General features: G+C 32.4%; 42 protein-coding genes. 33 read left to right on the forward strand and 9 right to left on the reverse strand.

The window, feature by feature from the left end; translation table 11 throughout:
• Positions 1-197 precede the first annotated feature (197 nt).
• Positions 198-506, forward strand: coding sequence for a UTRA domain-containing protein (locus B5E48_RS14090; RefSeq protein WP_087304509.1), 309 nt, complete (start codon positions 198-200; stop codon positions 504-506).
• 1 nt (position 507) lies between these two features.
• On the opposite strand, the gene B5E48_RS06530 is transcribed toward B5E48_RS14090, so the two are convergent.
• A complete protein-coding gene (locus B5E48_RS06530; RefSeq protein ID WP_087304510.1) occupies positions 508-1,473 on the reverse strand; it encodes a hypothetical protein in 966 nt (321 codons plus the stop codon).
• Positions 1,474-1,598: 125 nt separating this feature from the next.
• Here B5E48_RS06530 and B5E48_RS06535 point away from each other — a divergent pair, with 125 nt between their 5' ends.
• From B5E48_RS06535 to B5E48_RS06585, 11 genes are all read left to right on the forward strand, one after another.
• Positions 1,599-2,417 (forward strand): Cof-type HAD-IIB family hydrolase, encoded by an 819-nt coding sequence (locus B5E48_RS06535; RefSeq protein ID WP_087304511.1) that lies wholly within the window; start codon positions 1,599-1,601, stop codon positions 2,415-2,417.
• Positions 2,417-2,590, forward strand: coding sequence for a DUF4250 domain-containing protein (locus B5E48_RS06540; protein WP_087244772.1), 174 nt, complete (start codon positions 2,417-2,419; stop codon positions 2,588-2,590). The genes B5E48_RS06535 and B5E48_RS06540 overlap by 1 nt, the downstream gene beginning before the upstream one ends.
• A gap of 330 nt (positions 2,591-2,920) precedes the next feature.
• The gene (locus tag B5E48_RS06545; RefSeq protein WP_087304512.1) at positions 2,921-3,433 is read left to right on the forward strand and encodes a metallophosphoesterase; all 513 of its coding nucleotides are present in this window, start codon (positions 2,921-2,923) and stop codon (positions 3,431-3,433) included.
• Between the two features lie 116 nt (positions 3,434-3,549).
• Positions 3,550-4,752, forward strand: a complete 1,203-nt coding sequence (gene ilvA / locus B5E48_RS06550; protein WP_087304513.1) for a threonine ammonia-lyase — start codon at positions 3,550-3,552, stop codon at positions 4,750-4,752.
• A gap of 230 nt (positions 4,753-4,982) precedes the next feature.
• Positions 4,983-8,201 carry a carbamoyl-phosphate synthase large subunit gene (gene carB / locus B5E48_RS06555; protein WP_087304514.1) on the forward strand — a complete coding sequence of 1,073 codons (3,219 nt, stop codon included), beginning with the start codon at positions 4,983-4,985 and terminating at the stop codon, positions 8,199-8,201.
• Between the two features lie 145 nt (positions 8,202-8,346).
• Positions 8,347-8,883: a DUF7010 family protein gene (locus B5E48_RS06560; protein ID WP_087244768.1), complete on the forward strand. Its 537-nt coding sequence runs from the start codon at positions 8,347-8,349 to the stop codon at positions 8,881-8,883.
• Positions 8,884-9,011: 128 nt separating this feature from the next.
• Positions 9,012-9,518, forward strand: coding sequence for a GNAT family N-acetyltransferase (locus B5E48_RS06565; RefSeq protein WP_087304515.1), 507 nt, complete (start codon positions 9,012-9,014; stop codon positions 9,516-9,518).
• 126 nt (positions 9,519-9,644) lie between these two features.
• Positions 9,645-10,481 (forward strand): DUF2262 domain-containing protein, encoded by an 837-nt coding sequence (locus B5E48_RS06570; protein ID WP_087304516.1) that lies wholly within the window; start codon positions 9,645-9,647, stop codon positions 10,479-10,481.
• Between the two features lie 41 nt (positions 10,482-10,522).
• Positions 10,523-11,338 carry an AAA family ATPase gene (locus tag B5E48_RS06575; protein ID WP_087304517.1) on the forward strand — a complete coding sequence of 272 codons (816 nt, stop codon included), beginning with the start codon at positions 10,523-10,525 and terminating at the stop codon, positions 11,336-11,338.
• 178 nt (positions 11,339-11,516) lie between these two features.
• Positions 11,517-12,173 carry an ATP-binding protein gene (locus B5E48_RS06580; protein WP_087304518.1) on the forward strand — a complete coding sequence of 219 codons (657 nt, stop codon included), beginning with the start codon at positions 11,517-11,519 and terminating at the stop codon, positions 12,171-12,173.
• Positions 12,174-12,472: 299 nt separating this feature from the next.
• The gene (locus B5E48_RS06585) at positions 12,473-12,841 is read left to right on the forward strand and encodes a hypothetical protein (RefSeq protein ID WP_087304519.1); all 369 of its coding nucleotides are present in this window, start codon (positions 12,473-12,475) and stop codon (positions 12,839-12,841) included.
• Positions 12,842-12,867: 26 nt separating this feature from the next.
• On the opposite strand, the gene B5E48_RS06590 is transcribed toward B5E48_RS06585, so the two are convergent.
• The gene (locus B5E48_RS06590) at positions 12,868-13,218 is read right to left on the reverse strand and encodes a hypothetical protein (protein ID WP_087304520.1); all 351 of its coding nucleotides are present in this window, start codon (positions 13,216-13,218) and stop codon (positions 12,868-12,870) included.
• 110 nt (positions 13,219-13,328) lie between these two features.
• Between B5E48_RS06590 and B5E48_RS06595 the strand changes: the two genes are divergently transcribed.
• Together B5E48_RS06595 and B5E48_RS06600 are read left to right on the forward strand one after the other, a co-directional pair.
• A complete protein-coding gene (locus B5E48_RS06595; protein ID WP_087304521.1) occupies positions 13,329-13,559 on the forward strand; it encodes a hypothetical protein in 231 nt (76 codons plus the stop codon).
• A gap of 105 nt (positions 13,560-13,664) precedes the next feature.
• A complete protein-coding gene (locus B5E48_RS06600; protein ID WP_087304522.1) occupies positions 13,665-14,054 on the forward strand; it encodes a hypothetical protein in 390 nt (129 codons plus the stop codon).
• A 24-nt stretch (positions 14,055-14,078) separates the two neighbouring features.
• Here the strand turns inward: B5E48_RS06600 and purF are convergent, their stop codons facing one another.
• Entirely contained in the window at positions 14,079-15,482 is a 1,404-nt protein-coding gene (purF, locus tag B5E48_RS06605) for an amidophosphoribosyltransferase (protein WP_087304523.1), read from the reverse strand.
• A 255-nt stretch (positions 15,483-15,737) separates the two neighbouring features.
• Between purF and B5E48_RS06610 the strand changes: the two genes are divergently transcribed.
• The 8 genes from B5E48_RS06610 to carB (B5E48_RS06645) all read left to right on the forward strand — a co-directional run bounded on the left by B5E48_RS06610 (position 15,738) and on the right by carB (B5E48_RS06645) (position 31,516).
• Positions 15,738-17,831, forward strand: coding sequence for a glutamine synthetase III family protein (locus tag B5E48_RS06610; RefSeq protein ID WP_087304524.1), 2,094 nt, complete (start codon positions 15,738-15,740; stop codon positions 17,829-17,831).
• A gap of 26 nt (positions 17,832-17,857) precedes the next feature.
• Positions 17,858-19,438, forward strand: coding sequence for an asparagine synthase B (gene asnB / locus B5E48_RS06615; protein ID WP_087304525.1), 1,581 nt, complete (start codon positions 17,858-17,860; stop codon positions 19,436-19,438).
• 13 nt (positions 19,439-19,451) lie between these two features.
• Complete coding sequence (gene gltB / locus B5E48_RS06620; protein ID WP_206407327.1) at positions 19,452-23,933, forward strand: glutamate synthase large subunit; 4,482 nt, start codon at positions 19,452-19,454, stop codon at positions 23,931-23,933.
• 11 nt (positions 23,934-23,944) lie between these two features.
• On the forward strand, positions 23,945-25,399 hold the full coding sequence (locus B5E48_RS06625) for a glutamate synthase subunit beta (RefSeq protein WP_087304527.1): 1,455 nt from the start codon (positions 23,945-23,947) through the stop codon (positions 25,397-25,399).
• Between the two features lie 25 nt (positions 25,400-25,424).
• Positions 25,425-26,663 carry an ammonium transporter gene (locus B5E48_RS06630; RefSeq protein ID WP_087304528.1) on the forward strand — a complete coding sequence of 413 codons (1,239 nt, stop codon included), beginning with the start codon at positions 25,425-25,427 and terminating at the stop codon, positions 26,661-26,663.
• 13 nt (positions 26,664-26,676) lie between these two features.
• Positions 26,677-27,024 carry a P-II family nitrogen regulator gene (locus B5E48_RS06635; protein WP_087304529.1) on the forward strand — a complete coding sequence of 116 codons (348 nt, stop codon included), beginning with the start codon at positions 26,677-26,679 and terminating at the stop codon, positions 27,022-27,024.
• Between the two features lie 225 nt (positions 27,025-27,249).
• Entirely contained in the window at positions 27,250-28,329 is a 1,080-nt protein-coding gene (locus tag B5E48_RS06640) for a carbamoyl phosphate synthase small subunit (RefSeq protein WP_087304530.1), read from the forward strand.
• On the forward strand, positions 28,322-31,516 hold the full coding sequence (gene carB, locus B5E48_RS06645; protein WP_087304531.1) for a carbamoyl-phosphate synthase large subunit: 3,195 nt from the start codon (positions 28,322-28,324) through the stop codon (positions 31,514-31,516). Before B5E48_RS06640 ends, carB (B5E48_RS06645) begins: the two co-directional genes overlap by 8 nt.
• Positions 31,517-31,612: 96 nt before the next feature.
• On the opposite strand, the gene B5E48_RS06650 is transcribed toward carB (B5E48_RS06645), so the two are convergent.
• From B5E48_RS06650 to bilS, 6 genes are all read right to left on the reverse strand, one after another.
• The gene (locus tag B5E48_RS06650) at positions 31,613-33,403 is read right to left on the reverse strand and encodes an ATP-binding cassette domain-containing protein (protein WP_087304532.1); all 1,791 of its coding nucleotides are present in this window, start codon (positions 33,401-33,403) and stop codon (positions 31,613-31,615) included.
• A complete protein-coding gene (locus B5E48_RS06655; protein WP_087304533.1) occupies positions 33,404-35,392 on the reverse strand; it encodes an ATP-binding cassette domain-containing protein in 1,989 nt (662 codons plus the stop codon). It abuts the gene before it with no gap.
• A 69-nt stretch (positions 35,393-35,461) separates the two neighbouring features.
• Positions 35,462-35,878: a hypothetical protein gene (locus B5E48_RS06660; protein WP_087304534.1), complete on the reverse strand. Its 417-nt coding sequence runs from the start codon at positions 35,876-35,878 to the stop codon at positions 35,462-35,464.
• Between the two features lie 442 nt (positions 35,879-36,320).
• Complete coding sequence (locus B5E48_RS06665; RefSeq protein WP_087304535.1) at positions 36,321-37,547, reverse strand: MFS transporter; 1,227 nt, start codon at positions 37,545-37,547, stop codon at positions 36,321-36,323.
• Complete coding sequence (locus B5E48_RS06670; protein ID WP_087244749.1) at positions 37,537-38,391, reverse strand: zinc dependent phospholipase C family protein; 855 nt, start codon at positions 38,389-38,391, stop codon at positions 37,537-37,539. The genes B5E48_RS06665 and B5E48_RS06670 overlap by 11 nt, the downstream gene beginning before the upstream one ends.
• A gap of 136 nt (positions 38,392-38,527) precedes the next feature.
• A complete protein-coding gene (bilS, locus tag B5E48_RS06675) occupies positions 38,528-39,019 on the reverse strand; it encodes a flavodoxin family protein BilS (RefSeq protein WP_087304536.1) in 492 nt (163 codons plus the stop codon).
• A gap of 162 nt (positions 39,020-39,181) precedes the next feature.
• Between bilS and B5E48_RS06680 the strand changes: the two genes are divergently transcribed.
• From B5E48_RS06680 to B5E48_RS06725, 11 genes are all read left to right on the forward strand, one after another.
• Complete coding sequence (locus B5E48_RS06680) at positions 39,182-40,078, forward strand: D-alanyl-D-alanine carboxypeptidase family protein (RefSeq protein ID WP_087304537.1); 897 nt, start codon at positions 39,182-39,184, stop codon at positions 40,076-40,078.
• Positions 40,079-40,088: 10 nt separating this feature from the next.
• On the forward strand, positions 40,089-40,598 hold the full coding sequence (locus tag B5E48_RS06685; RefSeq protein WP_087297395.1) for a dCTP deaminase/dUTPase family protein: 510 nt from the start codon (positions 40,089-40,091) through the stop codon (positions 40,596-40,598).
• Positions 40,599-41,729 carry a CapA family protein gene (locus B5E48_RS06690; RefSeq protein WP_087304538.1) on the forward strand — a complete coding sequence of 377 codons (1,131 nt, stop codon included), beginning with the start codon at positions 40,599-40,601 and terminating at the stop codon, positions 41,727-41,729. It abuts the gene before it with no gap.
• Between the two features lie 113 nt (positions 41,730-41,842).
• Positions 41,843-42,430: a hypothetical protein gene (locus B5E48_RS06695; protein WP_087304539.1), complete on the forward strand. Its 588-nt coding sequence runs from the start codon at positions 41,843-41,845 to the stop codon at positions 42,428-42,430.
• A 51-nt stretch (positions 42,431-42,481) separates the two neighbouring features.
• A complete protein-coding gene (locus B5E48_RS13715) occupies positions 42,482-42,622 on the forward strand; it encodes a hypothetical protein (protein ID WP_164483584.1) in 141 nt (46 codons plus the stop codon).
• Positions 42,623-42,648: 26 nt separating this feature from the next.
• Positions 42,649-43,212 carry a sugar O-acetyltransferase gene (locus B5E48_RS06700; RefSeq protein ID WP_087244743.1) on the forward strand — a complete coding sequence of 188 codons (564 nt, stop codon included), beginning with the start codon at positions 42,649-42,651 and terminating at the stop codon, positions 43,210-43,212.
• Between the two features lie 68 nt (positions 43,213-43,280).
• Positions 43,281-43,631, forward strand: a complete 351-nt coding sequence (locus B5E48_RS06705; protein WP_087304540.1) for a DUF3784 domain-containing protein — start codon at positions 43,281-43,283, stop codon at positions 43,629-43,631.
• Between the two features lie 23 nt (positions 43,632-43,654).
• The gene (locus B5E48_RS06710) at positions 43,655-44,074 is read left to right on the forward strand and encodes a hypothetical protein (protein ID WP_087246078.1); all 420 of its coding nucleotides are present in this window, start codon (positions 43,655-43,657) and stop codon (positions 44,072-44,074) included.
• A 23-nt stretch (positions 44,075-44,097) separates the two neighbouring features.
• The gene (locus B5E48_RS06715; RefSeq protein ID WP_087246076.1) at positions 44,098-44,559 is read left to right on the forward strand and encodes a hypothetical protein; all 462 of its coding nucleotides are present in this window, start codon (positions 44,098-44,100) and stop codon (positions 44,557-44,559) included.
• Positions 44,560-44,573: 14 nt separating this feature from the next.
• The gene (locus tag B5E48_RS06720) at positions 44,574-45,020 is read left to right on the forward strand and encodes a hypothetical protein (RefSeq protein WP_005330834.1); all 447 of its coding nucleotides are present in this window, start codon (positions 44,574-44,576) and stop codon (positions 45,018-45,020) included.
• A gap of 34 nt (positions 45,021-45,054) precedes the next feature.
• On the forward strand, positions 45,055-45,513 hold the full coding sequence (locus B5E48_RS06725) for an HIT family protein (protein ID WP_087304541.1): 459 nt from the start codon (positions 45,055-45,057) through the stop codon (positions 45,511-45,513).
• Positions 45,514-45,705 lie beyond the last annotated feature (192 nt).

Raw genomic sequence — 45,705 nt, forward strand, 5'->3', positions numbered from 1 at the left:
TCACCGAACAAAAAAGAAAGACATATAAGGAAAATAGTACAAATTTATCAATTTGCATAAAAAATAAAAAGAAGTGGTAGATTTAATAAAAAATTCTACCACTTTGTCAACAGCCTGAAGCGTCTATTTGGACGCTTTTTGGTCTTCTTATAGGAATTTGTTTTCGTCTGCGTTTATTGCATAAAGAACTCTATTGAATAGAATATTTAAAAGTTCCAGTTCAAGTTATATCCCATTTAACAGAAGAGATTTTATTATCTTCGTTTTATAATGATATAAAGGAAAATTTTAAACTCAAGATTGTGGGTGCTAATCGTAAGATTAGGGCTGATTTACCAAACAACTTGGAAGTCGAATACTTAAAATGTACACCAACAACACCTATGCTTGAAGTACAACAAGTAACGTATTTAAATAATGGACTCCTTTTGAATATGTTCGTTCACGTCATACGTATGGTAAAAGGTCTGTCCTTGTTCATAGTCTTTATAATGTTGATTAGATGAATTATATTTTGGCTTCTGCCCATTCAAAAATTGTTTTGATTTGAGGTGGAAGATCATTATGAGATGATAGTATTTGTTTTTTGAGTTGAAGAACTTCTTCAGGTTGATTATGAATATAAGCGACATAAAGAGAAACAATCAAAGTTAATGTTTTGATATTTTCTCTTTGGTGTAAACGAGGATGACTTTGATAAAGAGTTTGAAACTTTGTATAAGCATCCTCAAACTTTTCAAGATCCTGTAGCATTGCTAAGTGAGCAATGCAATGTTCATAGTAATAAAGTTTTGTGAGGGCAGGAAGTCTTTTGGCATTTTGTTTCCATATAAGTAAAAAATCATAAGCTTCCTGAGGATAACCCAATCTTCCCAATGCTGATGAAACATTCATAAGTGTATTGTAACTCAAGATGGCTTTTTGAAAGACAGGGATACAACAAAGATGATAAGTCATTTGAATATAGAGTTTATAATCATGATATAAATAGGACTGATAATATGTTTTTTCAATATGCGTATAGATGTATGCATATACAAATACAATTATCAACAAACAGACTATAAACAACAAGAAGATCATACTTATAGGCTGATCAAAGATAATACGCATAATAATATAATAAGAAAAAACAATAGCCATGATATTTAAACAGAAATAATAGACTAATAAGGCGAAGATACGTTTTTGAGCGTATATTGTAGCGTAAGATAAAGATTGCAAATGTTGAATATCTGGATGTTTGGCAAGAAAGTTTTCTAACCAGTCATGAATAGCTGGTATTTTTTTATTTTGAGAAAAATACATGATCCATTGTATCAATATGATACTTATAAAAACGATTGTATAGATTATACGAAAGATAGGTGTATAAGTATAAACATTAATACGCAAGAAGAAAAAGAGAAATATAAAGAATGATAGTATTGTGAGAATAATCATCTGATTTCTTAATTTGTTTTTGAGATTCATTTTTATGCCCTCCTGATAGTCATTATACCATAAATATGCTTATAAAATATGTGATTATCTTGGAAAATAGAATATAGACAAATGATACAAAATTTTATAAGATAGTAAAAAAACAGGAGGTTATGATGAAATATAAATTAATCGCATTAGATTTAGATGGGACTTTAAAGAATTCTGATAATCAAATCACTGCTAAAACAAAAGAAGCTTTAATCGAAGTTCAAAAACAGGGAGTTAAGATTGTTTTGGCTTCAGGTAGACCAACAGCAGGACTTAGACATGAAGCTAAAGAATTATTGTTGGATGAATTTGGTGGATATTTACTTTCTTTTAATGGTGCCAGAGTGGGAATTGTACCGAATCAGGAAACAGTATATGAACAAACATTATCTATTGAAGAAGCTAAAAAGGTGTATACACAAGCTAAACAATACAACTTAGCTTGTATGACATATAAAAATGATAGTATCTATACAGAAGATATTGACGATGAGTATGTTTGCATTGAAGCAAAAATTAATGATATAAGAAAATATCAGGTTTCATCTTTTATTGATATATTAGAAAATCCTATACATAAAGTTTTATTAACGGGAACACCAGAATATATTGCTTCTATTGAAGAAGAATTTAAAAAGCCTTTTGGAAATGAATTAAGTATTTATCGTAGTGCACCATTCTTTTTAGAAGTGATGGCCAAAAATATAGATAAAGCAGCTTCTCTTGATCGTTTAGCTAAGAGTTTAGGCATTAAACAAGAGGAGGTCATAGCTTTTGGAGATGGCTATAACGATTTAAGTATGATTGAATATGCAGGACTTGGCGTTGCGATGGAAAATGCAGTTGAAGAAGTGAAACAACGTGCAAAAGTCGTAACGAAATCAAATAATGAAGATGGTATTGCATATGTTTTATCACAAATCTATGAAGGAGTTGAATACTAATGTTACCTAAAGATCCAGCCATGCTTTTAAGTTTTATCAATATGAAACTGAGAGATCAATATGATTCATTAGAATCATTATGTGATGATTTGGATGTTTCACAGGATGAAGTTATCCAAACATTACAAAAGATTGATTACATCTACGATGAACAATTAAATCAATTTAAATAAAAAAGCCTCTACAAATATGAGAAGAATTTTGTTATTTGAGTGTTCTAATAACGAGATTCATTTCATATTATAGAGGTTTATTTTTTTAAAAGAATACTCTTTTTATAACAAACGTCATTTGAAATACATTTGTTATTATAAGGTTTACTGATAATTGTGTTTTTTTATGGGAATTAAACTCATTTTAGATTGGAAATAAGTATAGTATCTTATTCATATGACTTTTTATATCAGAAAAATCTTTATAAAATATTAACATGTCATGAAAGGTGTGTTATCGTAAAGGTATGGTTTATCAACTATACCTTTTATTGTCATGGAGGTGATCAAATGATTTATTTTACAAGTGATTTACATTTAGGACATCAAAATGCTCTGCGTTTATGCAATAGACCATTTCAAGATGTTGATGAGATGAATAGAACATTGATACAAAACTGGAATCAGTTTGTAAAAAAGAATGATTTTATCTATATCTTAGGAGATTTAACAATGAAATTGTCTTTAGATGAAGCTAATCAGATCATTTCAAAGCTAAATGGAAGAAAAATATTGGTGAGAGGAAATCATGATAAAAAGTATGATGAATGTTTGTTTGAAGAAGTCTGTGATTATAAAGAACTAAAGTATCAAAAGAAATTTCTTGTTTTATCACATTATCCTTTTTTAGAGTGGAATCATTCTTTTAGAGGTTCTATTCATTTACATGGACATCAACATAATGATAGGAGTTATAATTTAAAAATGAGAGAAGAAGGTATTTATAGATATGATGTTGGTGTGGATGCGCATGAATATAGACCTGTAAGTATTGATGAAATTTTTAATTTCTTTCATATATAAATTTGTATTTAACTAAATCATAAGTATAGTATTTATGAATATGAAAAAAATCAATTCAAATCTATAATGAGTTATGTTATAATGTTGAAAATATATGAAAGAGAGGGAGATTCAATATGTTAGATTTAAAGCATTTTCAAGAAGCCAAAAAGAGAGTTGATGAAGTCATTATTCCTACTCCCTTAATATATAGTGAAGCTTTTTCAAAGGAATGTAAAAATCAGGTTTATATTAAACCTGAGAACTTACAGAGAACAGGTGCTTTTAAAATAAGAGGGGCTTATAATAAGATTGTCAAAATGGATGATGAAGCGAAAGCTAAAGGTTTAATTGCTTCTTCGGCTGGTAATCATGCACAAGGGGTGGCATACGCAGCTTCTAAATTAGGTGTCAAGGCCACAATTGTAATGCCTCAACATACACCATTAATTAAAGTAGAAGCAACAGAAGCACATGGGGCTGAGGTTGTTTTGGCTGGTGAAGTTTATGATGAAGCCTATCAGAAAGCTTGTGATTTACAAAAGGAACATGGATATACATTTGTACATCCATTTAATGATGAAGATGTCATTGAAGGGCAAGGAACAATTGCATTAGAAATTCTTGAAGAATTGCCTGAAGCAGATATTATCTTAGTGCCAATTGGTGGTGGTGGATTGATTTCAGGGATCGCCTGTGCTGCCAAACAAATCAAACCAACGATCAAGATTATTGGAGTAGAACCAGAAGGTGCTGCCAGTGCTTTAGCGGCTATTAATGAAGATCAGGTTGTGGCTTTAAAAGAAGCCAATACAATTGCGGATGGAACAGCCGTTAAAGAAATTGGTGATATGACTTTTGATTATATTAAAGAATATGTGGATGGTATTATTACGGTTTCTGATTATGAATTGATGGATGCGTTCTTGTTGCTTGTGGAAAAACATAAACTGGTTGCTGAAAATTCAGGTATTTTATCTCTTGCAGCATTAAAGAAATTAAATGAAAAGAATAAAAAAGTGGTATCTTTGATTAGTGGTGGAAATATTGATGTTTTAACAATTTCTTCAATGATTAATAAGGGATTGATTGCTAGAGGTCGTGTCTTTACATTTACTGTACAGTTATTAGATAAACCTGGTGAACTTGAATATGTATCTCATGTTTTAGCTCAATGTAATGCGAATGTTATTGGTGTGGAACATAACCAGTTTAAGAACTTTGCACGTTTCTCTGAAGTAGAATTACGTGTCACTTGTGAAACCAATGGGGAAAAGCATATTCAAAAGATTATGGACACATTTGCTAAAGAGGGATATGAAATTACAAGAATTAATTAATAATTTATTATCTTTTTGATTATTATTTATCATTTTCTTGAATGTATAAATACAAAAATATATACTTATTAAGGATAAGGAAAGGAATGAGAAAAATGATGGATTTTGGTTTAAAAACAACGAATCAAATAGCTGTTTCTCCAGAGTCTTCTTTTTCTTATTTTTTATATTTGTTATAGGACATATCATTTGATTTGATATGTCTTTTTTATGGATAAGGAGGAAAAGATATGCCAAAAAGAGAAGATGTAAACACAGTATTAGTTATTGGTTCAGGACCTATTATTATTGGTCAGGCTTGTGAATTTGACTATTCAGGAACACAGGCATGTAAAGCATTGAGAAGTTTAGGATACAAGATTGTCTTAGTCAATTCTAATCCAGCGACAATCATGACAGATCCAGAAACTGCTGATGTGACTTATATTGAACCATTGAATTTGAAAAGATTAACACAAATTATTGAAAAAGAAAGACCAGATGCCTTATTGCCTAACTTAGGTGGACAATCAGCATTAAACTTATGTGCTGAATTACATAATGCTGGAGTTTTAGATAAATACAATGTCAAAGTTCTAGGTGTGCAGGTTGATGCAATTGAACGTGGTGAAGACCGTTTGGAATTCAAAAAAGCCATGAATGAACTTGGTATTGATATGGCAAGAAGTGAAATTGCGAATACAGTTGAGGAAGCTTTAGCGATTGCTGATAAATTAGGTTATCCTGTTGTTGTGAGACCTGCTTATACAATGGGTGGTGCCGGAGGAGGACTTGTTTATAATGTTGAAGAATTAAAAACAGTTGTTTCTCGTGGTTTACAGGCAAGTCTTGTTCATGAATGTTTAATTGAAGAATCTATTCTTGGATGGGAAGAGTTAGAAGTAGAAGTTGTCAGAGATGCTAAAAACAATATGATTACTGTATGTTTTATTGAAAACATTGATCCATTAGGTGTTCATACTGGAGATTCTTTCTGTAGTGCGCCAATGTTGACAATTTCTCAAGATGTTCAAGATCGTTTAAAAGATCAGGCTTTTAGAATTGTAGAATCAATTGGTGTTATTGGTGGAACAAACGTTCAGTTTGCACATGATCCAAAAACAGATAGAATTGTTGTTATTGAAATTAACCCAAGAACTTCACGTTCTAGTGCTTTGGCTTCAAAAGCAACAGGTTTCCCTATTGCCCTTGTTTCAGCTATGTTAGCTGCTGGTTTAACTTTAGATGAAATTCCATGTGGAAAATATGGAACTTTAGATAAATATGTACCAGATGGTGACTATGTTGTTATTAAATTTGCAAGATGGGCTTTTGAAAAATTCAAAGGTGCACAAGATAAACTAGGAACACAGATGAAAGCTGTTGGGGAAGTTATGAGTATTGGTAAGACTTATAAAGAAGCTTTCCAAAAAGCGATTCGTTCTCTTGAAATTGGTCAATATGGTTTAGGATATGCAAAGAATTTCAATGAATTAACAAAAGAACAATTATTAGAAAAATTAACAGTTCCTACAAGTCAAAGACAATTCATCATGTATGAAGCTTTAAGAAAAGGAGCAACTGTTGAAGAATTATATGAATTAACAAGTATTAAACATTACTTCATTGAACAAATGAAAGAATTAGTTGATGAAGAAGAAATGTTAAAATCATATGCTGGAAAACAGTTGCCAGTAGATGTTTTAAGACAAGCAAAACAAGATGGTTTCTCAGATAAATATTTAAGTCAGATTTTAAATGTTTCTGAAGATAGTATCAGAAATGAAAGAATTGAAAATGGTATTACTCAAGCTTGGGAACCAGTTCATGTCAGTGGTACAAAAGATAGTGCATATTACTATTCTACATATAATGCCAAAGATCATAGTGATATTCATCATGATAAGAAAAAGATTATGATTTTAGGTGGAGGACCAAACAGAATTGGTCAGGGTATTGAATTTGACTATTGCTGTGTTCATGCTTCACTTGCTTTAAAGAAATTAGGATTTGAAACAATTATTGTCAACTGTAATCCAGAAACAGTCTCTACTGATTATGATACTTCTGATAAATTATATTTTGAACCATTAACATTAGAAGATGTTTTAAGTATTCATGATAAGGAAAAACCAGTTGGTGTGATTGCTCAATTTGGTGGACAGACACCATTAAACTTAGCTTCTCAGTTAAAAGCCAATGGTGTGCATATTTTAGGAACAACACCTGAAACAATTGATATGGCAGAAGATAGAGATTTATTCAATGAAATGATGGAAAAATTAGAAATTCCTATGCCAGAATCAGGAATGGCTGTCAATGTTGAAGAAGCTTTAGAAATCGCTAAAAGAATTGGTTATCCATTAATGGTAAGACCTTCTTATGTCTTAGGTGGACGTGGAATGGAAGTTGTTTATGATGATGACAGCTTAAAACAATATATGGCTGCGGCCGTTGGTGTGACACCAGATCGTCCAATCTTAATTGACAGATTCTTAAATAATGCAATGGAATGTGAAGCAGATGCTATTAGTGATGGAACAAATGTTTTCGTTCCAGCTGTTATGGAACATATCGAATTAGCTGGTATTCACTCTGGAGATTCAGCATGTATCTTACCTTCTAAACATATTCCAATGAGACATTTAGAAACAATCAAAAAATATACAAAGAAAATCGCGAAAGAAATGAATGTTCGTGGACTTATGAATATGCAATATGCGATTGCTGATGATAAAGTTTATGTTCTTGAAGCCAATCCAAGAGCTTCACGTACAGTACCTTTAGTATCAAAGGTATGTAATGTTAATATGGTGAAAATTGCAACTGATATTGTGACAATGGAATTAACTGGTAGAGAATCACCAGTACCAAAATTAACTGAAAAGAAAATTCCACATGTTGGTGTTAAACAAGCTGTATTCCCATTCAATATGTTCCCAGAAGTTGACCCAATCTTAGGACCAGAAATGAGATCAACAGGAGAAGTGTTAGGATTAGGAAGTTCATTTGGAGCAGCTATCTATAAAGCTGAAGAAGCGACACAAACAATCTTACCAACTGAAGGAAAAGTATTAATCAGTGTTAATGATTTAGATAAACCACAAGTTGTCTCTCTTGCAAAAGGATACTATGATGCAGGATTTACAATTGTAGCAACAGGAAATACATACGCTTTAATTCAAGAAGCAGGTGTACCAGTTGAAAAAATTAAGAAATTAAATGAAGGACGTCCAAACATTACAGATGCCCTTACAAATGGTGAACTTGCTATGGTGATCAATACACCTCATGGTAAACAAAGTGCTCATGATGATAGCTATATCAGAAAAACAGCTATTAAGATGAGAATTCCATATATGACAAACATCGCTGCTGCTAAAGCTGCATTAGAAGGAATTATGGAAATGAAGATTCATGGTAGCCATGCAGTCAAATCTTTACAAGAATACCATAGTGAAATTCAATAAAATCAATGAGAGAATGGAGTTATCTATTCTCTTTTTTTTGGTTAAAAATAGTTGAATAGAAGGATATCGTTGTTGTGGATAATAGTTATTGGTATAATAATCATACAGGAGTAGACAAATTAGAAGTTGTAGGAGAGGATAAAAAATGAATTTGGAGGAATTAAAAAAAGATTGCAGTAAAAAGCAAAAGAAAGGTATACATTTTATCATTGCATCAGTAGTAATATGGACCATGGTTTTAATAGTACAATTAACAAATTTGCCTGTATTAACAAAAAATCTATTAACATTTTGTTGTACTGCACCATTATTACCAATAGCTTTTTTAATATCTAAAATATTAAAAATACAATTTCAAGATAGAAGTAATCCATTAAATAATTTAGGAATACTATTTTCTGCAAATCAAATGATATATCTTTTAATAGCAATGTGGATTTATCCTACATTGCCAGATAAAATGCTAATGGTTATTGCTATGATTTTTGGGGGTCATCTATTACCTTATAGTTGGTTATATAATTCAAAATCATATATGGTGTTATCTATAATAATCCCTATATTATCATTAGTAGTAGGATTAACTTTTGAAAATTATGTTCTTGCAATGATGATGATAGGGATAGAGATAATATTTAGTGTTTTATTAGTATTTGAAAATAAAAAACTTATGAAAGATTAGAATTGCAAATACCAGTTTATCAGCGTGTTAAATAAAGCAAAGTTTACAGTCGTATATTATAGAAAAAGATAAATCCTAATTTAGAAGTGTAATCATAATGAACAATATCGATTTTTGGAGATGATAAGATGGAATTTAGACTAGCAAGAATAGAAGATCTGAAACAACTGAAAATAATTTATAAAGAGATCATAAAAAATATGAATAAAAATAACATTCAAATTTGGGATGATATTTATCCTTGCGAGTTCTTTGAAGATGACATAAATAACAAGCGTCTTTATGTTATTGCAGATGATGAAGAAATCATATCTGCTTTTGCTTTATGTGATAACAATGCAGGAGAAGCTTATGTTGAATGGAGTGAAAAATCTGCTAAAGCAATGTATATTGACCGATTGGGTGTTAATGTTGAGTATTCTAAAAAAGGAATTGGTCAGCAAATGCTCAATAAAGCAAAAGAAATTTCTAAATCACTTGGTGCTGAATATTTGCGATTATTTGTAGTAGATATAAATAAACCGGCTATTCGATTGTATCAAAAAAATGGTTTCACAAAAGTTGATGGAGTTTATGATGAGGTGTTTGACGATGGATATGTTTTACATGAAATAGGATATGAAATCAAGTTGTAAAACAAATCCTAATTGACCTAGCAAAAAGCGAGAGATACTTCTTGTCTGGAGGGTAAGAAGAGAAAAAAATTGTATGAATCAAGGAAATTTAAGTATATAAATGATTAAGAAAAGGTGGTGCGAATTATGTCAGTACAAACAGATTTTGAAAAAGAATTCGAAACAGAAGAATATGAAATGCTTATTTTAGTACAATCACCGTGTAAAGGGGCTGCAAATATAAAAGACATGTTGAAACCTTTTGTTGATTTTCTTGCGTCTATAGATTTGCGTACTGGTCAGTTCTTTCATGAGAAAGGTCGTGTTGAATGGCTTATAAAAAATGATAATAAACGCAATGGATGGGGATATAAATTTGAGCAATTTGGCATTTATCGTGTCACTGTCAGAAAATGTATACCGCAAAAATTGCTGCCATATCAATCACAATATATAAACAACAGATATATGCTTATAAATGTACTTGAAGAAAATGCTTCAAATGAAAAATTGGAAGCTTTAAAAGAATATTATTCTAAACCAATTTCTATAGAAAATGAATTAGGTTCTTTTGCCTTAGATAGAGAATTTTCATGGTTTGAGGGAATTGTCAATTGGAATGGAGTAGAAGTGAATGCATATCTGGAAACCGATGAGGAGGATGGGAATACTGCAAAACAGGCAATGAAGGTACTAAAAAAGGTATTAGATAATATTGTGGAGCATGATACGAAGTACCGTGAATTCGCTGCGCAAGAACTAACAGAACTTGCAAATGAGTGGATGGATGCATCAGATGAAATTGATACTGAAGAAATTACAAAAGAAATATTTATGAAGCGTATGGAAATGAGTGAAATAATAGTTAGTTCAGATGGAAGTTTATCTTTGTTTTACAATGATGACGATATGTTTTGGGGACATGCTATTGAAATAGAGGTTAAGCCAAATGGAGAAATTATAAGTGCTAATATAGCTGGATGAGAGTAAAAACTTGCAATTGAGCAAAGGAGGATTCTTTATTCATGATATATTTAAGAAGTTTTCAATTGAGTGATTTTCAAATATCTAATCCTCATATTTATCCGTATAGTATTTTTAGGGATAAAGATATAGAGCCTTTTGTATTTACACCAGTAACAGTCTTTTATGGGAATAATGGTTCTGGGAAATCAACATTACTCAATATCATCGCTAATAAGTTAGGACTCAAAGGTAAGGAAAATGCGACTTGTCATTCATATGGTATGGCAAACTACTTTACTCAATTTTGTTTAGAATGCTCTTATCGTTTGGGTGAAGATGAACTTGGTCAAAAGATAAGACACTTACCAGAGAATAGCCATTATATCAAAAGTGAAGATATTCTCTATGAGATTAAGAAAATTCAACAGCAACAAGTGTTATCAGATGGTATGTTATATGATTATGTAAAAAAGGGAATGACGAAGGAAGAAGCAAGAAAATATTTAGAGTCAAAGGATGGCTCAAAACAGATGGAGTATATCATGTTTGCGCAAGAAAAATATTCTAATGGGGAAACATCTATGCAGTACTTCGAGGGCTTCCTACAACCGGATGCATTATATCTATTAGACGAACCTGAAGTATCTCTTTCTCCTGCAAATCAAGTTGCATTAGCCCAAGAAATTAATAACATGGCAAGGTGGCTAGATTGTCAGTTTATTATTGCAACTCATTCACCTTTTATGTTAGGAACTTTAGATGCAAAAATATATAATATTGATTCCAAAGAATATGCTGTTACCAAATGGAGCGATTTAGAAAATGTTCGTTATTTTTACAATTTTTTTAAAAAGAATGAAAAAGAATTTGAGTAAATCTTGTAGATATCTGAAATTTTTGTTTTTCAGAGAAATTGTAGCTTATTGAACACAATTGTCATTTGATAATTAATTGATAGAAATGAAACGATAATGTTTTTCGTTATTACTTGCTGATCAAAATAATTATAAGGGTATTGATATTATAAAATTTGGACAAGATATTGATGAAATTATGGATAGAATTATTTTAGAAAATAAATCTATTTTATTGTTATTGGAAGAAAGCGTTGAAATGTATAAAAAATATTATCAATATGAAAAAATTGATGGAACTTCTAGGAAGATTGTCAATCGTATCCCAGAAAATGCGTTTCGTGAAGCTATAGCCAATGCTATGATTCATCGCTTTTGGGACATCAATGCATTTATAAGAGTAAGTATGTTTGATGATAGAATCGAAATAAGTTTTCCAGGAGGTCTTCCTTCAGGAATGAGTGAAGCAGAATATCTCGATGGACAGATTTCAATGATTAGAAATCCAATTATAGGAAATGTATTCTATAGACTAAGATATATAGAAATGTTTGGTACAGGAATCAAAAGAATCAACAAATCATATCACAATTCTCTAACAAAACCACAATTCAAAGTCTATGAAAACTCCATAACAATTATATTACCAACTGTATTAAGTACAGCTAGTTTAACAAGCGAGGAACAATTGATTGTACAGCTTTTTAATGGAAATTTAAAATTATCAAGAGCAGAAATAGAAAAACAAAGTCATTATAATAAGGCAAAGCTTATTAGAATACTGAATTCATTATCTGATAAAAATATTATTGATAAGTCGGAGAAAGGACGAGCTACTAAATATCAGTTACGATAGAGAAAAAAGTTTATTTACAAAATATAGATAATAGTAATGAGGATATTTTTCAAAAGTTAACTATCGTACAAGAAGAATGAATAAATATATTATAGGAACTTTAGCCTATGCAAATGGATGTTTGTATAGGCTTTTTACATATATGAATTATATATGTTTAGTAAATATCTAGTAGGCAATTGCGATAATGCTTTGTTTTAATAAAATCTTAACCTGAAGTAAAGATTATAAACATATTGTTTTCATCTTGCTTTGTTATACTGAAATCAAGATAAGAAAATGGAGGGGGAGAAAATCATATGTTGTATATGACAATGCCAGAATTTGCTTTCTTTATGGGACTTACATCTTATGTCATAAGAGATGTTTTTTCTAAGAGACATGTTTTTAATGGCTCAAAAAGATTACATATAATAGGAAGTATAGTTATGGGGTTATTGTTGTTTTTATTATATTTACATGATGAAATGAATTTAAATCATTTAAAAATCTTAATGATATATGTTCTATTTGTAGGTATGGATTTTTATAAAATGCAAAATCATCATTCTATTACGGAACATTTTTCATGGCTTTCATCAAGACAAGAAAATATGATTTTAAAGGTTTGTGGAACTTCTATAGTCATTGCACTATTAGCTTTGTTGGTCATGATTAAGTTTATATAAAAAAGAAATAGCCTTATTTTGCTATTTCATTGAGAATATATCGTTTCTAATTGATTGTCCAAGTTTTTTTGTTTGATTTCTTTGATTTGATTTTGACTATTATCAATTGTTATTTCTAAAGGGTATTTCTTTCCTGAAAGCATAGAGCCATAACCCTGAATTTGATAAACACCATCTTCTATTTGATTTAGCTTATATTTTTTATAGTAATAATGACCTGAACCATAAGGAATATGAATAATAATCTGGGATTGTTGCTCATGGACTTGATCAATATATAAATAGATAGGAACAGTTGTGAAAGTGTCTATGATGATCCATGCTATGAGAAGGGATATAATCCCTCCAATAATGAGACGTATTTTCTTTTTATTCATGATGTCCACTCCTCTTCTTCATTATATAACAGAAAACGATGTTATCTAAACAAAAAAGTGAATACACAAAAATTTCATATTATTTTGATATATATAAGATGGTGATCAAAATGGAAGAAATCATTCGAGAAATTGTTTATATATGTGTTATGTTTATTGGGATTATATTATATGAAGTGATGAGTGATAAATGTCTGGTTTGTATTCTAGATAAGCCTTTGTTTCCAGATTTATTTAAGAAAGAATGGAAAAGAGAAGTTATACAGGATTGGCTTGCAGTCTTATTCTTATTTGTATTTCCAGGTCTTTTTTATCTTTTGGAATTGCATATATCAAAATAGCAATACTAGGTATTATTGTAGTTTATGAAAGCAAAACTTTACGTAGACTGAAAATCAGTCAATATGTTGCTGATAAGCACTTTTTTAAGAGGGAAGAAGAGTAAAATGTTATATATGACTTCAGCAGACTATTTGTTCTTTGTAGTTGCTTCGACATTGATTATTAAAGATGTGCTCTGTCGAGATTATCAGGCATATGGCTATTGGAATACATATAGGTATTCTAAAGGAATTTATTTTACTGGTTTGGTTATTGTTATTTTACTTTGGGCATATGTTTGTGATTTGTTTTCAGGGTTTGATGTGAACTCTTTGAAATTGTATATCATATTTTTAATTTTCTTAGGCGTTGAAATTTATAAATCTATGACACAGCAGTTAATAAGTGAAAAATTTTCATGGCTATCTTCTAAGCAGGAAAATAAAGTATTAAGGATTTGTGGGACGGTTCTTGTTATTGGGATGTTGGCTTTGATTATTGCGATAAAAATATAAAAGGTTTGTCGTTTTGACAAACCTTTAATCGTCTTGAAAATCATTATCATATAGTGGTGTGACATATTTTCTATTGAAACAAGCCATACATAAATCACAGGTATGTTCTTTTTCAAAATGAATAGATTTTTGAAGTCCTTCTTCACTGATGAAGGCTAAGGAATCAGCACCAATATATGCGCAAAGTTCCTGAGTTGTCATCTTGTGAGAAATTAATTCATCAAGAGTAGACGTGTCTACACCATAAAAACAAGGATATTTGATTGCCGGTGAAGCAATTCTGACATGAACTTCTGTAGCGCCTGCTTCTTTTAATAAAGTCACAATACGTTTGGATGTTGTTCCTCTGACAATAGAGTCGTCAATCATGATGACTGTTTTTTGATTCACAATTGAAGAAACAGCCGAAAGCTTCATACGAACACCCTGATTTCTTAATTCCTGCGTAGGTTGAATGAATGTTCTTCCAACATATTTGTTTTTAATTAGTCCCATCTCATAAGGAATGTGGGAAGCTTCTGAATATCCAATTGCAGCAGATATAGATGAATCTGGTACTCCAATCACAATATCAGCATCTACTGGACTTTCTAAATAAAGTTGTTTTCCAGCATTTTTACGTGTTGTATGAACATTGATACCATCGAGGATACTGTCGGGACGAGAAAAATATACATATTCCATAGCACAGATCTTATCATGTATAGGCTGTTTTGTATAAAGACGAGATAACAATTGATTGCCTTTAACTCTGACTATTTCTCCTGGCTCGACATCTCTTAGAAATTTAGCGCCTACAATATCTAATGCACATGTTTCTGAAGCAAAGACATACGCTCCATTAGGGAGCTGCCCAATAGCTAGTGGTCTTAATCCATAACGATCTCTGACAGCATAGAGACGATCTTCTAAAAGAATGAGGAAAGCAAAAGCTCCATCTAATTTTTCTAAAGAAGCACAGATACGATCTATCATATGTCCTTTTTGACGTTTGATTAAATGTCCTAAAATTTCAGTATCAGATGAAGATGAAAAGATACTGCCTTGTTCTTCAAGTTCAGCTTTCAATACATTAGCATTCACAATATTTCCATTATGACAAATTCCCATATCACCCACCATGGTTCTAAAAAGTAAAGGCTGTACATTCATAATACCTCCACCACCAGCAGTTGAATAACGCACATGACCAATAGCGTGAATACCATTCATCTGATGAATCTTTTCACTGTTAAAAACTTCAGTGACCAAACCTTCTCCTTTATGAATAGAAAGTTTATGATCGTTCGCAACTAAAATACCGGCTCCTTCCTGCCCACGATGCTGAAGGGCATGTAAACCATAATAACAGAGGTTAGCTGCATTTGGATGCTGAAACACACCGAACACACCACACTCCTCATGAATTTCTTTTAAATCATTTATCATTGTTGTTCTCCTTATATTTTATAGAAGAATAGGAGATACATATATCAAAATTTGTTGTATAAGATGTTACATAAAAATAAATATTACGGGATTCAATATCTCCTATTCGTCTTTATTATAACGGAATAATTGTATTTTTTCAATCAAATATAATAATAATTTATTAAAATGATAAAAAAACATTGACAAAAATACGAAGCTGTATCATAATGCAAAATAAGTAAACGGATAGGTTTACATAAAGGAGTGATAGATATGGAAAAGAAAATAACAGATATTTTTGGAACTTTGGTATTTGATGAAGAAGTCATGGAAGAAAGACTTGCGAAGGATACTTTCAGAGAACTTCAAAAAACAATTAAAGAGGGGAAATCTTTAAATATCAAGATTGCAAATGCTGTGGCGAATGCGATGAAAGATTGGGCTGTGGAACATGGAGCTACACATTATACGCACTGGTTTCAACCGATGACAGGTGTAACAGCTGAAAAGCATGATGGTTTTATTGGAACAAACAAAAATGGGAAAGTTATTTTAGAATTTTCTGGCAAGGAATTAATTAAAGGAGAACCTGATGCGTCATCTTTCCCGAATGGGGGATTACGTGCAACATTTGAAGCCAGAGGATATACAGCTTGGGATCCAACTTCTTATGCTTTTATTAAAAATGGCGTTTTATGTATTCCTACAGCATTCTGTTCTTATTCAGGGCATGCTTTAGACAAAAAGACACCATTATTAAGAAGTATGCAGGCTATCAACAAACAGGCATTACGTATCTTAAAATTATTTGGTAACGAAAATGTTAAGAATGTCAAAACAACAGTGGGACCTGAACAGGAATATTTCTTAGTCGATAAAAAATATTATGAACAAAGAAAAGACTTGATTTATACAGGACGTACTTTATTTGGTGCACCATCTCCAAAAGGACAGGAAATGGAAGATCATTATTTTGGAACGATCAAGAGTAGAGTTCAAGAATTTATGAATGACTTGAATGAAGAATTATGGAAATTAGGTGTCTTAGTGAAAACTGAACACAATGAAGTCGCACCAGCTCAACATGAGTTAGCACCTATTTTCTCTACTACCAATATTGCGACTGATCATAACCAATTAACAATGGAATTGATTCAAAGAATTGCGAAAAAACATGGTTTGGTAGCTTTATTACATGAAAAGCCATTTGATGGTATCAATGGAAGTGGAAAGCATAATAACTGGTCATTATCAACAGATACAGGTGTGAATTTATTAGAACCTGGAGATACACCGCATGAAAATGCTCAATTCTTATTATTCTTATGCGCTGTGATTAAAGCGGCTGATGAACATCAGGATTTGTTGAGATTATCTGTTGCGACTGCAGGTAACGATCATCGTTTGGGAGCTAACGAAGCACCGCCAGCTATTATTTCTGTTTTCTTAGGTGATGAATTAGCTGAAATCTTAAAAGCTATTGAAGAAGATCGACCATATGATTCTAAGGAAAAAGAAGTCATGAAGATTGGGGCTCATGTCTTACCTAAATTTCCTAAAGATACAACAGATCGTAACCGTACTTCACCATTTGCTTTTACAGGTAATAAATTTGAATTCCGTATGCCAGGATCAAGTTCATCTATTGCAGGATGTAATATTGTTTTAAATACAGTGATTGCAGATGAATTAAAAGAATTTGCGGATATTCTAGAAAAAGCACCAGATTTTTCTTCAGCATTACATGCATTGATTCAAGGAACAATCAAAGAACATAAACGTATTATTTTCAATGGGAATGGTTATGATGATTCATGGGTAGAGGAAGCCAAGAAACGTGGACTATTAAACTTACGTACAACACCTGATGCTTTACCATATTTTATTAAAGATGAAAATATTGATTTATTTAAGAGACATAAAGTCTTTGATGAAGAAGAAGTGCATTCTCGTTATGAAATTATGATGGAAGAATATGTCAAGATTTTGCATATTGAAGCTTTAACAATGGTCAATATGGCTCAAAAAGAAATCTTACCAGCTGTCAGTCAATATTCATATGACTTAGCACAAACTTGTGCAATGAAAACAGAAGTTGCCAAGTTAGAAAATGTTTATGAAAAAGAAACTTTAAAAGATGTTTCAGCATTATTAGATCAAGCTTTTAAAGCAACAAAACATTTAGACAAAGTCTTAAAAGAAGCTGAAGCGATTGAAGACTTTGAAAAGGCAGCTTTCTATTATCGAGATGAAGTCATTCCAGCTATGAGTGCTTTACGTACACCATGTGATGAATTGGAAACATTAACTGCCGAAAATGTATGGCCATTCCCAACATATGGCAAACTGTTATTTGGTATTTTATAAAATTATATAAGAGAGGGGTTATGACAATGTGTTCGATTATGGCGTATTGCGACAGCAATGTAGAAAAAGAGATTTTTTTAAAAGGTTTTGAAAGAACACATACCAGGGGACCTGATGCTATGCGTATTATTGATACAGGTAAAGGGCTATTGGGATTTCAACGTTTATCCATCATGGGATTAAATGAGTATGGTATGCAACCATTTCAAAGAGGGAAGCATTACGTTGTCTGTAACGGTGAAATCTATGGTTTTAGACCAATGAAAGAAAAATTGATGAAGCAGGGCTTTGACTTTCAAGGGGAGAGTGATTGTGAAATCCTGCTTCCTCTTTATCAAAAAATGGGTGTAGACATGTTTAAAGAATTAGATGGAGAATTTGCATTGATTCTTTTTGATGGTGATACAAAAGAATTTATTGCTGCTAGAGATCCGATTGGGATTCGCCCATTATTTTATGGTTATGATGATCATCAGCACATTGTCTTTGCTTCAGAAGCCAAAAATTTAGTTGGCATCTGTGATAAGATTGTACCTTTTCCACCAGGACATTATTATCAAAATGGGGAGTTTGTTTGTTATAGAGATATGAGCCTGGTGGAAAACTATCATCATGATGATTTCAATACAATCTATACAAATATACATGATTTATTAGTCAAAGGTATTGAAAAAAGATTGGATGCAGATGCACCACTTGGTTTCTTATTAAGTGGTGGATTAGATTCATCACTTGTCTGTGCAGTGGCTTCTCGTCTGCTAAAAAAACCAATTCGTACTTTTGCGATTGGAATGGACAAAGATGCTATTGACTTAAAATATGCCAAAGAAGTGGCTGAGTTTATTGGCAGTGAACATACCGAAGTGATTATCACAAAAGATGATGTTCTAAGTGCCTTAGAACCTGTTATTGCCACTTTAGGAACATATGATATTACAACAATTCGTGCATCTATTGGTATGTATCTTGTCTGTCAGTATATTCATCAGCATACAGATATTAGAGTTTTATTAACGGGTGAGATTTCAGATGAATTATTTGGTTATAAATATACAGATTTTGCGCCAAATGCAAAAGAATTCCAAAAGGAAGCTGAAAAACGTATTCGAGAAATTTATATGTATGATGTCTTACGTGCTGATCGTTGTATTAGTGTTCATTCCTTAGAAGCACGTGTGCCTTTTGGAGATTTGGCTTTTGTGGATTATGTTATGCATATTGATCCTGCTTTAAAAATGAATAATTATGGAAAAGGAAAATATTTATTGCGTAAAGCGTTTGACAGAGGATATTTACCTCAAGATATCTTAATGCGTGAAAAAGCAGCTTTTTCAGATGCGGTAGGACATTCATTAAGTGATGAAATCAAAGCTTATGCGAATAATTATTATAGTGATCAGGAATTTGAAGAAAAAAGAAAGAAATATGATTTCGCCCAACCATTTACAAAAGAGTCATTATTATATCGTGAAATCTTTGAAAAATATTATCCACATCAGGCACAAATGGTGAAAGGATTCTGGATGCCAAATCCAAATTGGGAAGGCTGTCAGGTCAACGATCCTTCTGCCAGGTTTTTAGAAAATTATGGAGATAGTGGAAAGTAGAAAGGATGATTTGATGAAAGAGTATAATCAGGGATTGCATCATGTCAGAGAACATGATGCCTGTGGTATTGGCGCTGTCGTTCATATTGATGGACGACAGGATTATCAGGTTATTGATCAGGCACTTACAATTGTTGAAAAACTAGAACATCGTGCTGGAAAAGATGCCAGTGGAGAAGTCGGTGATGGGGTTGGAATCTTATTACAGATTTCACATCGTTTCTTTAATAAAGTTGCACATAATCTCCATATTGCTTTGCCTCAACCATATGATTATGCAGTGGGAATGTTCTTTTTGCCACAGGAAACACTGACAAGACAAAAAGCTATGAAAACTTTAGAACGCATTGTCATGAAACATCAGGCCACATTTCTAGGGTGGCGAGAAGTGCCATGTCATGAAGATATCTTAGGTCAAAAGGCTAAGGATTGTATGCCTTATATTATGCAATGCTTTATTGAAAAACCTAAAACTTGTCAACGAAGAATGGACTTTGAAAGAGTATTATATGTGATTCGTCGTGAATTTGAAAAATCTTCACCACAGACATATGTGGTTTCATTATCTTCATCAACAATTGTCTATAAAGGGATGTTTCTTGTTCATCAATTAAGACAATTCTATGATGATTTACAAGATCATGATTATCATAGTGCCATAGCATTGGTTCATTCACGCTTTTCTACCAATACCAATCCAAGCTGGCAAAGAGCACATCCTAATCGTATGATTGCTCATAATGGAGAAATTAATACAATTAGAGGTAATGCGAATCGTATGCTGGCCAGAGAAGAAACATTAGATTCAAAGTATTTTTCATCAGATATGACAAAGGTTTTCCCAATTGTTGATGTACATGGTTCAGATTCAGCCATGCTAGATAATACATTAGAGTTCCTATATATGAATGGGATGCCATTAGCTAAAGCTATGATGCTATTGATTCCAGAACCATGGAAAAATACAGCCATGTCACAAGAGAAAAAAGATTTTTATCATTATTATGCGACAATGATGGAACCATGGGATGGACCTGCTGCTATTTTGTTTTCTGATGGTATTTCCATGGGAGCCACTTTAGATAGAAATGGTTTAAGACCATCACGTTATTATATTTTAGATGATCAGACTTTGATTTTATCATCAGAAGTTGGCGTTTTAGATATTGATGAAAGTCATATTGTGAAAAAATCACGTCTTCAACCAGGAAAAATGTTATTAGTAGATACTCAAAAACAGCAGCTGATTGAAGATGATATATGTAAAATGAGCTATGCTAAAGAACATCCTTATGGAGAATGGTTGGATTATTATTTATTACATTTAAAAGATTTACCAGCTCCAGATAAAAAATCACATATTCATAGTCAAGGTGATCGTGATATTTTATATAAAATTTTTAGTTATACATATGAAGATGTCAAAGATATGATTTTACCTATGGCGAAAAATGGTGTAGAACCTACAGCATCCATGGGAACAGATATTCCACTGGCTATGTTGAGTCAAAAACATCCAACATTATTCCATTATTTTAAACAACAGTTTGCGCAAGTGACCAATCCACCTATTGATTCTTTACGAGAAGAAGTCGTTGTGGATACAACAGTATACTTAGGATCTAATGGAAACTTATTACAGGATCAATCTGATAATTGTCAGGTCTTAGAAATCAATAATCCGATTTTAGACAGTCGTGATATGGATAAACTCAAACAGTTAAATTGTGATGGTTTCCATAGCCAAGTCATTTCTTTATTATATTATAAAGGGATTTCCTTAACAGAAGCTTTAGATCAGTTATTTCTTGATTGTGATAAAGCTTATCGTCAAGGTGTCAATATCTTAATTCTTTCTGATAAAGGTGTCGATGATAATCATTTGGTTATCCCTTCATTACTGGCTGTTTCAGCTGTAGAAAGTCATTTGGTGAAAACTAAAAGAAAAACAGCGATGTCCATTGTCTTAGAAAGTGGTGAGCCACGTGATGTTCATCAATTTGCCTGTTTATTAGGTTTTGGTGCTACAGCTATTTATCCATATCTGGCCCATGAATGTATCATGGAAATGATTCAGCTTAATATGTTGGATAAAGAGGAAAATAAGGCTATTGAAGATTATAATCATGCCATCTTAAAAGGTATTGTCAAGATTGCGGCGAAGATGGGTATTTCTGCTTTACAGTCATATCAGTCTGCACAAATCTTTGAAGTTGTCGGTTTAAAAGAAGATATTATGGAAAACTATTTCCCTCATACAGTTTATCGTGTGGGAGAAAAAGGTTTGACAGATATTGAAAATGATATTCGTTACTATCATGATCATGCCTTTGATCCATTAGGATTAAAGACAGATACATCGTTGAAAAGTTTAGGTTTTCATAAATTTCGACGTGGACCACAAAGTGAAGTTCATATGTATAGTCCAGAAACAATTGTTTTACTTCAAAAAGCGACTCAAAGTGGAGATTATACATTATTTAAAGAATATTCACGTCAGTTGGAAAGTCAACCCTTTGCTTTACGTCATTTATTAGAATTTGATATGACACAAAGACAATCTATTCCTTTAGAAGAAGTAGAAAGTGTTGATGATATTGTCAAACGTTTTAAAACAGGAGCGATGTCTTATGGTTCTATTTCTAAGGAGGCACATGAATGTTTAGCTGTGGCAATGAATCGTTTAGGTGGAAAATCGAATTCTGGTGAAGGTGGAGAAAATCCAGACAGATTATATACTGAGGCGAATAGTGCTATTAAACAGGTGGCTAGTGGACGTTTTGGTGTTACAAGTGAATATCTGGTGAGTGCTAAAGAAATTCAAATTAAGATGGCACAAGGCGCAAAGCCGGGAGAAGGTGGACATTTGCCAGGACAGAAAGTCTATCCTTGGATTGCCAAAACACGTTATTCAACACCAGGAGTGACTTTAATTTCACCACCACCACATCATGATATTTATTCTATTGAAGATTTGGCACAATTGATTTATGACCTGAAAAATGCCAATCGTGATGCACGTATTTCTGTCAAACTTGTTTCAGAATCTGGAGTTGGAACGATTGCATCCGGTGTTGCGAAAGCTGGAGCTGAAGTCATTTTGATTTCTGGTTATGATGGAGGAACTGGGGCAGCTCCGCAAAGTTCGATTCATTATGCAGGATTGCCTTGGGAACTGGGATTGGCAGAAGCACATCAAAGTCTGATTGAAAATGATTTAAGAACGCGTGTTGTTTTAGAAACGGATGGAAAATTAATGACAGGAAGAGATGTTGCGGTGGCTGCATTATTAGGTGCAGAAGAATTTGGCTTTGCGACAGCCCCATTAGTTACAATGGGCTGTGTCATGATGCGTGTCTGCAATCTTGATACTTGTCCAGTCGGTATCGCAACACAAAATGCTGAGCTTAGAAAACGTTTTAAAGGAAAACCAGAATATGTTATGAATTTTATGAAATTTATTGCTCAGGAACTCCGTGAAATTATGGCACAGCTGGGATTCCATAGCATAGATGAAATGGTAGGACATATGGAAGTTCTGAAAGTCAAACCAGAATATCAGGAATTAGAATCATTCTTTACAAAAAAGGATCTCAATGTGCATTTCCAAAAAGAAAATGTTTTTGATTTCCACTTAGAAGATAGTCAGGATTTAAAAGTCTTGTTACCAAGATTCCTTTCTTATCTGGAAACAAAACAGCCACATCAGGAGACAATACATATTTCCAGCCTTGATCGTAGTTTAGGAACATTGCTGGGAAGTGAAATCACAAAACGTTTCCAAAACAATCTGCAAGATGATACTTATCAGATTGAATGTATTGGTGGAGCCGGACAATCATTTGGAGCCTTTATACCAAAAGGTCTCACAATGCAAGTTGAAGGAGATGCCAATGATTATTTTGGAAAAGGATTATCTGGTGGAAAACTGATTATTCATCCTTCTTCAAATGCTCAATTTGTGGCTCAAGATAATGTCATTGTTGGAAACGTTGCCTTATATGGAGCAACATCAGGAGAAGCCTATATCAGTGGTCGTGCTGGTGAACGTTTTGCGGTCCGTAATTCTGGTGCGATTGCTGTGGTAGAAGGCTGTGGTGATCATGGACTTGAATATATGACTGGTGGAAAAGTGGTTGTTTTAGGAAAAACAGGAAAGAACTTTGCGGCAGGAATGAGCGGGGGTATCGCTTATGTCTTAGATAAAGATCATGATTTATATTTACGTTTAAATAAAGAATTAGTCACAATGCAGGAAGTCAAACAGCATAAGGATATAGAAGATTTAAAATTGTTATTACAAAAACATGTGCAATATACAGGGTCATTACTGGCTAAAGATATCTTGGAAAGTTTTGAAGCATGGATACCACATTTTAAAAAGATTGTGCCAGTTAATTATGCGTGTATGTTAGATAATATTGAAAGCTTTGAAAAACAAGGCTATTCACATGATGAGGCTGCATTAATGGCCTTTAAAGAAGTTCATCAATAGGAGGGTAATGTATGGGAAAAGCTACAGGATTTTTAGAGTTTGATAGAGAAGATAATTTCACTGAATCACCAGAAACAAGAATCGCTGATTTTCAGGAATTCCACATCCCTCTTTTGGATGAAAAACGTCGTCAGCAAGGAGCTCGCTGTATGAATTGTGGTGTTCCGTTTTGTCAATCAGCTATTGAAATCAATCATATGGTTACAGGTTGTCCTTTACATAACCTGATTCCAGAGTGGAACGATGAAATCTTTCACCATAATGATGAACGTGCACTTTCACGTCTATTAAAAACAAATCCCTTCCCAGAGTTTACAGGACGTGTGTGCCCCGCATTATGTGAAAAGGCATGTGTATGTGGATTGCATGGAGATGCCGTGACCATTAAAGATAATGAATTATTTATTATTGAAAAGGCTTATCAGAATCAATTGATGAAAGCTGAAAAATCATCTGTATGTTCATTTAAAAAAGTAGCTGTTATTGGCAGTGGTCCTACAGGATTAACGGTAGCCTATAAATTAAATCAACGTGGACATCAGGTCAGTGTTTTTGAAAAAGATGATCGTTTAGGAGGATTATTGATGTATGGTATTCCTCAAATGAAACTTGAAAAACAGATTATTGAACGTCGTATTCAATTAATGAAAGAAGAAGGGGTTCAGTTTTATACCAATGTTCATGTTGGACAAGATATAACGAAAGAAGAATTATTAAAAGAATATGATGCAGTTGTGTTATGTTGTGGAGCGAAAAAAGCACGTGATTTAAATGTACCAGGGAGACAAGCTAAAGGAATTTACTTTGCAGTGGATTTTCTCAAAAGCGTAACACAAGATTTATTAAATCAAAGTCCTTTACGTATTGATGCTAAAGGAAAACATGTGGTTGTTGTAGGTGGTGGAGATACCGGTAATGACTGTGTAGGAACATGTATTCGTCAGGGATGTGCATCAGTTACACAACTAGAAATGATGCCATGTCCACCTCATCAAAACACACGTCCTTGGCCAATGTGGCCAGATGAATTGAAAACAGACTATGGACAAGAAGAAAGTCTGGCTGTTTTTAAGAAAGATCCACGTGTTTATGAAACAACGATTAAAGAATGTATTGAAGAAGATGGACAACTCAAAGCTGTGAAAACTGTTCAGGGGAGAATGGTTGATGGTCAATGGGTTGAAAAAGAAGATAGTGAAAAAATAGTAAAGGCAGATTTATTGTTGATTGCGGCAGGATTTGTAGGTATTGAAGACGATATCAAAGAACAGTTTGATTTATCGGTAAATCAACGTCAAGTTGTGACGACAATGCCAAAGAGTTATGCGACAAAGGAAGAGAAGATTTTCGTTGCAGGGGATATGCATCGTGGTCAATCTCTTGTTGTTTGGGCTATCGCTGAAGGTAATGAATGTGCCAAAGAAGTTGATCAATACTTAATGGGATATAGCTATATGAATGAATAATAAATAAAGTTAGGGGGTCTATGATATGAATTCAGGGGATATTGGTTTTATGTTAATATGTAGTGCCCTGGTGTTATTAATGACACCGGGACTTGCATTCTTTTATGGTGGACTTGTTCGCCGTAAAAATGTTGTCAATACAATGATGACTTCTATATTTGTCATTGGGATTGCAGCAGTGATGTGGGCATTATTTGGATACTCACTGGCTTTTGGAAATGATCACTTTGGAATCATTGGAGATTTCAGCTGGTTAGGTCTACAGGGCATCGAAGGAAGTACAACAGATTATGTATCCACAATTCCTCATTTAGAGTTTGCCATTTTTCAAATGATGTTTGCCATTATTACACCAGCTTTAATTACTGGAGCAGTTGCTGGACGTATGAAATTTAAAGCTTTGTTTTTGTTTATTATTCTTTGGTCAGTGATTGTTTATTATCCAATGGCTCATATGGTTTGGGGCCTTGGTGGTTTTTTAGCGAAGATTGGTTCAATAGACTTTGCTGGTGGAAATGTTGTCCATATCAGTTCTGGTGTCAGTGCGCTGGTTTTATGTATTGTTTTAGGAAAACGTAAAGATTACTTACGTGTACAATATCATGTGCATAATATTCCATTTGTTGTCTTAGGTGCTAGCTTACTTTTATTTGGATGGTTTGGCTTTAATGCTGGAAGTGCCTTACAGGCTAATGAATTAGCTGTTCATGCTTTTATGACAACAGGTCTATCAGCAGCTGCTGGAATGATATCATGGATGCTGATGGATGTATTCATGAGTGGAAAACCAACGTTGGTAGGAAGTGTGACAGGTATGGTTGTCGGTCTTGTCGCTATTACACCAGGAGCAGGATATGTGCCTATCTGGGCATCTATCATTATTGGATTGGTTGGTAGTCCTATCTGTTATCTGATGATTTCTAAAGTGAAACAGAAATTAGGTTATGATGATGCTTTGGACGCTTTTGGATGCCATGGTATTGGTGGTATCTGGGGTGGAATTGCGACAGGGTTATTTACTCAGACTTCTATTAATGATGTTGCTAGATGGAATGGTTTATTCTTTGGTGATACTCAATTGTTTTTAGCTCAATTAGCAAGTATTCTTATTACGATTGCAGTGGCAGTGGTAGGGACATTGATTTGTATTGCTATTGTCAGATGTTTCACAACCCTTCGTGTCTCTAAACAAGAAGAACAAAAAGGATTGGATATTTCTGAACATCAGGAAAATGCTTATCCGTCTTTTAATGGATTAGATTAGGAGGAAAGTGAATATGATTAAAGTTGAAGCAATTGTAAGAGAAGAAAAGTATGAAGAAGTCAAAGAAGCACTTGCTCGTATCCAAGTCAATGGTATGACAGTATCTCAAGTGATGGGATGTGGATTGCAACATGGCTATACAGAATATGTTCGTGGTCAGGAAGTTGAAGTGAACATGTTACCAAAAATTAAATTTGAAATTGTTGTCAGCAGTGAAGAATGGGCTGAAAAAACGATTGAAGCGATTTGTCAGGCGGCTTATACTGGAGAAGTAGGAGATGGTAAGATTTTTACTTATAAGCTTGATAATGCTATGAAAATTCGTACGCGTGAAACAGGGGAAAAAGCAATTAATGAGTAATGATTAATAATTTAAAATTATGATAATAAAAAATTATGAAAAAATATCTTGATAATTATGTTAAATTTGACTATACTATACAAGAATAAATAGAAAGGAATGAGAATTATGGTGGGAAAACAAGTTATGGATACAACGATTGTTAGAACATCTTTTTCTCATTTTTTATATTTCTAAAAACATATCTTTTATGGATATGTTTTTTTATGATATAAGGAGGTAACAATGAAAGCATATTTGATATTAGAAGATGGACATGTCTTTGAAGGTGAACATTTTGGTGGTCATAAGGAAGTCATTAGTGAGTTTGTCTTTAATACATCTATGACAGGATATCTGGAAGTCTTAACAGATCCTTCATATGCTGGACAAAGTGTTGTGATGACATATCCATTGATTGGAAATTACGGTGTTTGCTTGGAAGATCAGGAATCAAGACAACCATATGTAGAAGGTTTTGTTGTGAATGAATTGGCAAGATTAGGCAGTCATTTTAGAAAGAATATGGATTTAGAAGATTATTTGAAGAAACATGATATTGTGGGAATTCAAGGTGTTGATACACGATATATTACAAAATTAATCAGAAATAAGGGTTGTATGAATGGTTTGATTACAACACATCACTATGATGATTTAAGTGATGTTTTAAAACGAATTCATGAGTATAAAGTTTCTGGTGTTGTGAAACAAACAACATGCTGTGAACCTTATGTTTTGGGTCAAGGAAAATATAAAGTTGCCTTATATGATTTTGGTGCCAAGAAAAATATTGCGAGAGAATTGGTGAAAAGAGATTGTGAAGTGACAGTTCTCCCTGCACATACACCTGCTCAAATTATTCTTGATGGACATTTTGATGGGATTATGCTTTCTAATGGGCCTGGTGATCCATCTGAATGTTTAGATATTATTGACAATATGAAAATATTAAGTCAAAGTGAAATGCCTATTTTTGCGATTTGTTTAGGACATCAGTTGATGGCTTTGGCGCACGGATTTGAAACAGAAAAGATGACATATGGTCATCATGGAGCTAATCATCCAGTTAAAGACTTAAACACAAATCGTGTGTATATTTCTACACAAAATCATAATTATGTCGTCAAAGATGAATCTTTGGATCCAACAGTCGCAAAAATGTGGTTCCAAAATGTCAATGATGGCACATTAGAAGGTATTGAATATTTACAAAAACCTATTAAAACAGTGCAGTTTCATCCAGAAGCATGTGCTGGACCATTAGATACATCATATTTATTTGACGAATTTATCAAAATGATGGGAGGAAATCAAAATGCCTAGAAATCATGATATTCAAAAAGTATTAGTGATTGGGTCTGGACCAATTATCATTGGGCAGGCAGCAGAGTTTGACTATGCTGGAACACAGGCTTGTAGAGCCTTGAAAGAAGAAGGAATAGAAGTTGTCCTTATTAATTCTAATCCAGCCACAATCATGACAGATAAAGATATTGCTGATAAGGTTTATATAGAACCATTAACTGTACCAGTTGTGAAACATTTAATTGAAGTTGAAAAACCAGATAGCATTTTACCGACACTTGGGGGACAAAATGCTTTAAATATTGCGATGGCTTTAGCTGATGAAGGATTTTTAGACAAACATCATGTGCGTACTATTGGAACTTCAACAGATACAATCAAACTGGCTGAAGATCGCTTAGAGTTTAAAACATTAATGGAAAAGATTGGAGAACCATGTGCAGCATCAATTGTCGTGAATCATGTAGATGAAGCCATTGAGTTTGCAAATAAAATTGGTTATCCAGTTGTTGTTAGACCAGCATATACATTAGGAGGAACAGGTGGTGGAATTGCCGATAATGAAGAAGAACTTCATCATATCTGTTCTAATGGATTACGTTTATCACGTGTGAGTCAGTGCCTCATTGAAAAAAGTATTGCCGGATGGAAAGAAATTGAATATGAAGTGATGCGTGATGGACATGGCAACTGTATTACAGTATGTAATATGGAAAACCTTGATCCAGTTGGTGTACATACGGGAGATAGTATTGTTGTGGCACCAAGTCAAACTTTATCTGATAAAGAATATCAGATGTTAAGAAGTTCGGCTTTAAATATTATTACAGCCTTAAATATTCAAGGTGGATGTAATGTGCAGTATGCTTTAAATCCAGATAGTTTTGAATATTGCGTTATTGAAGTTAATCCACGTGTTTCGCGTTCTTCAGCTTTAGCTTCAAAAGCAACAGGTTATCCAATCGCCAAACTGGCAGCGAAAATTGCTTTAGGTTATACATTGGATGAAATTAAAAATGCAGTTACTGGAAAAACATATGCTTCTTATGAACCGACGTTAGATTATATTGTTTGTAAGATTCCAAAATGGCCATTCGATAAATTTGTTGGGGCATCTAGAAAACTAGGAACACAGATGAAAGCCACAGGAGAAGTCATGAGTATTGCTCATAATTTTGAAGGAGCTTTTATGAAAGCTTTACGTTCTCTCGAACAAAATGTTTATGATTTACATATTCCTGAAGTCGATGGACTTTCATTAGATGAATTAAAAGTCAAATTAAAAGATGTTGATGATCATCGTATCTTTGTAGTAGCACAGGCTTTAAGACAAGGAATGAGTGAACAGGAAATTCATGATATAACACGTATTGATTGCTGGTTTATTGATAAAATCAAACATTTAACGGAAGTCGAACAACAATTAAAAACAGAACCATTGACTGTTGAATTATTAAAACTTGCTAAAAGATTAGAATTCCCAGATCAAATTATTGCTAAGTACACAAATCATACAACTCAAGATATTCATCAAATGAGATTAGATCATCATATCGAAGCTGTTTATAAAACAGTAGATACATGTGCAGCTGAATTTGATGCAACAACACCTTATTATTATTCTGTATATGGAGAACATAATGAAGTTGATCCTCGTGATGATAAAAAGAAAATTATGGTTTTAGGTTCAGGACCAATCCGTATTGGACAAGGGATAGAGTTTGATTATTGTTCTGTTCATTGTGTCTGGGCGTTAAAGGAAGCTGGCTATGATACAATTATTGTGAATAATAATCCAGAAACAGTATCGACAGACTTTGATATTGCTGATCGTCTGTATTTTGAACCATTGACACCTGAAGATGTAGAAAGTATTGTGCGTTTAGAAAAACCAGATGGTGCCATTGTACAATTTGGTGGACAAACAGCCATCAAGCTTACAAAAGCCTTAATGGAAATGGGAGTTCCTATTTTAGGAACATCAGCTGATAATGTAGATGCTGCTGAAGATCGTGAAAGATTTGATGAAATCTTACAGCGTTGTGATATAGATCGTCCAAGGGGTTCAACAGTTTTTACAACAGAAGAAGCTTTAGAGGTTGCTAATCGTTTAGGATATCCAGTGCTTGTCAGACCTTCTTATGTATTAGGTGGAGCTGGAATGGAAATTGCTTTAAATGATGGTGATATCAAGAAATTCATGGGAATCATTAATCGTCAATATCAGGAACATCCTATCTTGATTGATAAATATTTATCTGGTAAAGAAGTCGAAGTCGATGCTATCTGTGATGAACATGGTGTATTGATTCCAGGTATCATGGAACACGTAGAACGTGCAGGAGTGCATAGTGGAGATAGTATCTCAGTATATCCACCACAAAAGATTAAACAGGAAATTAAAGATGTGATTGTGGATTATACACAAAGACTAGCAAAAGCGTTACATGTCATTGGATTGATTAACATTCAATTTATTGTTTATGAAGATCAGGTCTATGTTATTGAAGTGAACCCACGTTCTTCACGTACTATTCCTTATATTTCTAAGGTTACTGATATTCCTGTGGTAGATGTCGCAACACATGTCATTATGGGAAAAACAATCAAGGAACAAGGATATGAATATGGATTGGCTAAAGAAAAAGAAACAGTGGCTATTAAGATGCCAGTCTTCTCATTTGAAAAGATTACTGGTGCAGAAATCAGCTTAGGCCCTGAAATGAAATCTACAGGAGAAGTTTTAGGTGTGTCTAAAGACTTTGATGAAGCCATTTATAAAGCATTTATTGCGACAGGTATTGATTTGCCAAAGAAAAAGAATATTATCTGTACGATTAAAGATAGTGCCAAAGAAGAATTCTTACCAATTGCAAAACAATATCATCAATTTGGTTATGACATTTATGCAACAATTGGAACATTTACGTATCTTATTGAACATGGAATTCCTGCTCATCTTGTCAATTACATTGCTGATAAGAAAAATACAATCTTTGATTTAATGTTAACTGATACAGTTGATTTAATCATTGATATACCAACAAGAAACAATAATTTAAAAGATGGATTTATGATTCGTCGCTTTGCGGTAGAAGCAGGTATTCCAATTTATACATCATTGGATACAGCCCAAGCATTAATCAATTGTCTTGAAAAAAGACATCATGGTGATACATCACTTATTGATATAACAAAAATTTAATAGAACTCAAAAAGGGTGTCATTTTTATGACATCCTTTTTTAAAGGTAAGTGTAAAATTATTTTCTAAACATAATTTGGCACTTACAAGAGTATATCTATTTTAATAATTTATATGGTGGAAATACCTTAATCATTATATAAAATGCAATCAAAATAATCATAAATATTAAGATTAGACAAAAGCTGGCAGCGAGAATCATATTTCCCCATGTCTGAAATGAAAATAACCCAAGAAGCATTAGTATGAGAGCACTCATTACACAGGTACATATAAATGAAAGCAAAAGATGAATTCCTTCTTTATATGTCATTATTTGAATAAGTTGAACAGAGGTGATTCCTAAAGATGAAAGCAATGCAATATTCTGTTGTTCAAGAATAAGGCTATATATTTTATAAATAATAAACGCTATTAAAACAATGACAACAATAATGAAAATATAATTCGAATCAAAGAGTCTTGCAGAATCAACATGAAACATGAGATTATTTTCATCAAGAATATCATAATCTGAAGGAAGAAGTCTTTGAATATTAGATATATCTGATAGATTATGAATATAAACATTGATGCATTGGACGCCTGTCTTTGACAAATCAATGTTAGTTGAGTAAAGATAATCCATGAAGGTTTCATAAGGAATATAAATATTGAAAGATAAATCGAAGTGAGGATTGAGGACCTTACTTGGTTGTATTTCAATTGTCTGATTCTGTTGATCTTTCAGTGTAAAAGAGTCAAAGCTGTTTAAAATGGTATGATAGAGTCCATAGGTCATATAAACATCTTCAACTTCCTTGTGATTGAAACTGGCTGGAAGATTTTCTTGCTCCATGACAGGAATTGTATCCTTTTGATGAGGATAATAAGCTTTGATATATACAGGTGTAGAATCGATATAAGCGGTATATGTGTAATCATTATAGGTTTCATATTCCATAAGCTGTCTTTGTATGAGCGCCTGTTCATAAGGCGTTATGAGTTGAGTATCTTTCTTGATAACGAGGATTGCATGATGCAGGATATCTAAAAGAGGTGCACCCATGATGGACTGATAATTCTGGGAATATGTGAAGATAAGTGCGAGCAATGTACAGATAACTCCAGCAATGGAAAAAAGCATGATGAATTTTGATTTGTATCGGAAATGAGTCAGACTCATATATTTTCTAAGAATCTGAAAAGAGAGCCTAAGAGGAGAGCGTGTATGCTTGATGTGGTTATCCTCTGCTTTTTTTGTAATTTCCAGTTTTTGAGAATGTATCTGATATATGTTGTCAAAGACATCGATAAGACGGGGATCATGAGTTGCAACAAGGACCATTTTCTTTTTTTGATATGCCAGATCTTTAAGAAGTTCAATAATAATCGCAGTATTTGAAGCATCCAGATAAGCTGTAGGTTCATCAAAGATAAATAAATCAGCATCTCTAATCAGACCACAGAGAATGGCCAATCTTTGTTTTTCTCCTCCAGACATGGTTTCAATTGATGTTGAAAGATCAAAATCAAGATGAACCATATCCAGAAGCTTGTGAATATCATCCTCTGTCAGTGATTTATGAGTAAGCATTGCAAAAAATTCAATGTTTTCTTTCAGATTCATTTTCTGAAAGAAACAGACATCTTGGTATACAAAGGAGATATTTTGACATCTTGCCATTGCACGTTGCTTATCATTGTATGCGTTGATATGCATATCATCAAAGACATAGTCAAAATGACAATCCTTTCTTAAAAGTCCAATTTCCTGCAATAAAACTGTCTTTCCTGTACCACTTTCTCCTATGATGCCTGTTATCTGTCCAGAAGGAATATTTATGTCCCCTGATTTGATTAATACTTTGGAAGGAAATGAAAGTTGTATGTTTTTAATTTCAATCATTTAACTCACACCTTTTATATTCCTTTTTATTATCAAGGAAGATAGCACATAGACAAGTCCTATCATAACCAATGCGATAACTGTTGCGACTATTGTATATAAAGATAGGGAAATTGTCATTCTCATGGTAGATAAAATCAGGAAACCATAAATTCCAATCCAGATTACAGTGAGTATAAACCAACCAATGCTCATATATATAAAATCTCTGTTTAGATATTTTTTTATGATTTTTTGATTCAATCCTTCTCTTCTTAGTAATGGAATCTCTTTTTTTCTTGTTTGACAATATGCATATATCAGCATGAATAAAGCAATAAATAAAATGAAAGAAATAACGACAGATAAGGATTGATTTGTTTGAGTCTGTTCATAGAAGTATTGAACATAATCCTGATTGGACAGACTTATATTAGAAGCAAAATAAAGACTGTCCATATCTTCAATAGCAATCTTGATGTCTTCTTCCTTTCCTGCTTCACAGATGATTCTGTATTGTCTAGTTGGATAATCGTCAATATCATACATTGTCTTGAACATATTGATAGGAATATAGATGCGTCCAGCTGCTTGCTGTCTTGTATCTAAAACCTCAGTTGCATCAAGGACCTTGTCAACATCAATGGGAATAGAAAGATCTTTCCTACTAGAGATATAATTCAATTGAGGCATCTTCTCTTCAGATGTTGATGATTCATAGCTATCAACCCAAACAGCATTAAATTCAATGGAAAGCTGTTCTAATGAGTCCAATGAATCCACCTGTGTTTCCAGCATATTATACAGGATATCATTGATATAGATTCCTTCAATGTCATGACCATCATCCTGGATATGCTCTTCAGGATAATAAACTGTTAAATAGATATCACGATTGTATGTTTGAAACGTTGTTGCGATAGTTTCAACTGTGTCAACCAATTGACCATCCTGATAAAGACGAAATGGAGCCATCTGATCAGTTTTGCGTATATCTATGCATGGAAGAATAGCATGAACACCAGGAATGTTCTGGATGGCAGCAAGTTCATCTTCTGAAATATAATCAATTCCTTCAAATTGATAGTGGAAATCAAAAATATTCGAATTTTCTAGGATATAGCGAGGATCTAATTTCTTGACCAGAAACAAAGCCGTATCATCTGAAATCTGTTCAACCTGAGTCGTGCTGTTGAGTGATATGAGTGTAGCTATATTCTGTGCAATCAAGCCTATAGATGCACCACCAATGCATATGCATATGATAAACAGAAATATTAATTTCAGTGACTTATATTTGGCATAATTGATGGAATGAGGCTTCATCATTTTCCTGTGAATCTGTTTTTCTGCTATATTCTTAAACGTTTTCTGTATAAGTTGGTGATCATGAATTTCATAAATGAAATCACTGGTATTGAGAACATCCTCGTCATGCGTAGTCACAATGATACTCATGCCCTGATGAGAGAGTTCATGAAGAATATCGAGCAGAATGGTCTTATGATGATAATCAAGAGAAGCCGTCGGTTCATCAATGAGCAGGAGGTTTTTCTTCATCATGAGCGCTACAGCAATCAAAAATCTTTTTCTTTCACCAGTAGATAACAGCTTTGGTGATTTGTGATAAGGAATATTTTTTAATCGGACTTGTTTCAAATTTTTTATCATTTCTTCCCTAGAAAAAGCAATACCATGAATACGACATTCAAACTCAAAATAGTCTTGTATTGACATGTTCTCAAAAAAATGGCCTTCCTGATCTATATAACTGACTTCATTAAAAAGAAAATCATTTCTATAAGATTCATCAATTATTTGATTATCATAACTCATTATTCCATTGGAATTATTTATTTCTCCAAGAATGAATTTAAGCAAAGTTGTTTTCCCAGAACCACTAGGCCCAGTAATTGATATAAAAGATGAGTTAGGAATTTCAATGAAAGCATCTTTAAAAATAGTTTTACTATCATTGTAGATAATATTTAATTTGTCAATTTTTAACATAATTCTCCCCACCTTATAAACAAGAATAGTGGTCCATCAATACCACTATTCTTATCTTAAAATTAATTTCTAAAGTTCGATATTATCTGAAGCATGGTGCGTAGTACTAGTCAGATCAAAAATATTAGTATAATAAACAGTTACTTTGATTATTGATCCATTAATAACACTTCCCACAGCAGGATTTGTTGTCACACTTTTAAGTTTAACACCAGGCCATGCTGCATTAAAGTGCCCTGTTCCTGTTGCAGAGTCAACAGTAAAACGTCCAGTCGTCATATTATGAGAAATTGTGACTTTTACAGTAACATAACCCCAACTTGGATCGTGACAAGCAACATTAACGGTTTTCGTATATCTTTCAACAGCTTTTGGCTCAATAGTGTTATTATTATTAGCAGCAACAGGACTAATGAAAAGACTTAATACCAAAGAAAACAAAATTATAACAGATGCAAATAATTTGAAAGTTTTTTTGACAATCATATTATTCCCGCCTAACAAAATCCTAAATAAAATAATAATTTAATTAATTTTCATTATTTTTGAAATTTATCCTTTTGCATAATAATAATACTTAACACTGAGCAAAAATCTGTTAGAAAAATAATATATTTCGTTAATGATGCCCTTGCATAAATATAATCCTTTCTCTATTTAAAGTATAGTTTAAATATTAATGTGATTCAATATTTTAAGCATAGAAAACAAAAAATTCATTATATTCTATATTTTAGAAAAATATGTAGTATTCAAAAAATCTATATTCATTCTAAAAATTCTTTTATATCAATATCAAATAATACTAACAGTTCATACTATTGTCTTTTCATTTGACTTACTATCATTATAAATTTTCATGCTTTAAAAAAGCTAGGACAAGATTTATATCGTATATAAAAAAGACTCTATACCAGAGTCTGTCATGTTATTTTTCAGTTTTGATAAAGAAGAACAATCCAATAAGAAACATAATGGCTAATGAACCTACACCTATATTCATCATACCTGTAACTTGAGAAATAAGGGAAACAAGAGTTGTTCCCATAAAAGAAGCACCTTTTCCACAAATATCATATAAACCAAAATATTCACCAGAACGATTGGCTGGAATGATTTTAGCATAATAAGAACGTGATAAGGATTGAATAGCTCCTTGAAAGATTCCAACACCAACAGCTAAAATCCAGAATTGATATTGTTGTTGGAGAGTGATTCCATATAATGCAATAAGGAAATAAGCAAGAATACAAACTTTAATCAGTTTTGTATTTTCAATAAGATTACTTAATTTTCCAAAGATTAAAGCAGCAGGGAAGGCAACAATTTGGGTTAATAACAACGCTAATAATAAACCAGTTGTATCTAAACCCAAAGCAGTTCCATAAGCCGTTGCCATATCAATGATAGTATAAACACCATCAATATAAAAGAAAAAGGCAAGCAAGAAGAATAACACTCTTGGATTATCTTTTAATTCACTAAAAATATTTTTTAAACGTAGAAAGCTGGCTTTAACATAATGGTTTTCTTTTTCTAAATAATATGTTTGATGATATCCTAGAATTAAAGGAACTGACAATAATAACCACCATAAGGCAATCAAAAGAAAACAAATACTCATGGCTGTTTCCATTGTTAATGAAAGTTTTTCATAGAATAATACAAGGGCTAAGCTGGCTATAAAAGGTATACAGCTCCCAATGTATCCCCAGGCATATCCTTTAGCAGAAACATTATCCATACGTTCTGGAGTTGTAATATCTATAAGCATAGAGTCATAAAAAACAAGACTTAATGAATAAGCAGATTTTGCAATCACAAATAAACATAAAAACCATAACCAGGATGAAGTAAATCCAAGTAAAATACAACCCAATGCGCCAATGAGTAAAGCAACCATGAACAGCTTCTTTTTCCATCCTTTAAAATCAGAAGCAGTTCCTAATATAGGACCAAGAATAGCTGTAATGATTGTAGCTATAGATGTTGCATACCCCCAAAAAGCTAAATAGTTTGTTTCAGAAATATGTGCACTGTCAGCTAAGAAATTAAAATAAATAGGCATGATTGTAGAAACAAGTAATGTAAAAGCAGAGTTTCCAATATCATACATAATCCACTTCTTTTCTAAAGATGTTGTTTTAGATGTCATATTCTTTCTCCTTTTCATACGATAATACTGGAATATTTTCCCAACCCTCTTGAGCACTGTAATGTGCTAAAAAATCATGACTGAGTGGTTCGTTTTTTGTTAAGTATGTATAATAATTTTCACTGAGTTCAAGACAGTGTGGAATGGCTTTTTTCATTAATTTTTCTAAACGTAGATTACTATCTTTGCATGCTTCGTGGTCTTTTTGATCCATCAACAATCCACGATAACCTTTATATTTACCTGAAATCAATAAAAAGACTTTCACTAATGTTCTGATGAATGGATTATGACTCGCTAGAAAACGATTATATGTTTTCATGGATTTTAATGTTGATAAAATCTGTTGAACACTAAATTGATTAAAAAAAGTTTGAATCACTTTGGCATTTTCCATAGTGGGATGTAAATGCTGAGTTAAATCTGTGTATAACGGTTTTTGATGATTCTTAATCAATAAATATTTATCCATTTCACATTCAATTAAGGAATGTGAAACATGTGAAGCTTGCATTTTCTTTTCAATATAACTATGACATTCATAGTCCAATGCAAAATGAGCAATAAAACCTAACATATAGGCTATTTTGGCTTCTTTATGACTTTTTTCTAAAATAACATGACGAGAATTTTCAAATAAGTCATAAGCTTTTTGTTTATGCATGGCACTTCCCCAACGATTTAAATCATTATGATGATAAATCTGATAATAGAAAAAAATATCAGGACCATGTAAACCTATTTCATAAAGTTCAATATTGTCTTGAATGATTTTTTGAAGATGGGGTGAATAAACTTTTTTCATTTCTTCCCCAAAACAATAATGTGTATATATGGCTGGCATATATCCCCCTCCTAACGTGTATATATTACCACAAAAATATTAAAAGAATGTAAAAAATACTTAAAAAAATTGTAATATTCATATGATTAAAGAGATAAAAAGATCATCATAAGTATGAATCCTATGATGATCTCGATTATTGAATGACTGAAAGTTGTTGGATAAATGATTGTAAATCCTCTAGGCTAGGATGTGATAATGCCTGATCAAAATTTTCAATCATAGGAATAAATTTTTCCGGCTGTTTTTGTGCCATTTGTTCATAACGTTGTCTGACACTCATAGGCATTTTTCCTTGACACATAAATTGTCCCACAATTTGATTATCATCAGGAATATGAGTTTGGACACGTTTTAAAATACCATCAAAATATTCTTGACTACCACCAAAACCAGCAGTTCCAAATAAAAAGATTTTTTGATGATGGAGTTGTTTTAAATAATCCTGAATTGATTCATCACATGTTCCTTTATCTGTCCAGAAACCAACAAAAATATAATCAGCCATCAATGGTGCCAAGTCAGCCTTTCCATAATAACAACATTCTCCTTTTATATGATTTTTAATAGTTTCAGCCAACATTTGTGTATTTCCTGTTGGACTTGAAAAAATAATAGCATATTGCATAGAAATATCCTCCTTTTTTATGACGATATTATATGAATTCGTGTGAATGTTGTCAAATGAAATAAATTAAGTAAATATTAAGGAATTTTTCGTAGAATTGGTTTATAATGGTAGCTAAGTAAGGGTATAGTTTTAATAAGTCGTTATGTTATGGAGGTAGTCATGAAAAAAATTGTCATAGGGATACTCTCTTTTATGTTTATGTTAACAGGATGTCAATCACAAGACAAGGAAGCTCCTGTTTTAACGTTAACAAAATCAAGAGTTCAAATAGCATTAAATGATACATTTGATTATAGTCTTTATATTGAAAAAGCCAGCGATTTACAAGATGGTGATTTAATGGATCAGGTGAGCTACAGTGATATAGATACATCTACGGTAGGGAAGAAAACTGTCCATTATTCTGTCGAAGATCAGGCTGGAAATAAAGCTCAAAAGGATTTGATTGTAGATGTTGTGGAATATGTGGGGGATTTGATTAATCCTATCACAGCACAGGCGGATATTGTTGAAAATCCTGATGATGTGACTGTTCTTGTCAATAAGTTACATGAAATACCTGAGGGATGGAAGCCTGATGATTTAGAAAAAGTGATTGATTGTAGTCAAAAGTTGCGTCATGAAGCGAATCAGGCATACACGCAATTTTATCAGGCAGCCAAGGAAAAAGGCATTGAGATTTATACCATTTCAGGCTATCGTGAACCAGAAACACAACAGCTTTATTGGGATAATTCTGTAAAAGTGTTTGGCCAAGAGCATGCTATTCAATATAATGCCTATCCTCGTCGTAGTGAACATGAACTAGGCTTATGTGTAGATATATCCTATACTATGGATGGAGATCGTTTAAGTGAAAAAGTGGCTGATAGTCCACTGGGAAAATTCATTGAAAGTGATGCTTATAAATATGGCTTTATTTTGCGTTATCCTCAAGATAAAGTGCGTATTACAGGTTATGGGTATGAACCATGGCATATTCGTTATGTAGGTGTAGATTTAGCTACACAATTACATCAGGAAAACAAAACATTAGAAGAATATTATGAAGGTTAAGGAGAAAAATATGACAACAGCAAAATTTTATAAAGTATCTTATCAACAATTTGAGGAAGCTTATTTAGATTATGATGCACATGCTTCTAAGCAACAGATTCAATCTGTTTATGATTCTATTCAATTACCTAAACGTGCGACTAAAGGTTCAGCGGGATATGATTTTTATACACCTATTCATATATGCTTAAAACCACAGGAAACAATCAAGATTCCAACTGGTATTCGTTGTGAAATGAATGAAAGATGGGTTTTAATGATTTATCCTAGAAGTGGACTAGGATTTAAGTATCGTCTACAATTAAACAATACAGTGGGAGTTATTGATAGTGATTATTTTTATTCAGATAATGAGGGGCATATCTTTATTAAGATGACAAATGATACAAATGAAAATAAAACTGTAGAAGTCTTACCTGGACAAGGGATTGCGCAAGGAATCTTTATGCAATATGGTCTTGTTGAAGATGATGATGCAAATGAGATTCGTAATGGTGGATTTGGGAGTACAACTAAATAAATGAAAAAGATTATCCAATTATTGATATCTGTTTTATTGATTTCTGGCTGTCAAAATACACCAAAAAAAGAAAAAGTTCAGGAACCAAAAAAAGATGATACAGTTTCGTTTGTCGCCGTTGGGGATAATTTAATGCATCAAAGATTATTGGATGAAGCAAAAACGGATGATGATTATGATTTTTCATCCTACTATACAAATATAAAGCCATATATTGAACAGGCTGATTTGGCTTTTGTCAATCAGGAAACAATATTAGGTGGGGGTAAAGCATCTGGCTATCCTTATTTTAATACTCCTGATGCTATGGCAAAGAATTTACATGATGTTGGGTTTGATATTGTCAATGGTTCTACTAACCATGCCTTAGATCAAGGATATGAAGGAATCCAGCATTCTATCCAGGTTTTTAAAAATTATCAGGATATGCATTATATTGGATTATATCAGTCTCAAGAAGAACGTGATCAGATCCAGGTTGTTGAAAAGGATGGTTTACGTATAGCTTTTTTAGCATATAATCAGATGTTAAATTATACAGAAGATTATCCATCTTATTGTATTAATGATTTTGATGAAGAAAAAATGAAAAACGATGTAGAAAATGCAAAGGAGATCAGTGATATTGTGATTGTATCTTGTCATTGGGGTATTGAAAATGATATGGAGCCACAACCATTTCAAAAGAAAAATGCGAAGTTTTTAGCTGATTTAGGTGTTGATATCGTTTTAGGAACACATACGCATACTTTACAGCCTGTAGAATGGATTGAAGGTCAAGATGGTCATCAAACACTTGTAGCATATAGTTTGGGTAATTTTATTAGTGGAATGTTAGAAGAAGATTCTCAATTAGGTGGAATGCTGACATGTGATTTTAAAAAAGATGGAAGTGAGTGGTCTATTCAAAATGTCACTTTAGTACCACTTATGAATCATTATGAAACAACGAATCAAAAGAATATCATTGATACAAGAGAGAAATTTACAGTATATAGATTAAAAGATTATACAGATGAACTTGCTAAAAAACATGCTTTACAAGGATACAATGGGATAACAATTTCAAAAGAACGTATGCAAGAAAAAGTAAAAGAAAGAGTAGGAAGTCATATTCAAATTGATATGTAGGGAACAGAAATGTTCTCTTTTTAAATACAATGATTATAGGAGATTTTGTAAGTGGTGATTTTGTTGAATAGCTTATCTTCTGTTGATATAATATGGGATATAGGAGAAAAAATATGACTAGAAAGAAAATACCTTCAATTGATGAATTAAGAGATTATCGAGAAAAGCAAGAGGCTTATCTTCAAGATTGTATTAAGAATCATAAAACATTTGTTATAACTGGTCCAAAATTTCAAGGAGAGAATATTTGGGTAGCTAAAAGTACCTTGCCTTTAATGGAAGCTGCCAAAGAAGTTGGTGCATCTTTTGAGGAAATATGGCAGTTATGTCGTAAATTAGCAACTCTCACACATGCTCCCATAACAAAAAAAGAATATGAAAGAATGATTCCTTTTTCTAAAAAACCACATACAGTCGATACAGTTTTGCAATTTTTAGAAACAAATATTCCTCAATATAACCAGAAAAGACACTGTTTAGATTTTGATATTGTCGCCTATTTTTATTGTTATGCATTGATTTCACTTTCAGATTATAGACAAGAAGATTGTCAAAAACAATTATGGTATGCTGTTGATGACTTTATGGAAAGAGATCGAAATATGGCTATGGTTTTATTAAGAAACATGAAAGTTTTAGAACCGATACGTCCGTTTTTAACACCAATGAAAGAAAAGTTGGAAAAAGCAACAGAAAGTTAAATATATTTATTGAAAAATAAAGATGAAATAAAAACATATATGTGAGAAGGAATGTCAATAGGAATGTGTATTGGAACATCACTAGGAGTCATTATAGGACTGTTTACTGATAACATTCCTATATGTATATGCTTTGGGATAAGTATAGGTTTATGTGTTGGTTTAGGAATAGATTCTTTAATCAAAAAATAAGTAGTAGTTTAAAATTATAAAAAGGAATGATAAGATTGAAAACAGAAAAAGAAAAAATGATTTCTGGAGAAAAATATAATCCTGCTAATCCCAGACTTGTTCTTGAACGAGCACGAGCAAATAGAATATGTACTAAGTATAATAAAAGAAGTTTTAATGAGATCAATATGAAATCACGATTAATGAGAAAATTAATAAATACTAACGGAAAATTTTGGATTAAACCACCATTTTTTTGTGATTATGGATATAATATTTTCATTGAAAAAAATGTTATGCTTAATTATGGTTGCGTCATATTAGATGTTTGCCCTGTAAAAATAGGAGAGCATACTTTAATAGGACCAAATACCCATATTTATACAGCTTGTCATTCATTAGTTCCAGATGAAAGAATTTCAGATATTGAATTTGGCAAACCTGTAACTATTGGTAAAAATGTATGGATTGGAGGAAATTGTACTATTTTACCGGGAGTGACTATTGGGGATAATTCGGTTATTGGTGCTGGAAGTGTTGTAACAAAAGATATTCCAAACAATTCTATAGCAGTAGGCAATCCGGCAAAAGTGAAATCAAAAAATGAGTGATATAAATTAAAATACTATTAGTAGGTGATAGAAGAAATGAGTAAATTGGAAGTTATCAAGGTGTTTTTATGGAAGGAGTTGAAAATATGAATTTCTTCGAGATAGTCCTTACATTAGCAATTTCTTTGGGGGCAGTAGTGTGGGGTGTGAATATTTATAATCAAAAGGGTACTTGGTTTCTTGCTGGATGGAATACGATGAGTAAAGAAGAAAAAGCAACATACAATGAGAAAGCAATATGTCATTTGTTTGGAAAATGCGTTGTTTTCTGCGGAATAGGAGCATTTCTTTTATTATATGGCAGCTTTAATCACAATGATTTTGTTTTATGTGTTGGACTTGGGATAATTGCAATAATGGTTATTCTATCAATTATAATACCTAAGATAAATCCTAAAAAATATCGTCAATACAAATAGTAATTTATTATTTGGAGGTAATTATGGAAAAGAAAAAAATAGTATGTTTATGTATTATAGCGGTAATAATTGTGGCAATTATAAGTTATTTTATAGGGTACAAGAGAGCTTATGATGATTTTGAAAAAAACTTAGATAATCATAAGGTATCATATCAAACTTTTTATGCAACAATTACGGATATAAGAGATACTAATTTTACAATAGATAATATAGCATTAACAGTAAAAGGCTTAGATATAAACGATATAAACTTTCGTGGAAATTTTGAGTTTATAATTACAGAGGCTACTGAATTAGAATGGCGACATACTAAAATAAATGCTGATGAGCTAGAAATAGGAGATAATATATCAATTATATTTACTGGTAGTATACAAGAAACAGAACCAGCAGAAATAAATGATGTGATTAAAATACAGTTATTAGATGATGAGAAATAGTAAGTTGTAGATTGGAGTTAGTTATGAAAAATGTAATATATATATTAATTCAATGCACTTGGGGATTGCCACAAACATTGTTAGGATTTATAGTATTTTTAATTAATATAAAAAATAAACATTATTTTTATCACGGTGCAATTATTACTGAAAGAAATGTCCCTTCAAGTGTATCTTTGGGAATGTTCGTCTTTACAACAACTAATCCGATGAAAGATAAAAGAACAAAAAATAAGATACCAGATGAAGAATTAAGTAAAAGGCTTTTAGTTCACGAATATGGTCATACAATTCAATCCCTTATTTTTGGACCATTATATTTAATAGTAATAGGGATTCCATCAACACTATGGGGATTTTTGCCATATTTTCAAAATAAAAGAAACAACGGAGTATCTTACTTTAGCTTTTTTACAGAAAAGCTTGCTAATTATTTAGGTGAAAAAGTTACAAAAGAAAAATCAATGGAAAATGCTATTATATAAATTAGAAGTTTGTGATGGTAGATAATATGGAATGGTTTAATGTTTTTGGGCTGATTTTTATTGCAGTCATTATGATACCCAATGTTGTATTTGCGATTAAGTGCAAAGATGGATTTGATAATAAGTGGAACAATAAATATGTTGAGGTCACAGAACAAGTAGGGAGATTGGGTTGTTTCGGATTCATGATAATCAATATTCCGGGAACTTGGTTCGGGTGGTGGTCTGACGAAGCATTTGCACTATATCTGATTGTAGATACCATATTGGTAATGCTTTATTGTGCTATTTGGATTATATGTTTTAAGAAAAACAGCGTTTTCAGAGCATTAGCACTTTCTATTATTCCTTCAATGTTGTTCTTATTTAGTGGGATTATGAGTAGGTCAGTGCTATTGATTATTGCATCAGTATTATTTGCACCAAGTCATATTGTGATTTCATATAAAAATGTAAAATGATATTTACAAATTCCGGTTTAGTGAGGTGATTAAAATGTGTTTAATTTGTGACAGAATAAAAATGATAAAGAATGGTACAAATCCATATTTTGTAAAAGAACTTGAAACTGGTTATGTGGTTATTGGAGATAATCAGCATTTTAAGGGATATACTTTATTTTTATATAAAGATCATAAAAAAGAATTATTTCATTTAGAAACAATCAAAAAAATGAAGTTTTTAGAAGAAATGTCTATTGTAGCTGAAGCAGTTTCTAAAGCTTTTAATGCAGAAAAAATGAACTATGAATTATTGGGAAATGGAGATACACATCTTCACTGGCATTTATTTCCAAGAGTCAATGGTGATTTAGGAAAATATGGTAATAATGGTAAGGGACCTGTCTGGTGGTATCCAATGCAAAAAATGTATGATGATTCTAACTGTCCTACAAATGAAGAATTAAGGATAATGAAATCAAGATTATTAATGGAATTAGATAAACTCTTGTAAATACAGATTTTTAATAAATTCATATGATTATATGTTGACATAATGTGTGAAAAAATGTTTTTAGCACTCTATACTTGACTCTGCTAAAATAGAGGACTATAATATAAATAGAAATAAGGAAAGAGAATAAAAAAGGCATTCCTTACTTCTCATATCAAACATTGTTCATTCTCTAACAATGCTTAGAATTAT

Source organism: Massilimicrobiota sp. An105 (assembly GCF_002161155.1).
GTDB lineage: Bacteria > Bacillota_I > Bacilli_A > Erysipelotrichales > Coprobacillaceae > Allocoprobacillus > Allocoprobacillus merdigallinarum.

What these genes read in the sequence shown, in the direction of transcription:
- B5E48_RS06530 (WP_087304510.1), bottom strand. Translation starts at nt 1,473, where the DNA reads ATGAATCTCAAAAACAAATTAAGAAATCAGATGATTATTCTCACAATA.
- B5E48_RS06535 (WP_087304511.1), top strand. Translation starts at nt 1,599, where the DNA reads ATGAAATATAAATTAATCGCATTAGATTTAGATGGGACTTTAAAGAAT.
- B5E48_RS06540 (WP_087244772.1), top strand. Translation starts at nt 2,417, where the DNA reads ATGTTACCTAAAGATCCAGCCATGCTTTTAAGTTTTATCAATATGAAA.
- B5E48_RS06545 (WP_087304512.1), top strand. Translation starts at nt 2,921, where the DNA reads ATGATTTATTTTACAAGTGATTTACATTTAGGACATCAAAATGCTCTG.
- ilvA (WP_087304513.1), top strand. Translation starts at nt 3,550, where the DNA reads ATGTTAGATTTAAAGCATTTTCAAGAAGCCAAAAAGAGAGTTGATGAA.
- carB (WP_087304514.1), top strand. Translation starts at nt 4,983, where the DNA reads ATGCCAAAAAGAGAAGATGTAAACACAGTATTAGTTATTGGTTCAGGA.
- B5E48_RS06560 (WP_087244768.1), top strand. Translation starts at nt 8,347, where the DNA reads ATGAATTTGGAGGAATTAAAAAAAGATTGCAGTAAAAAGCAAAAGAAA.
- B5E48_RS06565 (WP_087304515.1), top strand. Translation starts at nt 9,012, where the DNA reads ATGGAATTTAGACTAGCAAGAATAGAAGATCTGAAACAACTGAAAATA.
- B5E48_RS06570 (WP_087304516.1), top strand. Translation starts at nt 9,645, where the DNA reads ATGTCAGTACAAACAGATTTTGAAAAAGAATTCGAAACAGAAGAATAT.
- B5E48_RS06575 (WP_087304517.1), top strand. Translation starts at nt 10,523, where the DNA reads ATGATATATTTAAGAAGTTTTCAATTGAGTGATTTTCAAATATCTAAT.
- B5E48_RS06580 (WP_087304518.1), top strand. Translation starts at nt 11,517, where the DNA reads ATGGATAGAATTATTTTAGAAAATAAATCTATTTTATTGTTATTGGAA.
- B5E48_RS06585 (WP_087304519.1), top strand. Translation starts at nt 12,473, where the DNA reads ATGTTGTATATGACAATGCCAGAATTTGCTTTCTTTATGGGACTTACA.
- B5E48_RS06590 (WP_087304520.1), bottom strand. Translation starts at nt 13,218, where the DNA reads ATGAATAAAAAGAAAATACGTCTCATTATTGGAGGGATTATATCCCTT.
- B5E48_RS06595 (WP_087304521.1), top strand. Translation starts at nt 13,329, where the DNA reads ATGGAAGAAATCATTCGAGAAATTGTTTATATATGTGTTATGTTTATT.
- B5E48_RS06600 (WP_087304522.1), top strand. Translation starts at nt 13,665, where the DNA reads ATGTTATATATGACTTCAGCAGACTATTTGTTCTTTGTAGTTGCTTCG.
- purF (WP_087304523.1), bottom strand. Translation starts at nt 15,482, where the DNA reads ATGATAAATGATTTAAAAGAAATTCATGAGGAGTGTGGTGTGTTCGGT.
- B5E48_RS06610 (WP_087304524.1), top strand. Translation starts at nt 15,738, where the DNA reads ATGGAAAAGAAAATAACAGATATTTTTGGAACTTTGGTATTTGATGAA.
- asnB (WP_087304525.1), top strand. Translation starts at nt 17,858, where the DNA reads ATGTGTTCGATTATGGCGTATTGCGACAGCAATGTAGAAAAAGAGATT.
- gltB (WP_206407327.1), top strand. Translation starts at nt 19,452, where the DNA reads ATGAAAGAGTATAATCAGGGATTGCATCATGTCAGAGAACATGATGCC.
- B5E48_RS06625 (WP_087304527.1), top strand. Translation starts at nt 23,945, where the DNA reads ATGGGAAAAGCTACAGGATTTTTAGAGTTTGATAGAGAAGATAATTTC.
- B5E48_RS06630 (WP_087304528.1), top strand. Translation starts at nt 25,425, where the DNA reads ATGAATTCAGGGGATATTGGTTTTATGTTAATATGTAGTGCCCTGGTG.
- B5E48_RS06635 (WP_087304529.1), top strand. Translation starts at nt 26,677, where the DNA reads ATGATTAAAGTTGAAGCAATTGTAAGAGAAGAAAAGTATGAAGAAGTC.
- B5E48_RS06640 (WP_087304530.1), top strand. Translation starts at nt 27,250, where the DNA reads ATGAAAGCATATTTGATATTAGAAGATGGACATGTCTTTGAAGGTGAA.
- carB (WP_087304531.1), top strand. Translation starts at nt 28,322, where the DNA reads ATGCCTAGAAATCATGATATTCAAAAAGTATTAGTGATTGGGTCTGGA.
- B5E48_RS06650 (WP_087304532.1), bottom strand. Translation starts at nt 33,403, where the DNA reads ATGATTGAAATTAAAAACATACAACTTTCATTTCCTTCCAAAGTATTA.
- B5E48_RS06655 (WP_087304533.1), bottom strand. Translation starts at nt 35,392, where the DNA reads ATGTTAAAAATTGACAAATTAAATATTATCTACAATGATAGTAAAACT.
- B5E48_RS06660 (WP_087304534.1), bottom strand. Translation starts at nt 35,878, where the DNA reads ATGATTGTCAAAAAAACTTTCAAATTATTTGCATCTGTTATAATTTTG.
- B5E48_RS06665 (WP_087304535.1), bottom strand. Translation starts at nt 37,547, where the DNA reads ATGACATCTAAAACAACATCTTTAGAAAAGAAGTGGATTATGTATGAT.
- B5E48_RS06670 (WP_087244749.1), bottom strand. Translation starts at nt 38,391, where the DNA reads ATGCCAGCCATATATACACATTATTGTTTTGGGGAAGAAATGAAAAAA.
- bilS (WP_087304536.1), bottom strand. Translation starts at nt 39,019, where the DNA reads ATGCAATATGCTATTATTTTTTCAAGTCCAACAGGAAATACACAAATG.
- B5E48_RS06680 (WP_087304537.1), top strand. Translation starts at nt 39,182, where the DNA reads ATGAAAAAAATTGTCATAGGGATACTCTCTTTTATGTTTATGTTAACA.
- B5E48_RS06685 (WP_087297395.1), top strand. Translation starts at nt 40,089, where the DNA reads ATGACAACAGCAAAATTTTATAAAGTATCTTATCAACAATTTGAGGAA.
- B5E48_RS06690 (WP_087304538.1), top strand. Translation starts at nt 40,599, where the DNA reads ATGAAAAAGATTATCCAATTATTGATATCTGTTTTATTGATTTCTGGC.
- B5E48_RS06695 (WP_087304539.1), top strand. Translation starts at nt 41,843, where the DNA reads ATGACTAGAAAGAAAATACCTTCAATTGATGAATTAAGAGATTATCGA.
- B5E48_RS13715 (WP_164483584.1), top strand. Translation starts at nt 42,482, where the DNA reads ATGTCAATAGGAATGTGTATTGGAACATCACTAGGAGTCATTATAGGA.
- B5E48_RS06700 (WP_087244743.1), top strand. Translation starts at nt 42,649, where the DNA reads ATGATAAGATTGAAAACAGAAAAAGAAAAAATGATTTCTGGAGAAAAA.
- B5E48_RS06705 (WP_087304540.1), top strand. Translation starts at nt 43,281, where the DNA reads ATGGAAGGAGTTGAAAATATGAATTTCTTCGAGATAGTCCTTACATTA.
- B5E48_RS06710 (WP_087246078.1), top strand. Translation starts at nt 43,655, where the DNA reads ATGGAAAAGAAAAAAATAGTATGTTTATGTATTATAGCGGTAATAATT.
- B5E48_RS06715 (WP_087246076.1), top strand. Translation starts at nt 44,098, where the DNA reads ATGAAAAATGTAATATATATATTAATTCAATGCACTTGGGGATTGCCA.
- B5E48_RS06720 (WP_005330834.1), top strand. Translation starts at nt 44,574, where the DNA reads ATGGTAGATAATATGGAATGGTTTAATGTTTTTGGGCTGATTTTTATT.
- B5E48_RS06725 (WP_087304541.1), top strand. Translation starts at nt 45,055, where the DNA reads ATGTGTTTAATTTGTGACAGAATAAAAATGATAAAGAATGGTACAAAT.